The sequence below is a fragment of the Christiangramia sediminis genome, from assembly GCF_020552705.1.
GTDB classification, from domain to species: Bacteria; Bacteroidota; Bacteroidia; order Flavobacteriales; family Flavobacteriaceae; genus Christiangramia; species Christiangramia sediminis.
Genome location: NZ_JAJBZG010000005.1, coordinates 57,672 through 115,342, shown reverse-complemented (window position 1 = coordinate 115,342; position 57,671 = coordinate 57,672). Strand labels below are relative to the sequence as shown.

Here is a 57,671-nt window from a genome sequence, read left to right as displayed (position 1 = left end):
CATAGATAAAAATGCAGTTGCGACCATAAAGCCCAGAATGATATTTTTTACGTTGGTTCCAATGAGTTTAATAATATGAAGCGCGATACGTTTATGTAGGTTCCATTTCTCTATGGCAATAGCCAGAATAAATCCTCCCATATACAGGAAGATATATTTATGACCGTAAGAAGCCGTGGTCGTGGAGAGTTCCAGGGCACCAGTTAATGGAAACAATATAATGGGGAGTAGGGCGGTAACAGCAATAGGGACTGCTTCGGTTACCCACCATAAAGCTATCCATATAGTGGCACACAATACATCATAAGCCGGTTCGGGCATTCCTTCAGGGCCACCAATACTTTGCAGGATCAGAAATAAAACCGGTCCCAGGATCAAAAATATGTTCTTACTAAACTTCAATAATGTGCTCTTTAAATTATTCTATTTCGAAACCTTCTACCAGTTGTCTTAAAAATGTACCCCTTTCCGGAATTACAAAATTCACGATTATCTATTAAAATCGGTCCTTACTGAATTGCTCGTAGATTGTTTTAGAAGAGCAGTACATTAATAATATTTGCAGGTGATCTAAAAGTCAAATCGCTGAGGTCCTCCACGTCTTATTTCTTCATTGGCGTAAGACTCAAATTTTTCAAAATTCTTTCTGAAAGCATTTGAAAGTTTAAATGCTGCTTTGTAGTAAGCTTCATCATTAGCCCAGGTTGCTCTTGGGCTTAATACCTTATCAGGTACTCCAGGACAGGACCTTGGCTGTGCAACTCCAAACACGGAATGTATATGATATTTTTCATAAGAATAAGTTTTATCAAGTTTTCCTTCCAGAATTGCATTTAACATCGCCCGGGTATATTTTAACTGAATCCTGGACCCAACTCCATAGGCACCGCCGGTCCATCCGGTATTAATAAGCCAGACATTCGCACCGCTTTTTTTAATTTTATCACTAAGCATCTCCGCGTAAACAGTTGGATGAAGCGGCATAAATGGTGCTCCAAAGCATGCGGAAAATGAAGGTACAGGCTCATCTATCCCGGCCTCAGTTCCTGCAATTTTTGAGGTATATCCTGAAATAAAATGATAAGCCGCCTGATGTGCGGTAAGTTTTGAAACAGGAGGTAAGACGCCAAAGGCATCTGCGGTTAAAAAGAATATATTTTCAGGATTCTCACCAACAGAAGGGATTTTAATGTTATCTATATGATGAATTGGGTAACTCACCCGTGTGTTTTGAGTGATGGAAGTATCTGAAAAATCAACTTTCCCATCCTTCACGATCACGTTTTCAAGTAAGGCACCTTCCCGAATAGCATTATAAATATCTGGTTCTGACTCTTTGCTCAGGTTAATCACTTTTGCATAGCAGCCCCCTTCAAAATTGAAAATTTTATCTTCCGGGGTCCAGCCATGTTCATCATCTCCGATCAGTTTTCTACTGGGATCGGCAGATAAAGTAGTTTTTCCGGTTCCCGAAAGGCCAAAGAATATAGCGGTATCATTATTCTCACCAACGTTGGCAGAGCAGTGCATTGGTAATACGTTATGTTCAGTAGGTAGTATAAAATTTAATGCCGAGAAAATTCCTTTTTTAATTTCTCCGGTATAACCAGTACCCCCAATTAAAACTGTTTTTTCAGAAAAACATAATATGGCAAAGTTTGACTGTCTGGTTCCATGTAGCGCTGGATCTGCCATAAAACCCGGTGCATCAATGACTGTCCAGTCTTTTTCAAAATTTTCCAGCTCTTTTTCTGTAGGTCTGATGAACATATTATAAGCGAAAAGATTTGACCAGGCATATTCTGTGATCACCTCTAGCTTTAATTGATATTTTTCCAGGGCTCCTGCATTGGCATACCTGGTATAGATCTCTTTATCTTCAAGATATTGGAGAACGTCTTTCTTTAATTTTTTATAATTTTCAGCAGAGATGGGAAGATTTATTTCGCCCCAGTTCACTTTCTCTTTCGTAATACTTTCCTCTACAATAAACCGATCTTTAGGAGATCTGCCGGTAAATTCACCGGTATTAATAGCAATGCTCCCAGAATCTGTTCTTTTACCTTCTTTCTTTTCTTCTATAATCTTAATTAATTCACTAGCATCTAGTTGATGATGAGAATTTTTTGCATGGTTATAAGGCTCCATAATTATGCGTGGTTATTGTTGATATCTTAGCAATGTGTGTAAAAATTTATTAATAACGGCTATTTTACAGGATTTTATCAAATTTTAATGATTTTAAGAACAAAAAAGTGAATAGATTTTAATAAAATGAATAGATATCTCAATTTTAACTAATAAACTGTCATTTTCAAGTTCTATTATTAATAATTGTAAATTACCTAGATCTTATTAATTAATCCTGTTTACTATGAAATACAGATTATTATTCCAGTTCTTCATCTTATTCTTCACTTGCAATTCTATTGCACAAAACGGAATTTCTTCTGTAGCCTTAAAGGGAGCTACTTTATATGATGGAAATGGTGAAAGTATCCAAAATGCTGTAATTATTATTAACAATGACAAGATCACTCATGTTGGAAATAGTGAGACTGAAATCCCGGAAAATACCCAGATAATAGATGTTTCAGGAAAGTATATAATGCCGGGACTTGTAGATGCACACATACATTTTTTTCAGACCGGATTCTTTGACTCCCGCCCGGATGCTGCCGACCTAAGGGATTCAATTCCACTAGAAGAGGTAATAAAATATCAGAAAAATAATCCTGAAAGGTATTATCAATCATATTTACGTTCAGGAATTACTGCAGTTTATGATGTTGGGGATTATATGTGGACACTGGATTTTCAGAAGAATAATGATATGAATCCGCTTGCTCCTCATACAGCCTCAGCCGGACGACTTATTACACCGGCTCCAGAGCAGATGATCGGGATATTTGATGTAAATGGTGAAAGTACATTTGTTCATCTGGGCTCAGAAGAACAGGGACGTAATGCGGTAAGAGAAAATTCAAAAGCAGGTACTACGGGTATCAAAATTTGGGGATTTAGTCCTGGCGATGAAGAATTCCTCAAAAATATCAATGCGGTCGCAGAGGAAATAAAAAACCAGGATAATAAAATGATCGCTCATGCGACCAATCTTTCCGAAGCGAAAATGGCGATGAAATTAGGTGCTGAACTTTTGGTGCATAGTGTTGAAGATACTTTGATTGACGATGAATTTATCCAATTAATGAAAGCAAACAAAACAATTTATAATCCTACCATAGTGGTTGCCAGAGGGTATTATAATACTTTCAAAGCTGTCTTAGGAGAAGATTTTGTAATTGACGATCAAAACCAGGTGGTAGATTCGAAAACCAGACATATGCTTGAGAATGCAGCTGAATTTAGAAAAATTCTTAGTGAGGAACGTGTAGAAGCAATGGAAGGCGGTTTGGAAACAATGGATGAAGGCTTGAAGAAAAGAAAGAAAAATATGCTGGCCAATCTTAAAAAGGTCTATGATGAGGGCGGAACGATCGTAGTAGGGACAGATGCCGGTAATCCAGGAACATTACATGGAATTTCTTATTATAATGAAATTGAAGCAATGCAGGAAGCCGGGATTCCTCCTAGTGATCTAATAGTAATGGCCACACGTAATGGTGCACTGGCAATGGAGCGACTGGATGATTTTGGTACATTAGAAGCTGGAAAAATAGCAGACCTGATAGTCCTGGAAAAAGATCCCTCTGCAAATATTTCTAATCTCAGGTCTATTTCTCATGTAATGCGAAAAGGGATCCTGAGAAATGTCAGAGATGCTGAAGATTTTAAAAATTAATATGATGAAACGGTCAATTTTTGATATTAATAGATCTTTAAACGTTAAAATTGTTTAATAATGTATAATGCTAATAATTAAATTATTAGAGCTAATGTTCATGAGAATATAAAAATATATTTGTTATAGAATTTAGTTAAAAATAAAGGGGTTCGGTCTTGTAGGGAAATCGACCCCTTTTTCTTTTCCAAACAATCATTCGATAAGTCTAAAATTACCTTGAAATGGGTATTTTATTATTTTTTAAAACGCTATAATTTTGTTTAAGATATAACCAATAAATTATAGTAAAATGAAAAATTATTTTTTACCCAGAATTTTCTTTCTTCTTCTAACGCTGCTGTCTTTCTCTGCTTGTAGCGAAGATGACGATGCACCAAATGACGACGACGGAGGCGGAAGTGGTAATGGAAACGCGACTTATGACGGAAGAACATTTAACTTCACCCAGGGAGTGGTCGCTGAATTTGGTCAGGGGGATGAAGGAGTGTATAATTTTGATATAGATCTCCTGTCAGATGATTTCGATATTGATTTCGAAAATGAAGAAATTAATGGTAGGGGTGAGGTTCTTTATTTTGAAATGTGGACTTCCCAGTCTTCAGAATTAAAAGAAGGTACTTATAAGTTAAGCAATGGGGAAAGTGATTTCGGAATCACCTTTGCCGATTTCTCAGAAGATTATAATTTTAATTTAGATGAAGGGAGCCTGAAAGAAGCTGTTGAAGCTGAGGTTGTTCTGAGCAGGTCTGGAAGTATTTATTCTTTGGATTATACTTTAAACTTCGCCGATGGTAAAACATTAACCGGTAGCTTCGAAGGCGATCTATATGAAGTTACTGCTGACTAATATATAATCTAAAAAATACCCTTAAATGGGTATTTTTTTATGCTTAGTCAATGCTTATTTTAGTAATAGTAATTCTAAAAGTAGAAATTGAGTACGTTATTTCAATGTAGGGTAGAAATAATGTGCTGTTTAACCTACAATTTCAAAATTGAATTGCCAGAAAAAAACCTTCCGGGCTAACGGGAGGTTTTTTCATTAAGTGCCAAAATTATAATTATCTATTAAAATTCGTTTCCTGTTCTGCTTATGCATATCTTTTATTTACCTTACTTAAAAGCAAAAATTAAAGAGATTATTGTAGATGATGGAAAAAATTGAGAAAATTTCAGATACCAATGTTAATGTAACCATCCCGGTAAAAATAGGCTATCCCGTTCTGGATAAATTTCTTCGGTCTAAAATGATCGGGGAGATCATCAGCAAAGAAGGTTCTGACGGTGAAAAGTCGAACTATGCTCAGATCCTGGATGTGACTATTGGACAGAGCGAACTGGAAGGTTTTGATCTTTGCCTTAATATAGATATTCAAACCCTCACAAGTCTTTTTAAGAATAAACGGGTCAAAATTCTATTTCACGCTGCTTTGAAGCTGCATAAAGAAGAACAAAGAATTTCTTTACAGGATTATAAAGTAGATGGTAAGACAAAGAACTGGATAGCAGATCAGGTGCTGGAAACGGTGGTGAACAAGTGGATGTATGATAAGCTTAAAAGAAAAATGAATTTCGATTTTATGCCTCATATCGAGGAACATATAAAATCACTAAATGAAAAGCTTGAAAATAAACTTGAAGCAAAGGAGGGAATTCATCTTATAGGAACTTTGGAAAATATGGAATTATCTAACCTTAAGGCAGGAGACGCCGATCTATGGGTTTCAGTAACCGTTAAAGGAACAGGTATAGTAGAGCTTACTAAACTGGATTTTTAGATGGAAGATCTTGCTAGCTATATAGACCAAACGCTACTGGCAGCTAATGCCACCCAGAAGGAGATAGAAAACCTCTGTGCTGAAGCAAAACAATATAAATTTTATGCAGTTTGCGTTAATAGTGGTAACCTTAAAATAGCCAGGAAATACCTTGATGATTCAGCTGTTTTAATTGCAGCGACCATTGGTTTTCCTTTAGGAGCCAGTTCTACTAAATCTAAAATTACTGAAGCAGAAACTGCGATTTTGGATGGTGCAGATGAAATAGATATGGTAATGAACTTAGGTTTTTTTAAAGATGAAAAATATGAGTTTGTGGGGTCTGAAATCGAAAGCATAAAAAAAGCGATTGGTAGTAAAATTCTGAAGGTCATCATTGAAACCTGTTATCTCACCGATAAGGAAATTGGTATCGCAAGTGAAATTGTTATGAATGCCGGAGCCGACTTTGTTAAAACATCCACTGGCTTTGGTAGTCGTGGAGCAAGTCTTAAGGATGTGAAGATCATGAAAGGGGTTGTAGGTGATAAAGTGAAAATAAAAGCTTCTGGAGGAATCAGAGATGCTGAAACAGCGAGGGAGTATATTAGTTTGGGAGTAAAGCGTATTGGAACTTCTTCAGGAATAAAAATCATTTCATAAAAACACAGCAGATGAGTTTGCATATTGAAGCTAAAAAAGGAGACATAGCGGAAACAGTTCTGCTTCCGGGAGATCCATTGCGCGCCAAATGGATTGCAGAAACTTTCCTCGAAAATACAGTGTGCTATAATAAAATTCGGGGAATGCTGGGATATACCGGGACTTATAATGGTAGAAGAATCTCAGTCCAGGGAACGGGAATGGGAATTCCTTCAGCGATGATCTATTGCCATGAACTTATTAAAGATTACCAGGTTAAAAACCTTATACGGGTTGGAAGTGCCGGCGCATTTCAGCCAGATCTCAGATTGCTGGATATAGTTATTGCCATGTCTGCATCTACTAATTCAGGTTTGAACAGGATTACCTTTAAGGATGCAGATTTTGCTCCTACCGCAAGTTTTGATCTCCTGTTAAAAGCTGTTGATTATGCGAAAGAAAAAGGCATAGATTTTAAAGCTGGTAATGTTTTATCTTCAGATATATTTTACGATGATGATCCCGATTATTATAAGAAATGGGCTGCTCACGGAGTGCTGTGTGCCGAAATGGAAACCGCCGGAATCTATACACTCGCGGCGAAATTTGGAGTTAATGCCTTGTCTATACTTACCATTTCAGATTCTTTGGTAAATGGAGAGGAAATTTCAGCTGAAATGCGTGAAAAAAAGTTGGGAGAAATGGTAGAGATAGCTCTCAATTTGGATTGATGATCTCTTATTCTTTTAGATTATATTTTATCTCCAGAACGTCAAATTTACCATATACAAAATCTTCTTCAGGATAATGCCATATAGCTTCCCCATAGCTGGCCAGGTGGTAACTATTAAAAAATTTGTAGCTGCCAACCGGCGTAGAGAACATAAATTTCTTCATTAGGTTTACCGAATAACGGTCGTTAGAAAAGAAATTCACCAATTGATCTTTCTCGTTAAACTCCAAAATTGCAGAAACAGATTTTCCGTAATTGGTAAAAATAACCTTAACCCTGTTTTTATCCGTTTCCTCCCAGGTAAATTGATCGTTGATGAGAGCCCCGGGAGCAAAAAGGCAAATGTCATTTAAATAAGTAACCATTTCTGAAACCAATAATTCTTCAGAACTAAGATCAATAATACTGAATATTGATAAAGGTTTTATGGTCATCTGGGCTGAACTGCCAGTATACTTATGATAGCCTTTAGTTGGAATACCATTGAAGTTAGCGCGCATAAAGAAATATCTCGCCGGTGCCTGAACAGTATTCAACTGTTCAGATTTAAAGCTAAACCATTTCTTTCCCTGTTCGCGCATCTTGCCAGAAAATTTGACCTGAAAATTTTCTATTTTCGGTTTTCCCAGAAAACCAGAAGTTGTTATATAACGCTGAACAGCCTCGGGTAAATGCGCAACGTCAGATTTGGCAATTATCTCATTCGTAAGCGGGGATGATATTATAGAATTTACCTTGTCTTTCTTAAAGGAATTTTCAAATCGCCATCCAGCAAAAGATAAAATGCCCGCTATAAGAATGATGATATTAAAAAGGCTTCCAAATTTAGCTTCGTGCCAATTAAGGATTATTAGGGTCTGGGATATTATAATAACGGGAATTGCAGTGATGATCCACAGAGGCTTTTTTAGAAGGAACATTATAATTGTTGCGAGCAATAAAATTGAGACCAGTAACCATAAAAAACCCTGAGATTTTGAAATCAGCGGGATTTCATTAACGTTGAACCAATGGTAAGCCTTGCCAAAACCTATTAGGTGAATTAGTAGATGTAAAAAAAGTATGATTATAAATAGGATTCTCATATCAAAATCCATTTAAAAGGCCTCTACAATTACTTCCGCAGAAAAAAGCCAGGTGTCCTAATCTTATATTTTAAAAGTGATCACAGGAATATTGGCGTGATTGGCAATATCCTCTCCCATACTTCCCAGGAAGAAATGTCCCAGGCCTGTGCGTCCGTGAGTAGAGATCGCTACCACATCTACCTTGGATTTAGCACAATAATTAAAAATTCCTTTTTCAGCGGTATAGTCATCATAAAAATGAATTTCATCTTTAAATTTACTGTTATCCAATCCTGCATCTACCAGGAAATTATAGGCCTTTAATTCCATTTCCCGGGTGCTCATGAATTTTTCAGGAATATTGATAAACAGTACCTGGGGTCGCACATCAAATATTTTAAAGAATTCTCTTGCTCTGATAAATGAATCAAGAGTTTCTAATTGAAAATCGGTTACAAAAACAGCCTTCTTAATATTAAATGCAGGAGTTCTATCCTTTATAACCAAAACGGGTATTTCTGAATAGCGTACTACTTTTTCGGTGTTTGAGCCTACAAAAACCTCTTTAACACCGGCAACACCATTTGAACCCATCACAATAAGATCGGCTCCATATTCATCTATGATCTCATTTATTTCTGTAAAATCTTTATGGGTTTTTACGACCTGAGAAACATCAATTCCTTTCAGGTAATCTTTGTCAAGTAATTTATCAAATCGTTGTTTGGTGAGTTTCATAAAGTAGATAGCATTGAAAACTTCTTGCTTTTCATCTTTGGTAAGAAACGAATCTGCAAGCCCCATCATATGCATCACTATAATCTCGGCATCCTTTTTCTTGGCAATACTGGCGGCCACTTCAAGGGCATATTCAGAATGTTCTGAAAAATCTACAGGAACTAAAATAGTTTTCATGACTAAAAATTTATACTCAAATATCCTGATTTATGGAACTAAGAAATATGACGATAGTCAGTATATTTAGAATATTGCGAAAATAGATTTTAGGTAATTCGTGATTTTATAAATATCTTCTGCAGAAACCAGTTTTGGATGTGGGCTTATTTATAAGGTGATTTGAAAAAAAGATTTTACCTTTAGTATTTTAAAAGAGATTTAATTTGCAGGACAACTTTATAGATAACAAAAATGTTTTCAACCTTCTATTTCAGGCAGCTTCTGAAGGTATTATTGTGGTAAATTCAAAACAAATAGTGGTCGCTGCCAATAAGGCCGCCCAGGAAATGTTTGGCTATGAAGAAGGGGAAATTATCAATCAGCATCTCGATATGCTTATTCCTAAAGAATACCACCATAAGCATCATAATCATTTCAATAAATTTCTTGATAAGAGTGAGAAGAGGCAAATGGGACATGGTCGGGACCTGCATGGTGTAAAGAAAAACGGTACATTGTTTCCAGTGGAAGCCGGTCTTAATCCGTTCAGTCTGGATGGGAATGATTATGTGATGTCTCTTGTGATAGATATCACCGTTAGAAAGGAGACTCAGAAGCAGATCAAAGAACTTAATGCCCGGCTGGAAGATAAAATTAAAGTGCGAACGCAGGAATTGAGTGACAGTGTGGAAGAACTTCAAAAGCTGAATCTGGACCTGGAAGACGAAATAAGACGCAGGAAGCAAGCTGAAAAGAAAATAAAAGATGCACTTCAAAAGGAAAAAGAGCTGAACGAATTGAAAACCAAATTTCTCTCTCTTGTTTCGCATGAATTTAAAACTCCTTTAAGCGGTATTCTTACTTCAGCGACACTTGCTGAAAAATACACCAGGGAAGAGCAGCAGGAAAAAAGAGAGAAGCACCTGGTGACTATTAGGAATAAGGTGCATTATCTTAATAATATCCTGAATGATTTTCTTTCAATTGAAAGGCTGGATAGTGGCAGAGGGCAGTATAAGTTTTCAAATTTCAGCCTGAAAAGGTTGATCAATGAAGTGGTTTATAATGCAAATGTCACCTTAAAGGACGGTCAGGAAATAATTTATCCTAAAGAAATAGAGGATGTTCAACTTTATATGGATGAAAAGATCCTGGAACTTATACTTTCCAATTTACTGGGAAATGCGATAAAATATTCTCCAGAAGACACTTTAATAAATTTTAAAATTGATTTTGAGAACGAATTTATTGTCTTTAAAATAGAGGACCAGGGCAGGGGAATTCCTCAAAAAGACCAAAAGCATATTTTTGAAAGGTATTTCAGGGCTGAGAATGCTTTGCTGGACCAGGGAACAGGAATAGGCCTAAATATTGCCCGGACACATTTAGAAAATCTTGGTGGAACTATTTCATTTGAAAGTAAAGAGAATGAAGGCACCGAATTTACCATTAAAGTTCCGCTGAAAAAATCCTAAAGAAAAGAATAATGAAGAAATTACTGCTTATTGAAGATGATGTTACTGTTAGAGAAAACACCGCAGAATTACTAGAGCTATCTAATTATGATGTAATAACTGCCTCCAACGGCAGACATGGAATTGAAAAAGCAAAGCAAACCCATCCCGATATTATAGTTTGCGATATTATGATGCCAGAGATAGACGGGTATGGCGTTTTAGATGCATTGAGTAAAGATCCTGACACACGAAATATTCCGTTTATTTTTCTTTCTGCAAAGACGGAACATAAGGATATTCGTAAAGGAATGGATCTTGGTGCCGATGATTATCTAACCAAACCCTTCGAAGAAGAAGAGCTTTTAAGCGCAATTGAAAGCCGACTGGCCAAAGTGGAAATCCTTAATTCTCACCGGGAACAGGTTGCACCACAAAAAGAGGAAAAGCTAAGCAGTATTGAAGACCTGAAAGAAGTTTTTAGTCAGGAAGAATTGCAGTTTTTTAAAAAAGGGGAGGCCATCTATGAAAAAGGAAAGCACGCAAATTTCTTTTATCTCGTCAAAAGGGGGGTGGTAAAAGCCCATAGAATGGATAATCAGGGAAAGGAATTGATCACCGAGCTATATAAGGAAGATGATTTTTTCGGAAATCATACCAATAATTCTCAAGGTTCCTTTGAAGATTATGCGACTGCTATGGAGGACACTCAGCTTTACGCGGTTTCCCGTGAAGAATTTTATAATATTCTCTCAACAAACCCTAAGCTCACCATGCAGCTTGTAGAGGTATTAAGTAATAATCTTTCAGAACTTAAACAACAATTGATGGATATGGCCTATGGTTCTGTAAAAAAGAAAACGGCCAATACTATTTTACTTTTCGCTGAAAGGATCAAAAAACATCCTCTAAAAAGTATCAGGATTTCACGTGCAGATCTTGCTGGTGTAGCTGGAATGGCCCCGGAAAGTCTTATAAGGACCCTGTCTGAATTTAAAAAGGATGGACTTATTGAGATCGAAGGCCGAAATATCAAATTACTGGATTCAGAGGCACTGAAAAATATTAAATAAAAAGAAATTCAATTAAATACGAAGAACTGATTTCCATCATTTTTTCTAGTGGAGACTTCACCTAATTTCGCTGTAATGTATTAAGTGATTTTCCATGAATGTTTTAATTCTGACCGATTTTTCAGAAACTTCCGATAACGCAGGCAGATATGCTGTTGATTTCTTGAAAACAACAGACGTAAATTTCTATTTATTGAATATACATAGCTTCAATTTTAACAGATCTGCAAGTGATGTTCTGGAAAATGAGTTGATAATTACCTTAAGTGAACTCCAAAAGAAAGCAAAAGAACTAAAGAAATACGCCGGAAATAAATCACATAAATTTCACACTATACTTTCTTCAGAAAACCTTATTAGTGCCGTAAGAAAAGCACTGCAGGAAAAGAAGATAGACCTTATCTTTATTGGTGCAGTTAGCCAGAATGAACATACACATCCCATCCTGGGCGATCATGCCTACGAGGTGGTTCGAAAAATAAAATGCAATATCATTGCCGTACCCGGTAAATGCGATTATAAAACTCCCCGAAAAGCCGTATTTCCAGTAGATCATTCAATATTATCTATGGAGGAGCAAAGACAAATACTCAAAAACCTTAATTATTTAAATTCTTCAGACTTTACATTTGTAGAGGTAAAAGATGGCGATGTGGAATACCCTCATTTATATACTGATGAAACTCCTTTAACAACTCCCATTCCTTTTACCAGGTCTCTTTTTAAAGATATTCAAAATCAATATGATATCATTTTTGTGATAGGAAAGAACCTGAGTCTCTGTGACCGGCTTTTACATACAGAATATGGTTTCTCTGCCAATATGAATATCGAGATTCCCATCTTCGTATATCACGGATAATTTTTTATATGAAAACTTTAGTTAAATTACGAGCTTGTGTCAAATGATTTTTCTTCAGTTTTTCTAAGTGAGAGAAAACAAACTGCTGCAAAGAGACCACACCAGAAGAAAAAAATATAGGAAGAGTTTAGAAAAATGGAACGATCAGTTTATCTACAACTGGAAACAATTTAGTATTGGAAAACGGCAGATTTATTTATTTGCCTGTCTGCCCTGATAGATCCTTAGAAAGAGATGAGTTGACATTTTACGGGCATTATTTTTTAGGCGTTGAGCCATTTCTCCTTCAAACAACTCATCAATGGTTTGAAACCAAAGGTTAAGCCAGATCCCAAAGTGATATTCAGTAATAGAATTATGGTGAGTTCTATCCACTTTTACATGTGCTATGGCAGGATTTCCACTAAAACTACCTGTAAAGAAGAGGTTACTTTCCCAAAAATCGGTGATCTTTTCCAAATGATCATCCCAGTTGTGAATGGTATTATTGAAAAAGTAACCTATCTCCTCATTCTTACGGACTTTGCTATAAAAATTCACTACCAGTTTATTGATATCTGCACGTTCTTTTAAATCTTCTTTCATAGGCTATAATATATTGATAAGAATAAAAATAGTGCTTATAAGAATGCTAATAATAAGAGAATTGAAGACAAATTTGGATTTTAATTGTGCCAGTACCGAGGCATTATACCACATACAGGCTACCACGATTACGCCAAGCTGTATCATCTCTCCAATAGCATGTCCATTCATGAGTACCAGCATGGCTGCGATAGAGCCTAGACAGCTTGAAACAATAATACCTGTAGTGGCTCCTGCGTAAAAATCCCGGGTAAATTCTGAAAGTTGTTTCTGATAAAAAGTCATAATTTCTAATATTTGATTTGTTATGTAAAACTATGAACCAGAGTACTTTTAAAATATGACAGGAGTCAGGAAACGCAAACTATATTAATTCATGAAAATTTAAAATTTGACAGTTGAATGTTATTCAGGCAGATATGAAGGCATAAATAGGCCAGTATGAGCTAAACGAAGTGCAGCGCAGCTGTCTCTTTGTAGAGACTGCTGCGCTGCACTTAACCTCGCTCGTTAAAACAATTCGAAAATTATGCGTTTAATCTTTCAAACGCCTGTCTAGAAAGTTCTTCCCTGTGGTCTGGATGTGAAATTGAAATTAAAGCTTCAGCACGTTGCTTGAGGTTTTTTCCAAAAAGATTGACCACACCATATTCGGTGGCTATATAGTGCACATGAGCACGGGTAGTGGTTACGCCGGCTCCTTCTTTTAAGTAAGGAACAATCTTGGAAATTCCATTTTTAGTTACTGAAGGTAAGGCTATGATCGCTTTTCCTCCTTCAGAAAGTGCAGCACCGCGTATAAAATCCATTTGGCCACCAACACCGGAATACTGAATCTTGCCAATAGTATCGGCACAAACCTGGCCGGTAAGATCAATTTCAATGGCTGAATTGATCGCAGTTACTTTTGGATTTTTTCTAATGATCGCGGTGTCATTGGTGTAGGCCGCTTCTTTAAAATGTACCAGGGGATTGTCATCTACAAAATCATACAGTTTTGGAGAGCCTACTGCAAAGCAGGTAACCAGTTTTCCGGTCTTTACCGCCTTTTCTTCACCGGTGATAATACCTTTTTCAATAAGCGGCAAAATGCCATCAGAGAACATTTCGGTATGAATTCCTAATCTTTTATGATTCGTAAGATTATTGAGTACAACATTCGGAATACCACCAATACCCATTTGCAGGGTAGCACCATCTTCAATAAGTTCCGCAACATGCTTCCCTATTTGTTTCTCAATATCTGTAGGTTCAGATAAGTGAGCAGAATGTATGGGCTGGTCTACTTCTATGGCTGCATCAAACTGGCTTATATGAATAATCCCGTCACCGTGCGTCCGGGGAACGTGGGGATTAATTTGTGCAATCACTTTTTTTGCATTTTGAATAGCCGGTAAAGTGATGTCTACTGAAACTCCTAAAGAACAGTACCCATGTTTATCTGGCGGAGAAACCTGGATAAATGCGAAATCCAGCGGAAGTATATTTCTACGGAATAGCACATGGATCTCACTTAGAAAAATGGGAATATATGCTCCAAAATTAGAGTTTACTGCTTTTCTAACATTCCCGCCTACAAAGCAACTGTTTGTTTTAAAAGAATCCTGATAGGGTGGTTCTGTATATAATGCCTTTCCTTCGGTATGTATCTGGATGATCTCTACATTTTTAAGATCCTCATATCTTTCACAAAGGGCATCTATCAATACATTAGGAGTCATTGCAGCACCCTGCAAAAAAACTCTTTGATTAGATTTTACCTCTTTCACCGCTTCCTGGGCGGAAACAATTTTTAAACTTTTCATATAATTATTTTAATACTGAATTATAAATATCTCAGATCTTTATAGCAGTCTCTAATGAGCGACCTGAAGATCGAACTGGACTTCGATGATTTCATCTACCTCTATAAGACCCAGTGCTTTTTTAGGTGGTTTCAATCCAAAATCACGAATATTCATTTTAAATTTTCCTTTAAAGCGATCTTCCGTAAGTAGCACAGGTAAATCATATTTATTACTCTTTCCGGCGAGATCTACCTCAATATAGGCTTTGGCATACTCTTTAGAAACCAGCTCCACATGATCTATATGGATCACAATTTCAGGATACTTATCATTCATAAGCAAATCCTGAAAATCAGAGTTCATCCTTTGATTCCCACAATCAAAACCCTCAGTGCGAAGATGAAGTTCAAGATCTTTGAACCTGAGATATTCCTCATCTTTAAAATATACAAAACTTTTTGGTTTACTTATTAGCTGGATATCAAACTTGCAGTCAAACTTATTTACGTTAGTACTTCCTGCAATAATGAGTTCACTGCTTGGTAGAATTTTTATACTTCCTTTTTCAAAATCCCTTTGTGCGTTCACACAAATGCAAAAAAGAAAACTTCCTATGCACATTAAAAGATTTTTCATGATATAGAATTGAGATTCTTATAAATAATTTCGGGTAGAACACCATTACAGAATTCTACCCGAAAAGCAATCCAAATATTAGAAGCTAATGGCTGCTTCAACCATCAATCCATTAAACTTCCCGTCATTATGAATATCGGTTACAGGATAGTCATTATATTTTTGGTTAACATATTCTAACTTCATTAGAATGTTTCTAGTCATAAACCATCCCGCTCCAAGTTGAAATCTGTTTACGCTTACATCTGCGCCTCCTTGAAGTTCTCCATCAGCAACACTGTATCGTCCTCCTAAATAAAGATCGTCATCACCACCAAATCTGTAGATAAGCTCACCTGCATAGTGATTCCAGGTTCTTTCGTCAGTTTCTGAAGCAGCTTTTCCCTGCGCTCTTTCATAGATTCCGAAGAATTCAAGTCCACCATATTTTAGGAATGGGTTGATCATGATAGAAGTCATTTCATTTCTAAGGTTAGGGTTTATTCTACCTGCTCTAAAAGTATCTCCGTTGCCGTCAATATCGGTAAAAACATTGTAGTATCTGGATCCTGCACGGTCTCCACTATACAAATAAGCACTTCCGGTCTGGTTGGTATGGTAAAGTGATCCTGTTAATCTAAATCTTAAATCTTCTGTAAGATAATTATCGTATCCCAATTTAGCCAAAAGGGAAGGGCTGGTAGTTTCAGGATTGGTCACTGCCTGATTTAGTTTTCCGTTTGTAAGTCCCAACATTCCAAGCCATCCATTATTGAAGTAGTAAACTTCTGCACCTACTTCTGTAGTGAAACTGTCCATCAAGTAATTACCGATGAAAGGATTATAAAGCGACATCGCATTGTCGGTTCTTCTAAAGTGAGCGTCCCCGTAGTTATTTTCCATATGTCCAATTTTCACTCTAAGGTGATCCATAAGATCTTCAGCAAAACCCTGGCTTATAAAATCCAGTTTATCTATCTGGATATACCCGCCTTTTACATAGGTTTCGGTATGGTGCTGAGAAGAAAGATAAGTTCTAAGATGCATACGAACACCACTGTAAAGTACCACATCAAGGTCCAGGTTGGCAGTAGCAAGGTTGAAGTTATCACCTATTTCCTGCAATACAGGGGTTGCTTCATTGCCTGAATTTTCATGATCTAATGCCTGAAACTGGATTGTGGATGCACCTCCAATTCTAACGTGTACTCCGTCAAAGGTAGTTACACTGTCTTTTGGTGCTTCAAATTCATTGATTCCTCTTTGGTCACGTGCACGGAAATTGTCCAGGTCACGGTTATTTTGTCCAATTGCAGAGGTTGCTATCAGTGCGATAAGCATTATACTGATGTATTTAGTAATAGTTTTCATATCTATAATTATTAAGGTTGAAGTTTTTATTTATTAAATTGAGTAGTAAATTTTATTTTAACCATATCACCGGTTTTTATGGAGCCAAACATCGCTGTAGGAGGGTCTATTTCGAAATCGGTCATTTTGAGTTTGTGTTCGCCGGAGAGAACAATTTTATTGCTGTCTGATTTCAGATTAAAATTGAGGTTGATCTCTTTTTTTACTCCTGCGATCGTTAGGTTTCCTTTAGTTGATACTTTATAAGTGTTACCAGAAGTATTTTCAATACTATTTACTTTTTGAAGCTGGTAAGTAATAGACTTATATTTATCTGTGTTTAAAGCTTTGTAAGTGTTTTTATCCATTCCGCTTTTCCCACTCATTAAACTTTCGGCTATTACTGAAAATTCAAGATTTTCGATGTCGTCTATTTTTCCTTCATCAAGATCAATATTAATAGTCCCGCTGGTATTTTCTGCTTCAATGGTCCAGTCATGGATATTTGAAGTTCCATCTACTATAAGACTGGAAGATTGATTATCTAGTTTGTAGGATTGAGCATTTATTCCAGTACTTATTAGAAGTGTTGCGATCAAAATCCTTAAAGAGCTGTAAAGTTTCATATCAATTGCGTTTTAAAATCAGTACAAAGGTGGGGTAGGAGTACTTATTAAATTATGACCGTTATCAGCTTTAAGATGATTTTGTCTAATCCTGGATTTTTAGCCTAATAGTTTAAAGGAATAATAGGGGAAATCCCGTAGTTTTCGTCATTTTGAGTTTACCGATTGGAAATAAAAAGTTTGCACCGTATATTTATATGTTGTTATTCGGTAAAACGATAACACGAAGGCTAACTGAATATGCGTTTGTATATTGGTTAGCCTTTTTTTATACCAATTAAAATTTCTGTCTGAAAATTCTTTCTTTATATTGTTAATATCGTCTTAATAAATCGCCTCCAAAACTTTAATAAACAGTGATTTATAAGTCTTTTAATTCCTAAATTATCCCTGTTTATATCAACTAAAATTTGAGATTTGGGGCATTTTAAATTGAGATTTCTGTATTCCTTACTGGTAATTTTGGGGTGTACCGGTATGGGTATCGGGCAGGAAGTAAATTCAGTTAAGAGGATAAAAGCTGTTCAATCATTTATTAAAGCTGAAGAGGTGCATATCCAGCAGGATTTCGGCGATAATCTCTGGATCACTACTCCGGTAAAGGTGATGGCCTATAATTCGATAGAGGTAAAAGATTACAATAAATTCAGAGGCGTACCGAAGGAGATAGGGACAGAATTCATTGAAACCTATACCGATTCTGAAAATAAAATATGGCTTTCGGGTAATCAGGGTCTAGCTGTTTTTAATGCTCATAAAAATGAATTTCAGTTTGTAAGTAATATAACCGGAAGGATATATGCTATGCTGGAAGATCCGGCTAAACAATTATGGCTGGCTGCAGAGAACGGTATTTTTAAGCTGAACGTCGATTCTGATAAAAAAGATTTTGGAATTTCACGTTTTCTTTCAGAGAACACGATGGCTTCAGATATTGTTTTATTCAATAATAATATAGTATTCGCAGGTCCAAATGGCATCCTCACTATCAACAGGCGATCCGGCAAATTTAATAAGCTGGATATGGGATATCATGATCTGGATATTACCGCAGCACTCCCTCTAAACGATAAGCTGATCTTCGGAACTAAAAGCGGAGGAATGTTCATGGCTACTGCTGATCTCAAATCTGTCCAGAAAATATATTCCTTAGTCTATGCTCTTTCCAGAGAACAGATCACAGACCTGGAAAAATTTGATGATGAAATTATTGTTTCTACGAATGGCTCCGGAATCTTTCGTCTGGATGAGGATCTAAATCTTATAAGCGGTAAGGATGCAACATATCCGGAAAATATCTATAGAATTCATCTGAATGATCAGAACCTTTTGTGGATGGTGGCAAAAGAAGGTTTATATCTTCAGAATTTTTCCAGCTTTGCAATACAAAAATTCAGAAATGATCCTGCGGTCTATTCCAGTCTTGCCGATGATTTTGTGACGGCCTCTGAAACCGATTCCCAGGGAAACGTCTGGTTTGGAACCGGGAAAGGCTTGAGTATCTGGAATCCTGAGACCGATCGTTGGAGACATATAAAGAACCTTAATTATACCCGGCATATGAATAAGCCGGATGATATTACAGATATCGTAGCTACCGGTGATCATTTATGGGTGGCCACGGCAGATGATGGTGTATATAAGATCAATATACATACGCTGCTTCGTGCTCATTACTCAGTCGATGCGCTATACAAAACAGAGATTCAGTCGGCAAGTTCACTTTTTGTAGATGCCAAGGCCAATGTCTGGATTGGTGGAGAAGAGGCTTACTTAAATATGATTAAACCGAATAACGAGATAAAGACCTATCCCATAAAAGGAGTAAAAGCTATTGCTGAATTAGGTCCTAAAAAGATCATTATCGCTACAAAATCCAGGGTACATTCATTAGATCCATATTCAGGCCGTATTACAGATCTGGATGAGTTAACGGCAAATGAAGAGCTTTTATATTATTCTATAAACGATCTAAAGATCACCAGAGAAGGCCTTGGATTATTTGCAACAGAAGGTTCTGGTCTATTGACCTATGATTTTGAATCGGAAAAATTAGAAATACTGGGTGAGGATTCGAGCTTACCTTCCAATAATGTAACAGGAATTCAAGGGGATCTCAATGAAGGTCTTTGGCTGGCAACAGATAAGGGTCTGGCCTTTTATGATGCCGGTAACGGTTCTGTAAAAGTATTTTCAGAATTGAATGGTTTAAGTACAAATGAACTTACCGCCGATATTACAGAACTGAAAAACGGATCGTTGGTAATTGGAAGTTCCAAAGGGATCAATGTTTTCAGACCAAAAACGATGCTGGCTCAGCAGGAATTCAAGCCAGAACTGAAATTGAAGAAAATGAGCCTGCCTTCAGAAAAGGATGGTAAAAAGGCGAATATTGACCTGGCAGGAAGAGAACAGGTAGAAATTGATGAAACAAAAGGCTTTAAGATCGAGTTTGCCGGGATCTCACATCTTGATCCTGAGTCTATCTTATATTCCTGGAAGATGGAAGGCCTGGATGAGGAATGGAGTAATCCTTCTCAAGTCAATACTGCAAGTTATTCAAATCTGGCTCCTGGAAATTATATTTTCAAAGTTCGTGCGAAGTTAGGTGACGCAGCCTGGTCAAATCCGGAAGAGCTTAAAGTAAATGTAGAAGCCATTGGAGGTACTGTAAGTAGTGTTTATTTATTTATGGGAGTTAGTGTTCTGGCTATGGTAGCGATCTTTGTCTTTGTCTTTTTAAGACGTTCTAAAAATGCTGATCAACTTGCAAAGGCAGAACTTAGAGATCAGCTTCAAAAGGAATTTAAGAAGCCTGTAGAGAGCGCTGTACAATCTTTAAGTAAAATTTCAGCCTCAGCCGATGCAGGCAACACGGAGGATCTTCAACGTTATGCCGCCAGGTTTGATGAACTTTTTAACCAGATACTAAATTTTAATTATCAGCAATCGGTTTATGAGATCTCAAAGATCAATATCCAAAATCATCTTCCGCAGGTGATAAAAGATATTGAGCCGGTTTATAAGATGAAAGAACTGGAAGTGATCATGAACAATCAATGGGGGAATTCAGAATTCTATTATAATATGGAAATGCTGGATAAGATAATTTTCAGTCTTATTTCAGGAAGCGCCGGATATTCCTTCAATAAGGGTAAACTTATCATTAATCTTATCCAGACCAGTGTGGGAGATCTTAAACTACAGATCACTGACAATGGAAGGGGAATCCCTGAACATGATATTAAGGTCCTTGAAAAGAAAAAATCTTTAAATCCAAAAACGAAGTTCCGCGATAAAGGTGGTTTAAAATATATTTTGAAAGCGCAGGATCTCATATCGAAGGCGGGAGGAAGCTTTAGTTATGAAACTGAAAAAAATGAAGGTTCAACTTTTACAGCGGTTCTAAAAAATAAGAAGGAAGATTATCGAAAAGTGCCGGAAAGAGCGGCGGCTATTTTTAAAGCCGAAAAGACCAAACCGGTGCAAAAAACCGAGTTTCCTGTAGAGATCACCAATTTTAGCGAAAGCAAGATCCTGATCATAGAAAACGATGTGGAAACAAGAAATCTGCTGGTAAACAATATTGGTAAATATTGCCAGATATATCAGGCCGGGACTGCAGAAGAAGGAATTGAGAAAGCCGGGATGATATTTCCTGATATTATCATTTCAGCTATGGTTCTTCCAGATATGAATGCCTTTCAGCTTTCAAAAATGCTGAAAAGAAATATTGGTCTTAATCACATCAATATCTTTCTGATTGCTGAAGAAGATCAGGTTCTTGGAAATGATCAGTTGGAGGAGATGGTAGAAGTTCTTAGAAAACCTATAGATATTAATTTACTACTTGCTAAGATCACCCGGATCCTTACCTGGCAAATGGATTTGAGAAATTCATATGTGAGATCGCATATAGAAGCGGTGGAGGTAAAGTTCAGAAATGAGAGCGATGAAAAATTTATTACCAATCTTAGCGATATCGTGGTACAAAATATCAGGAATGAGAATTTTTCAGTCCATGACCTCAGCGCTGCACTGGGAATTACCAGTAATACTTTATTTATGAAACTGAAAAGCCTGGTAAATCTTTCACCTCAGGATTTTATGGAGTTCACAAGGCTCAATTATGCCAGGGACCTGATGGAACATACAGATATGAATGTGATGGAAGTGGCCTATAAATCTGGCTTTTCGAGCCCTAAGCTTTTCTACAGTTCCTTTAAGAAATTTTATGGCTACAGTTTAACCGATGCCGTAGAAGATAAATCTATTTAATATTACCCTGACAAAAATTAGCCTGTCTTTATCCAATGATGAGACAGGCTAATTGATTTTTAGGGATTATGATCGTTATCCTACCAGATGAATATCGCTGAATTCTTTGTCTACGATAATCGTTTTTTCTTCAGCATTATACTGAAGCTTCTCTAAAGGAACTTCTTCATTCTCGAAGATCACTTTTTTGACTTCAAAAGGCAGGCCGTGAAATTTCAGTTTGAATCTTGTGTAAGAAGCAGAATATCTACCGCTTTTATGTTGCTGAACAATGATCGCATCTTCTCTTCCCGTAAGTTTGAAAGTACGCAGGCTGTAAATATTTTGGCGATACTCATATCCATCATGCGCATCCTCATAAAATTCAGAACTTTCCTTACCCAGCTTAAAATAAACATCCAGGCTTATTTCTTCAATTTTCAATTCATCAACATATTGCTGAACCGGATATTTTGGAATTATAGCTCCTTCCTTTATATAAATAGGGATCGTGTCTAAAGGCGCATCTACCCACATTTCCTTACCTCCGGTCACCAGTTTATCATTCCAGAAGTTGTACCACTTCCCACGAGGGATATACATTCTTCTTCCCTGTACGTTTGGCTCCTGAACAGGACATACAAGAATCTGATTTCCAAAAATGAATTCATCTGCCCTATAGTGGGTTTGTACATCTTCCTGATCGTAATATACCAGTGGTTTTAAAATTGGGGAGCCTTCCTGCACATATTTATGGAATGCGGTATACAAATATGGTAAAAGCTGATATCTCAATTCTACATATTTTCTGGCAATATCAAGTACTTCCTCACCAAAGAACCATGGTTCCTGCTCTCCGTGATCTCCGGAAGAGTGAACTCTACAAAAAGGATGGAAAATCCCTAATTGTAACCATCGGGTGTAAAGTTCTCCCGAAGGCTGCTCGGCAAATCCTCCAATATCAGAGCCTGAAAAACTCATTCCACTCATGCAAAGTCGCTGGATTTGAACGTTTGCCAGCCATAAATGTTCCCAGCTAGCCACGTTATCCCCGGTCCAGGTTGAGGTATATCGTTGTCCTCCTGAATAATTCGCACGGGTAATGATAAATGGTCTTTTTGGGAAATTAAATTTCTTCACTCCCTCATAAGTCGCGCGAGCCATCTGCATCCCGTAAATATTATGAGCTTTACGATGGCTACATCTGTGACCATCATAATCATGTCTCACGTCAAGCGGAAAAGTTTTTCCCGGAACCTCCATTACAGCAGGTTCATTCATGTCATTCCACACGCCTTTAACACCGATGTCTCCAATTAGCTCTCTGTATAATCCGCTCCACCATTCTCTAACTTCAGGATTGGTAAAATCTGGGAAATAACATTCCCCGGGCCATACTTTACCTCTCATATAAGGCCCATCTGCTCTTCGACAGAAATAATCATTTTCCAGGGCTTCTTTAAAAATATCGTAACTGAGGTCAATCTTAATTCCGGGATCTATGATCGCAACGGTTTTAAAACCATCTTCTTCCAGCTCACGTACCATCCGTTTTGGATCTGGAAAATATTCCTTATTCCAGGTGAAACATCGAAAACCGTCCATATAATCAATGTCCAGATAGATCGCGTCACAGGGAAAATTCAATTCCCTGAATCTTGAAGTGATCTCTTTTACCTTGCTTTCCGGATAATAGCTCCATTTACACTGGTGAAAACCTAAAGCCCACATTGGGGGTAATTCAGGTTTACCGGTGAGATCGGTATAGGTAGTAAGTACATCGGCCATTTGCGGGCCGTAGATGAAATAGTAATTCATCTCTCCACCATCTGCCCAAAAGCTGGTGACATGCCTTCTTTCACTGCAAAAATCGAAATGAGTTTTAAAGGTATTGTCAAAGAATATTCCGTAGGAAAGATTATTGTGAAGTCCCATATAGAAAGGAACTGCTTTATAAAGCTCGTTAGTATCCTTTCCGTAGGCATACTGGTCTGTATTCCATAAACTGAGACGTTTTCCCTTAAGGTTGAAATTAGTAGGTTTATCCCCCAAACCGAAGAAATTCTCCTGTTCTTTGGAAGATTTACTCATCTTGACGAAATTCCCTCCAAACTCAAAGCTTTCTTCCCAATGGAAACCCAATTCGTCTTCAAGAATCGGTTTTCCGTTGAGTTCATACATTCCCACCCTGATATCGTCTTTTGCTACCCTGCAAAGAAATTTTTCTGTGGTGATCACAATATGGGTTTCAGTTTCATCAACTTTAAGCTGATTGAATCCATGTGGATGATCTTCATCTACCGCATAAGAGAAATCGTTCTCAAAAATGCCATTTGTAGAATAACGAAGTCTTAACATATTATCCCGAAGAACCGTAATTTGAAGTCTAACTCCGTTCTTGGTGATAAAATTTATAGTATCCTGGTCGTGCTCAAATGATATTAATCCGCTGGGGTATAGATTCCCCTTGTGTTCTAGTTCTGTGTTGGTAATCATAGTCTTGCAATCTTTTTTAGCCAGTTACAAAAGAAGTTTATTCCCTTGAATAATTATATGCTTGTTCATAAAATTTCAAAAACAACTGTTCCTAATGGCGGAATGTTTATCTGAGCTGAGTGCTCCCGACCGTGAAATGATTCTTTTTCAATTTTAAGTACTTTGTTTTTTAATCCTGAACCTCCGTATTTCTTATCATCTGAATTGAAAATTTCCTTCAGTTTTCCGCCTGCAGGTAATCCAACACTGTAATTTTTTAAGACGGTGGGGGTGAAATTGCAGACGATCACCAAGGAATTCTTAGGATCTTTGCCGTTTCTAATAAAACTTAAAACGGAGTTCTGACTATCATCATAAGCGATCCACTCAAATCCTTCTGCTGAGAATTGTTTTTCATGAAGGGCAGGCCTGGTCTTATAAAGTTTATTAAGATCTGTAAGAACTTTTTTGATGCCTAGATGAGGTTCATATTCCAGTAAATGCCAGTCTAAACTGGTGTCAAAATTCCATTCTTCATACTGCCCTATTTCAGCTCCCATAAATAGAAGTTTCGCTCCCGGATGGGTAAACATATATGAATAAAGCAGTCTTAAATTGGCAAATCTTTGCCAGTCGTCACCGGGCATTCTTACCAGTAATGATCTCTTACCATACACAACTTCATCGTGACTTAGTGGAAGTACAAAATTTTCGGTAAAGGTATAGGTCATACTAAAGGTAATATCATTTTGATGATGTTGCCTGTAGATAGGGTCTTTCTTAAAATATTCCAGCGTGTCATGCATCCATCCCATCATCCATTTCATTCCAAAACCTAACCCGCCAAGATCTACAGGTTTTGAAACCATCGGGAACGAGGTCGATTCTTCGGCAATGGTCTGCACTCCTTCAAAGCTTTTATAAATTTCAGTATTTAGATCGCGAACAAAGCTAATGGCGTCCAGGTTTTCTCTACCACCATGTTCATTTGGTTCCCATTCTCCATCCCCACGGGAATAATCCAGATAAAGCATAGAAGCTACCGCATCTACTCTTAATCCATCGGCATGATATTTATCCAGCCAGAAAACAGCATTACTTATAAGGAATGATCTTACCTCGTTTCTTCCGTAGTTAAAGATCAAACTTTTCCAATCGGGATGATAACCTTTGCGAGGATCTGGATGTTCGTAAAGGTGTGAGCCGTCAAATTGACCTAAACCATGTTTGTCTTCCGGGAAATGGGAGGGAACCCAGTCCAGTATAACTCCAATCCCGGCTTTGTGAAATGCATCCATTAAATACATGAATTCCTGAGGATCACCAAAACGCGATGTGGGTGCAAAGTACCCGGTTAATTGATATCCCCACGAAGGATCATAAGGATATTCCATAATTGGCATAAACTCTACATGGGTGAATCCGATTTCTTTTACATAGGAAACCAGTTCATCGGCCATTTCAACATAGGTAAGCGATCGATTCTCATCCATATTCTTTCTCCAGGAACCTAAGTGGACCTCGTAGACAGAATAGGGATTATCAAGACCATTTTTGTCCTTTCTGGAAGACATATATTTTTTATCATTCCACTTATAGTCAAGTTCCCAAACGATAGAAGCCGTGTTGGGCGGATGCTCACATTTTAAGGCATAAGGGTCTGCCTTTTCAAGCTTCATATCATTGTTATTGGAATGTATCTTGTATTTATATTTCGATCCTTTTTCAACCCCGGGGATAAAACCCTCCCAGATACCGCTCTCATCCCATCTTACATTTAAGGGATGTTCGCCTTCCATCCAGTAATTAAAATCTCCGATCACTGAGACAGCCTTTGCTGAAGGTGCCCAGACTGCAAAATAAACCCCTTTTTCTCCATCTACTTCCATGATGTGAGCGCCAAATTTTTCATAGAGTCGGTAATGTTTTCCTGCTCTGAAAAGGGATATATCGAAATCTGAAAATAAAGAGTGTACTTTTACTTCTTTCTTCATAGTTGGTTTTTAATTTTTCTTATTCTTTAAAATACTGGAAATACCTCGTAGAGGAATAATGGTCCAGCGAGGCCTTGAATTTAGTTCATAACCAAGTTCATAAACAGCCTTTTCCAGCAGGCAGTAATCCAGTAGAAATTCAATTTCCTGTTTATAACCTATATTCAGGTTTTCAGATTGTACCTTATGTACATATGTTTCCATAAAAACACCAATCATATATTTATAAAGCACTTCGCCGGCATCGAACATATCTTCCTGCGAGGTAGAGAAACTTCCGTCATTATTAAAGATCGTTGAATATATGGCATAATGAAATGATCTGAACATTCCTGCCACATCTTTTAACGGAGGTTGTTTCACTTTTCTGTCCTGAATGGTACTTTCAGGTTCTCCTTCGAAGTCCAGAAGGTAAAAATCATCATGATCTACCAGTACCTGTCCAAGGTGATAATCCCCATGAATTCTAATTCTTTCACTCTTCATCCGGGTCCAGTTGAAATTAAGGAAATGTTCCCTGATCTCTTTTTTCTTGTCCAGAAATTCCTTGGCCAGTTCCAGAGCTTCTCCTTCAAGTTTATGCATATTATTCTCGATAGTATTCAATCTATTCTGAAACATATAAATAAGACGGTTTTTCAGCCATACTGCATAATCTCCATTATATTTTGTGGGGGTAAAGGCCGTATCCTGCATATCACTACCCAGGGCGATATGCATTTCAGCAGTTCTAAGAGCAAGTTTGGAAACTTTTAGAAAGATATTCAAGCCTGCAAAATCAATAATTTCAGGAGGAATAGAATTTATTGGCTGCCTTTGATAAAGCGGAATATCGGGTAGTTTTTTTACTTTGATCTTCTTCTTCTCGAGATTGCTAAAAACCGACTTCAATTCTTCCAACATGTATTTCCACGCATCCCCTTCGTTCTCTATAAGATCCTGCATCAGGGCAAGGGTAATGGTATCCCCGTTATCCAGGGCGAGATTGATACTACCCACGTAGGCAGGGATATTACGGAAAGTGCTCTTTTCTGTTAAAAAACGGCTTATTTCATAGTCGGGATTTTTACTGGTGTATATTCTTCGGAAGAATTTCATGACCAGCTTGTCATTATAAATTATAGAAGTATTGCTTTGTTCACCTCCCATAAATCCTGAAGATTTATACTTTGCAGGTTTCATAGTATCCGATCGGTGAAAAAGGATCTTTTTATGTGCACTCTCTTCCGGATAACCCATGATCCTGTTAAAGACAAGTATTCTAAAATCTTCTATGTGCAAAGCATCTATGAGATGTCCTTGTACAGCATTAAAAGTTACCGGGGCAATAATGGTATTCGTTTCAAGATTTTCCTTATCTCCGGGAATAAAACTAACGGGGATAAAATAATCCTGAAAAAATGCCTCGCTGAAGTTGATCTGGATAAGGACCCCATAAAAAGTATTCTTTTCAGAACTCAGCTTACAGTGGTCCACCACTTCAATATATTTTAATGTACTCGACTTGCCGGCATACCAACGTTTCTTCAGAATATAATCCTCAAGAATCTCTGTACTGAAAGTCTTGATGAATTCCTGGTCCTCAAATGCGGTGTCCCAGGTATTCTTAAACTGAAAATCTGAAGTATTCACGTTAGGTTTTGCCTTCTTTGACATTCTCTTAGTTTTTATGAATTGTAAATAGGTGGAATGGCATTCCCGGATGTAATTCCACGTAGCACCATTCCTGGTCCCAATGGTAAGAATTACCTGTGATTTGATCTTCAACCCTTATTGATTCTCCCTCGTGTAAACCAAGTTCATGTCGTGGCACTTTTACAGAACCCTGCATAGTATAATATGGATCTAAGCTTACGATCATAAGTGTTTGGTTTTCCTTTTCCTGATCATATTTGTAATAAGCCATTAAGGCGTCTTCATGAATTTCGCAAAACTGAATGTTATTGGTTTGCTGCAGGGAAATGTTATTTTTTCTGGCTTCATTGATCTTGGTGATCACGCGCATTAATTTATTTTCTGCTTTCCAGTCCCAGTGGCTTATCTGATATTTTTCGGAATCAAGATATTCCTCTTTTCCGGGTACGGCATCAGAGATCATATATTCGAAAACCGGCCCGTAGATACCTGTATTGGAGCTTAAAGTTGCCGCCAGGAAGTATCTGATCATAAACATGGACTCATTTGCTCCCTGAAGATGATAAGGGTTGATATCTGGCGTATTTGGCCAGAAATTCGGCCTGAAATATTCTTTTAATTCTGTTTTGGTTAACTGGTTTACATATTCTATAAGTTCATGTTTATTGGTTCTCCAGGTAAAGTAAGTGTAAGACTGGGTAAATCCCTGTTTCCCCAACTGTTCCATTATTTTTGGTCTGGCAAATGCTTCTGCCAGAAAAAGTACATCAGGATGCTTTTTCTTTACTTCGGCAATCAACCATCCCCAGAAATAGAATGGTTTGGTATGCGGATTGTCAACTCTAAAAACCTGAATTCCTGCTTCCTCTACCCAGTATAGAACAATGTCCAGAAATTCTTTCCACATTTTCTTCCATTCTTCAGATTCAAAATAGATGGGAAGAATATCCTGGTATTTTTTTGGAGGATTTTCAGCATACTGAATGCTTCCATCCGGTCTCCATTTAAACCAGTTAGGATGTTTTTTTACATAGGGGTGGTCTGGCGCAGCCTGTAGAGCAAAATCCATAGCCACTTCAATGCCCAGGTCTTTTGCTTTTTTTATCAGCGACTTGAAATCTTTTATATTCCCTAATTCTGGATGGATATCTTTATGCCCGCCTTTCTCTGAACCTATTCCCCATGGAGAGCCCACATCATTATTTTCCGCATTAGTAGCATTATTTTTCCCTTTTCGGTTAACCTCGCCTATTGGGTGGATGGGTGGAAAATATAAGGTGTCAAACCCCATTTCTGCCACTCTTGGAAGAATATCTTCACAATCCTTAAAAGTACCGTGCTTCCCTTCTTCTGAAGAAGCCGAACGAGGAAAGAATTCATACCAGGTACTGAATCTTGCTTTTTGCCTGTCTACGTAGATCGGGAATTTCTCCGATTCAAATGGTACAGCTTTATGCGGATATTTTAAAAGTATTTCTTCCAGCTGCGTATCCAGACAAATGCTAACCGCCTCCTCATATTTCCCGGCATCGCTAAAAGCAGCAATGGCACGTTTTACCAGGACAGCCTCTGTTTTAGTGCATTTTTGTAAAACAGGTTTTAAAATTTCAGCACCTTCTAATAATTCTGAAGTTACTTTTTGAGCATCCTCTATTTTTTTTATGATCCCGTGACGCCAGTTGAGTCCATGATCTTCCCAGCCCTGAATGTAATATTCATATTCGCCCTGCTTTTCTACTTTAAATAGACCTTTCCAGATATCGTTTTCGGCTGGGTGCATTCTGGATTCGTTCCAGGTAGGTTTACCGGAATGTTTATAAAATACCGAAGCCTGTATGATATCATGGCCATCTCCAAAAATAACGGCCTGGACATCAACAATTTCATTCACGACTCTTTTTACCGCATAATCACCGCAATTAATAACGGGACTTATATTTTCAATTACAATTCTGCTTTTTTCTAGCATACCAACTTGAAAGTTTAATTTTTTTAATGGTCAGAATCTTAAATTTAATAAACGATTTCTGAAAATCGTATTGATTTCAGAACTTGTTTAATATTTTGACAATTAATTAAGGTTTAGGTGGTTAATTATGCTTATTAATAAAGTTTTTCCTTTGAAATGGGATGGAATTTTAAGAATTTAGTTAGAAGCTCCCGGATAATTTATTCAACCAATCAAATTTTACAGATATGAAAATCAGGAAATTGAGTTTATTTTTTACCAGATTCATTCTATTAATTTTTCTGGGGATATCAATTGTTGCTTGCCAGGATAAAGAGAAGAAAGAAGAAAAGAATGAGGTTCTCTCCGAAAATAAGAAAGAAAATGAGGTTTCTAAAAGCAATATGATAGAGATCGTGACCAACTCTATGGAATTTAAAACCAGAGATCAATTAGAGTCTGGATGGCATACATTTAAGTACAAAAACAAATCAAATGAAACCCATTTTGTGGTCTTTGAAAAATATCCGGAAGGGAAGGGAGTAGAAAATGCAAAATCTGAGATAATACCAGCTTTTCAGGAGGGAATGAATGCGATTATATCAGGCAATCCAGAACAGACTAATGCTGCTTTTGCCAAAATACCAGAATGGTTCCAGGAAGTTGAATTCAGCGGAGGTGTGGGTCTTATTTCTGCTAAAAGTGAGGCTCAGTCTACTTTGTATCTCGAGCCGGGGACTTATATTATAGAATGTTATGTAAAAATGCCGGGAGGTATTTTTCATTCAACTCAAGGTATGATCAAGGAGATTCAGGTAACACCGGGAGATAGTTCTGATGTGAATATTACTGAAGATTACAGCATATCTATTGATGCCAAAACCGGGATTAGTTTTGATGAAAGAGTTTCTCCCGGTAAGAAAACTTTTAAAGTTAAATTTGGAGAACAAAAGATTCATGAAAATTTTTCTAAGCATGATGTGCATTTGGTTTGGGTAGATCAGGGAGCCGATTTATCAGCATTAAATAGCTGGATGAACTGGGCAAATCCAGAAGGATTACAAACCCCGGCGCCGGCAGGATTTAAGTTTTTGGGAGGTATGCAGGAATTAAATGAAGGAGGGACCGGTTACTTCACTGCAGAATTAAAACCGGGTAATTATGCATTGATCTCTGAAATACCAGATTCACAAACTAAAGGCATGCTAAAGACTTTTAAAGTGGAATAAAATTTATTCATTTCGTTTTTAAACTATCCAGTTTATTAGGGGGTATAGGCGGAGGAACCGCATTATTTACCGGTTTTGTACTATGCAAATATTTGAACATAGATTCCAGATCTTCATCAGATAATTTGCCGAAATTTTGCCATGGCATGGGAGGAAGCATCATTCTGCCTCCCTTATCACCTTTAATCTTACCTTCGCGCATCGCTGTTTTAAATCTTTCCATGTTCCAGTTTCCAAGGCCTGTGTCATCAGAAGTTATATTTGCAGCAAAAGAAACTCCCCAGGGGCCAACTGCTGCAGTTAGATCGCCCGTCATTAACATCCAGCCATTTTTTAGCGTTTCTGGATTAAGAGGAGGTAGAGAGTCTCCCGCCTGATGTCCGCTCAAGGCAAGTTCTGGGATCTCTTCCGGGCCCCTTTCCGTCATTCTCTTTGGAGAGTGACAATCATGACATCCAATAGTTTTTACAAGGTATTCACCTCGTTTTATACTATCGTTCATAGTCATTTTCTTTTCTTCCGGAACTTCTTTGTAATCTTTATCATTACATGAAGTTAAAATAAGGAGGAATATTACTAAAAATACAGTCAGGTACTTTCTATTCCCTGTTTCAAATTTTAAAAATGAGTTTCGCATATTGATTAAAAATTGACTGTTAGTTCTTTTTAGCCACTTCAGCTTTTTGAAATACAGCGAAGTAACTGACAAATCTCATTTGAAAGTTGCTAATATGGAATACCTGTAATCAGGTATTTTAGGGATAAAGCACTTAGAATATTACTTTTGCATTATGCAAACAGATAATCTGAAACAGGGTTTTTTTGGAATAGGTATCCAAAACGGTAAGACGCCAGAAAATCTTGGAGTTTTATGGCGTTCGGCTCAAAATATGGGAGCGAGCTTTATTTACACAATTGGGAACCGCTATTCAAAACAAGCCTGTGATACACACAAGGCAGTGGGAGCTATGCCTTATTTTCATTATGATAATTTTGAGGACTTTTATGCTCATTTACCTAAAGGAGCTATGCTGGTGGGGGTAGAACTAACCGAAGATGCACAGCCTTTAGAAAAATTCAAGCACCCGAGGCGTTGCGTTTATTTGTTAGGAGCTGAAGATCATGGCCTCTCTAATGCGGCCATTGAAAAAGCACATTACCTGGTAAAGTTTAAATCTACTTTAAGTTTAAATGTATCTGTTGCGGGAAGTATCGTGATGTATGATCGTGGGATGAAAACTGAGTTTTCCACCTAGAAAATTTAGCTGTGTGAAGCTTTTTCTTCCTGAAAAAGATTCTTTTCCTTGATCATTTTAGCGGTTAATCCCGGAACCATATTTTCCCATTCAGGATTGCCTTCCCGAATCATTTCATATACCTTTCTTGGATGAATATCTAAATATTTCTCTTCGTAGTCTTCAATATCTATCACTTTCCCATTATCTACGAAAAACTTATATAATTCCTTTACTCTTGGATGCACCTTTAAATTTTTGCTGGTAATAATCTCTCCAGTTTTTTCATCTTTTAAGGGATACAGGTAAACTTTTAGGCTTTTAAAGAATAATTTTCCAAAAGCCTCCAGGATTCCACCACTTAGATGGCGATAATATTTCTCATTAAAAATATCAATAAGATTATCCACTCCCATCGCCAGACCAAGTTGCTTTTTAGTGTGTAAGGAAAAGTATTCCACTACTTTATAATATTCCTGAAAATTTGAGATCATAACAGTGTGCCCCGAAGCGCATAACAGATCTGCCCGGTCCAGAAAATCCTTTTCATCTATTTCTCCTTCGGCTTTTAAATTATTTAAAGTCATCTCAAAAATAATGACTGTTTTATCAGGATTTACCTCCTCCTCTTCAAGAAACAGCTTTCGTGCAGAGGTGAACATATTCAGATTCAAATTTGTCACCGGTCTAAAACTTCCTCTCAAGGCCAGAATGTTTTTTTTATACAGGACATTGGCCGGTAATATATTATTCCCTTCCGTAGAAAACATTACCGCCTCTGTGATTCCTTCTTTTACCAGTTCCAGGCTCATTAATCTGTTATCTACATCTTTAAATACCGGTCCCTTAAAATTAATGGAATCGATCTCAATTTTGTCTACACTTAAATGGTCATAAAGTTTTTTAATAAGCTCTTTGGGATTGTCACTCTGGTAGAACGCGGCATAGATCAAATTCACCCCCATTACACCCAGGCTAATTTGCTGTTGAGAAGCATTGTTTTCATGAAACTGAACATGAAGTATGATCTCGCTATAATCTTGTTTAGGCTCACGTTGAAATTTGATGCCCAGCCAGCCGTGACCCTTGTATTTTTTCGCCCAATCTATTGTAGCCACTGTATTGGCATAACTAAAAAAGAGTTTATTGGGATATTTCTTTCGGGAAAGTCGTTGTTCGATGAGCTCAGCCTCATAATCTATCATTCGCTTTAAGCGGGTTTCGGTAACATACCTGTTTTGTGGGTCCAGACCATAGATGGCATCGCTAAAATCCTTGTCATAAGCACTTAAAGTTTTGGCGATAGTTCCCTTAGGATTGCTTGCTCTGAAAAAATGACGAACTGTTTCCTGACCCGCCCCTATTTCAGCGAAAGTCCCGTAGATATTTTCGTTGAGGTTTAGGCGGGTACATTTATTCTGAATAGATAGTATATTCTTAAATTCATCTTCACTAAGCTCAGCCATCTAAAAAAATTTTTATTTTGGTTTCTGAAAGTTAGGAATATTAAATTTTCTGATTGGTCATTTTAAGTAATGTTTAAAAGAAAAATCCAGATTTTAAAGCTTTCCGGACTTAAGTAAAGATTCCTATAAATTACCTATTTTTATTGTTCAAGTTCCTGAATTATGTATAAACTATTTGCACTAAGTTTCTTATTATATTTCACAACCATGATGAATGCGCAAACCAAAGTTGAATTCAATAAAGATCACGATGCCATACAGGTGAAAGATGTAAATGCCTCAGCAAAGTTCTATGCTGAGATTCTTGGATTGAAAGAAATTCCTAATGGAGGTTTGCCAGTGCATATTAGATGGTTTGAACTGGGAAATGAAGTTCAGCTACATCTTATAGAGAGTAAAGAACTGCCTGAAAAGCATAAAGGCGTACATATGGCGCTGAACACTTCTAAGCTTGAAACATTTATGGAATTTTTGAAGAAAAAAGAGATTCCTTTTGAAAACTGGACAGGTGAAAAAGAGATTACTAATACCCGACCAGATGGTATCAAACAGATCTATCTCCAGGACCCTGATGGATACTGGATCGAGATTAATGACAATAAGCTCTAGTGCTTGTCTGCAGCGACCTTGTAATCAGGGTCTTCCAGAATGTTAACTTCTATTATGGCGTCAGCATTTTTCAATAATCTTCGGCAGTCATCGCTCAAATGTCTCAAATGTACTTTTTTACCAACCTTACTATAGCGGTGAGTCACTGCGTTTAAGGCTTCAATGGCCGACATGTCTGAAACCCGGCTATCCTTAAAGTCGATTATGATCTCTTCCGGATCATTTACAGCATCAAATTTCTCTGCAAAGTTAGTGGTAGAGGCAAAGAATAAGGGGCCATATATTTCATAATGCTTCACTCCATTTTCATCAATAAATTTTCTGGCTCTAATTCTTTTGGCGCTTTCCCATGCAAAGAACAATGCAGAAAGTATTACTCCAATTAAAACCGCTAAGGCTAAATTGTGTAGAAGAACTGTTATTACAGCAACTATGATTACCAGGAAAATATCTTTCTTAGGGACTTTATTGAAAATCTTTAAACTGGCCCACTCAAAAGTTCCAATTGCTACCATGATCATTACTCCTACAAGAGCTGCCATTGGTACTTGTTCTATTATTGGAGCACCAAATAAAATAATTGCCAGAATGGTAAAAGCTGCAATTATCCCGGATAATCTAGCTCTGGATCCAGCCGACAGGTTCACTAAGGTTTGAGCGATCATTGGACAGCCACCCATTCCGAAGAAAAATCCATTTAATACGTTTGCGCTCCCTTGTGCAATACATTCTCTGTTACCATTTCCTTTAGTCTCAGTAATTTCATCAACTAGGTTTAAAGTAAGCAAGCCTTCGGTTAATCCAACGGCTGCCATGATCATAGAATATGGTGCGATTAGTTTCAGGGTTTCAAAATTCAATGGAATATTAGGAATATGAAAAGGAGGGAAACCACCACTTACAGAGGCGATATCTTCAACTGTTTTAGTATCTATACCCAGGAAATATACCAATACGAATACGACAATTATGGCAACTAGTGAAGAAGGAACTGCTTTAGTAATCTTTGGGAGCAGTACTACAATCGCAATAGTTAAGGCCACTAAACCGGCCATAATATATAATGAGGTTCCGGTTAGCCATACTATATCGCCATTGACAACGGTCTTAAACTGGTCTAACTGAGACATAAATATGATAATGGCTAAGCCGTTCACAAATCCGAACATTACAGGATGAGGTACTAAACGTATAAACTTTCCAAGCTTAAAAACTCCAATTACAATCTGAATAAGCCCTGCTAGAGCCACTGCAGCAAGAACGTATTCCAGGCCATCAGATTTCATTAAAGCTATTAGAACTATAACCGTCGCGCCGGCACCACCGGAGATCATTCCAGGTCTTCCTCCAAATATTGCCGTGATCAAACCCATTATAAATGAAGCGTATAGTCCCATTAGTGGAGGGAATCCGGCTAGAATAGCGAAAGATAATGACTCAGGGATCATGGTCATTGCCACGGTTAATCCCGCAAGCACTTCCGTTCTATAATTAACCTGTTGTTTGAAGTCGAATAAGTTCAACACTTTTTTCATAATAAGGCTTTTTCAGCTTGATTTTAAGAAGCGGCAAAAATAGTTATTAAAAATAGAAGCGCAAGTCTTTGAATGGGGAGGTTCATATTTTTATTAAATTATGATTTTCAACTACTTATGTTTATTTATTTAGCAATTAAGCACGTAAAAAGTTTAGTTTTGGAAGTAACTGAGTGCCAGTTGTTAGAAATTCAATAAAGATTAGGTCACAGTATCCAAAAAGAAATACCTTTGCAAAAATTATCATTATGGCACATAAGGCCGGATTTGTAAATATTATTGGTAATCCCAACGTGGGAAAATCAACCCTGATGAATGCTTTCGTTGGGGAAAGACTTTCTATTATTACTTCTAAAGCCCAGACTACGCGTCACAGGATTTTAGGAATTGTAAATGGCGAGGATTTTCAGGTCATCTTAAGCGATACGCCGGGAATTATTAAACCGGCTTACGAATTGCAGGCGTCCATGATGGATTTTGTGAAATCTGCTTTTGAAGATGCAGATGTGCTTATTTATATTGTAGAAATAGGAGAACAGGGATTAAAAGATGAAGCATTCTTTAATAAGATCGCACACTCAGAAGTTCCGGTACTCTTGCTTTTGAATAAGATTGATAAATCTAACCAGGAACAATTGGAGGAGCAGGTGAAATACTGGTCTGAAAAAGTTCCTACCGCAGAGATCCATCCAATTTCAGCATTAGAAGGATTTAATGTTTCTGAAGTTTTTAATAGAATTATAGAGTTACTTCCAGAATCACCAGCTTTTTATCCCAAAGATACCCTTACTGATAAACCGGAACGTTTTTTTGTGAATGAGATCATTCGGGAAAAGATCCTAATTCACTATAAAAAGGAGATCCCTTACAGTGTTGAGATCGAAACAGGTGAATTTTTTGAAGAAGAAAATATCATAAGAATGCGTAGCGTGATTATGGTAGAGCGTGAAACCCAAAAAGGCATCATTATAGGTCACAAAGGGGCTGCGCTTAAAAGGGTAGGAGTTGAGGCCAGAAAAGACCTGGAAAAATTCTTCGGTAAACAGGTACACCTGGAATTGTACGTAAAAGTGAATAAAAACTGGCGTAGCGATTCACAACAGCTCCGAAGATTCGGATACAACGATAAAAAATAAACTTTTCAGCATAATACAGAGAGCATGTTAATTTGTTTAAAACCATTAATTTTGCTCCCTGAAATCAATTTATAGTTATGGGCAATATTGTCGCCATTGTGGGTAGACCTAATGTAGGTAAATCAACTTTTTTTAACCGACTTATACAGCGTCGTGAAGCCATTATTGATTCTGTAAGCGGGGTAACCCGTGACAGGCATTACGGTAAATCTGACTGGAATGGAAAGAAATTTTCATTAATAGATACCGGTGGGTATGTAAAAGGTAGCGATGATATCTTTGAAGCTGAAATTGATAAGCAGGTAGAACTGGCCATTGATGAGGCAGATGCTATTATTTTTATTGTTGATGTAGAAAGCGGAGTTACGTCTATGGATGAAGAAGTGGCAAATCTTCTTAGAAGAGTTAACAAACCTGTGCTTCTTGCAGTAAATAAAGTGGATAATAACAAACGTCTGGCTAATGCCGTAGAATTCTATTCGCTTGGTTTGGGTGATTATTTTCCAATCGCCAGTACAAATGGAAGTGGAACCGGAGATCTTTTAGATGCTCTTATTGAGGCTTTACCCGAAATAGAAGAGGAAGAAGAATCTGAATTGCCAAGATTTGCAGTAGTGGGAAGACCAAATGCTGGTAAATCTTCATTTATAAATGCATTGATCGGGGAAGATCGCTATATCGTTACAGATATAGCGGGAACAACCCGTGATTCTATTGATACTAAATATAACAGATACGGATTTGAATTTAACCTTGTGGATACTGCAGGAATCCGAAGAAAAAGTAAGGTAAAGGAAAACCTTGAATTTTACTCGGTAATGCGGTCTGTTCGTGCGATTGAGAATTGTGATGTTTGTCTCGTGGTCTTAGATGCGACCAGAGGTTTTGATGGTCAGGTTCAGAATATCTTCTGGCTGGCACAGAGAAACCATAAGGGGATCGTGATCCTGGTGAACAAATGGGACCTTGTAGATAAGGAAACCAATACCATGAAAGAATATGAAGCGATGATACGTCGTGAGATAGAGCCTTTTACAGATGTGCCTATTATCTTTATTTCAGTATTGACCAAGCAACGTGTTTTCAAAGCGATCGAAACTGCGGTAAAAGTATTTGAAAGCAGGAGCAAGAAAATTAAAACACGCCAGTTAAACGACGTGATGCTACCGATCATTGAAAAAAATCCTCCACCGGCCTATAAAGGAAAGTATGTAAAGATCAAATTCTGTATGCAGTTGCCAACGCCACATCCCCAATTTGCCTTTTTCTGTAACCTTCCTCAGTACGTGCGGGATCCGTATAAAAGGTTTATTGAGAATAAGTTACGACAGGAATTTGATTTTCAGGGAGTACCAATCTCTATATTCTTCAGAAAAAAATAACGGTCTCGGTTAAACTATTACTAGTATTTTGCGTCTTAAGTACAGCCAATAATTTGCTTTAACGGCAGATTATTGGCTTTCATTTTAACCTAATATGCTTACTTAATGCGTTTTATATTAAGTCTGCTGTCAATCTTTATTGCCAGTTTTAGTTATTCCCAGGAATTCCAAATCACCGGAAAAGTCTTGGATGATTCTTCAAATCCTTTAGAGTCTGCTACCATTTATACTGAAAAGCCGGGTGACAGTAGCCTGGTTGTCTATACTATTTCTGAAAAGAATGGTGAATTTATACTGCAGGGAAACACCGCAGCTGAAAAGCTTAATCTTATTGTAAGTTACAATGGATATGCTCCCCATCAACAGGTGGTAAAAATTCAGAAGAGTATCGTTCTTGATGATATTCAGCTTCAACTTATGGATAACGCACTTGATGAGGTCACTCTTACCGCTAGCCGAGCTCCAATTACTATAAAGAAAGATACCCTGGAGTTTAATGCTGGTTCTTTCGATACCAGGCAGGATGCAAATCTGGAAGAATTAATGAAGAAGCTGCCGGGAGTTGAGGTAGATTCAGACGGAAATATAACAGTAAATGGAAAACCCGTTTCCCGTATTCTCGTAAATGGGAAGGAATTCTTCGGAAATGATCCAAAGATCGCTACAAAAAACCTTCCGAAGGAGATCATAGATAAAATTCAGGTGACCGATACCAAGACCAAAAGTGAAGAATTCACGGGAAAGGCCGGGGATCCTGATAATAAAACCATTAATATCGAGCTGAAAGAAGATAAGAATAAAGGATATTTTTCTCGATTAACTGCCGGTGGAGGTACAGACGATCGTTACGAGCTTAGCGGGATTGGCAATTATTTTAAGGATGATCTTAGGCTAAGTGTTTTAGCGAGTTCCAATAATATCAATAGTTCAGGCTTTAGTTTTGATGAAGTTTTTGATATGATGGGCGGGAACGCAAGAACTATAAGATTTAATAGCAATGGCTCTTTTAGTATTAACGGAAATGGTTTTGGCAGTAGTAACGGAATTACAAAATCTGAAACAGCCGGCTTTAATTTTGTGAATGAATGGGATAATGATATGGAATTAAGTACCGATTATTTCTACGGAAGAAATGATACGGAAACCAGGACCAGGGTGGAGCGTGAAAATATACTTCCAGATTCCAGATATTTCACAAATTCCCTTAGCTCCAGTAATCTTATTAATGACAGTCACAGAGCAAACCTGCGTTATGAAGTAGAATTTGACACGCTTACGAAACTTTCCATCGCTCCACGATTTAATGCGAATATTGGAACTTCCTTTAGAGATCGTCAGGAAGAAACTTTAGATGAGAATATGAATTTGCAGAATACTTCTAATGTAGACGAAATGGAAGAATTGACCAGTGCAGATTTTTCAAATAATGTCGATTTTATAAAACGCTTTGGCAGCCGTGGTTCTTACCTTCAACTGGACCTGGACCATTCACATTCTAAACAGGAAAATGAGAATATTTATTTCTCACAAAGTACTTTCATAAATACTCCTGAAAATAATATGATTCAGGATCAGCTGATAGATCAGGATGAAAATTCAAATTCTTTTGGGGCTGGAATTTCCAAGAGAAGTGTACTCGCCGAAAAGTTATTCCTGGATCTTAATTATGATTTTTCAACTTCAAAAAGCCGTAACACCAGAAATGTCTTTGATGCGGTGGACGGAAATTATACAAATTTCAATGAGCTCCTAAGTAATGATTTTGAAGTAAAAAGTTATACGCATACTCCGAACGCCGCTATAAATTATGAAGGAGAAGTATGGAGGATAGATACTGAAATTGGCCTTTTAAGCACCAGTCTTAAAACTGAAAACTTTATTGATGAGGTCAGCTTTGATAATACCTATAATAATATTTTTGTAGATGCCGATATTCGATATTCTATTGAGCGGTCTAAGAGCATAAGCCTGGGATATAGTACAAACGCCGATGTGCCATCGGTGAGGCAGTTACAACCGGTAGAAGACCGCACCAATCCTCTCAATATCATCGTAGGTAATCCTGAATTGAAGCCAACTTTTAACCAGCGGATAAACTTTAATTTCAGAAACTTTGACTTTGCTACCCGTAGCGGCTTTTTTGGTTATATGTATGCCAATTTCACAAATAACCAGGTGGTAGCTACCAGTAGTGTAGAAGATTTTGTAAGAACAACTACCTATACCAACGTAGATGGGGTGGTAAACGGTAATCTGGGAGGCTCTTACAGCAAAACTTTTAAAAAGGATGCCCGGGAGCTCCGTTTGCGTTTACGAATGAATACGGGTTATAATCGAAATGTTGGTTTTATAAACGCGGTGAAATATAAATCTGATCAATTCAATCTGAGCCCTGGATTTCAAATGACCTATGCTATAGATGAGGTATTGGAGATCAATCCCGGTTATACGCTCAACTATAATGATATCACCTACGATATAAATAGCGGAAGAGACCAAAGCTATACGAATCACACCTTATCTTTAGAGACTACTACTTACTGGCCAGAAAATGTGGTTTTCGGTAATGATATTTCTTACAATCAATTTGGAAATGTAGCTCCGGGATTCGATAATACTTCGTTGCTTTGGAATATGAGTCTGGGATATCAGTTCTTAAAAGATAATGCCACCCTTAAGGTAAAGGTATATGATCTCCTGGATCAAAATGTGGATACAAGGCGACTTGTTGGTGACGACTATATTCAGGATGTCAATAATCTTGTGTTACAAAGATATGCGATGCTGAGTTTTACCTATAAGCTGAGTAGTTTTGGCGGCGGGAAGGCGCCTCCGCGCAGAGGAAATGGAATCATAAGAATGTAAAAAAAATGTTTGGGTCCTTTTTTATGAATACAAATTTTTTAGGCTAATTCATATCTTATCCGTCTGGAGTTTCACCTCCAGAGATACCAGTTTTGTGAATAATAAAGGCTATAGAGAAAGCTAAGGTTTCTGGGATTTATGGGTTTATGCGCTTGAGGTAAAAATAACCAAGAATACCTGCAAGAAGAGAGGCTGAGAAAATACCAATCTTGGCCTGGTTCATATAGGTTGCAGTATCAAACGCCAGATCTGTTATAAAAAGGGACATGGTAAATCCAATTGCACCTAGTAAACCTACACCGTAAATATGATCCCATTTCACACCTTTGGGAAGTTTAGATATTTTAAGGCTTACCATGAGTCTGGTGAATAAAACAATTCCGAAGAATTTGCCAAAGATCAATCCTAAAAAAATTCCCAGACTCACGGGTTTCAGAAAAAGCGAAAAGGATTCACTAGTAAAGCTTACGCCCGCATTGGCAAAGGCGAACAAAGGTAAAACGACAAAACTTACAAAAGGATATAAAGCATGTTCAAGCCTCTGCAGGGGAGGGGTCGCATCCTCGGTAAGCAGTGAGAATTTCTCAATGGTATTGGAAATCTCTTCCTCCTTTTTTTCGGGTCTTTGAAACGTTTTTTTAAGCTGATTCTTAATATGAAAAGATAGCAATTTAGCCTTCCTAAGAAAGATGGGAGTATCTATTCTCTTGCTGGTGGGAATTGCAAATGCCGCCAGAACCGCAGCAATGGTAGCATGAATACCGGAAAGCAGAATGGCTAGCCAGAGTCCGCCAATTCCCATGACGGCATAAAATAGCGTATTTCTTATGCCTATAAAGTTGGCAGCAATTAGAACAAGAAGAAAGAATATACCTATGCCCAGACTTTGGATTGAGATCTGTTCGGTATAAAAGAAAGCAATCACGAGTACCGCCCCCATGTCATCAGCAATTGCAATGGCGGTTAAGAATATTTTGAGTGAAACCGGAACTTTATCGTTTAGAATATAGAGGATTCCCAGTGCAAAGGCGATATCGGTTGCCATTGGGATACCCCAACCTGAAATGGAATCGGTACCGGAGTTTAAAATAAAATAGATCAATGCCGGAAATAACATTCCGCCTACAGCCGCAGCCACAGGTAAAATAGCTCCTCTTAAACTTGATAGTTCCCCCTTTAAAATTTCTTTTTTTAGTTCCAGGCCTATCAGAAAAAAGAACATGGACATAAGGCCGTCATTTATCCAGTGTAACAGACTTTTGCTTATTAAAAATTCATTAAGTCCCACATAGATTTCCTGTTTCCAGAATTCATGATAGTAACCAGCCAGAGGAGAATTGGCAATACCAAGCGCAAGGATCGTGGAGATGATAAGGCTTATCCCCACCGAGGTTTGCTTTTCAATAAAATTCTTGATGGGCAACAGCAGATACACATCTAGGTTGGATTTTTTCATGTCTCTGGTGTTTTGGATGCTTGAGCAAAAATCTAAGCAGTCTTTAAAATTCGGCTTTAAAGCCCGTGTGTAAAATGATGAATATCATATTTATACATCTATTTTAGGTTGAATTGAAAATACTAGAGAAGGATTTTTAGAAAGGCATTTGGTCAATTTGAATGAAAAATTCCTGTTAAAAATCGGGCAACGAGTCTTATAACTAATTTATTGTGTATTCAACGATTAATTTTTGAAAAACATCTTTAAGTCATTAAATTTAAGAGAGTTGAATATTAATCTTAAAAGAAAGGCTTATGGAAATTTTTACAGATTTTGTTCATAATTATAACAGTTCCCTAAAAGGTTTAAATATCTGGGCAAAGATTTTAATTACCCTAACGTTATTTGCGATTTTTGCTGCGGTAATTGGCGCGATCGTTAATGTAATTGCTCTTAATTTATAATTTTTGAATTACAGACTTAGCGTCTTCGTTACAAGACCATTAATTGATCTATTTTACAGGTCGATAGATGGTTTTTTGTTTTAAAATTGACCGTACCTATTCCTCATTATTAGCCTATATATCTCCATATCCTAAATTCTTACTAAGCAAAGTGCTTTTTATTTCATTTAAATTTATTACGACTGGCAGAGCTCAGATTTATCCTGGTTGATTTTCTTATTTTCTGTCAAATTTTATGAAATTACAGTCGCTGTAATAAGCTGTTTTTTTTATTTATCCTATATACTAAAACCAAGCAAAAAATGGAGGACCTTTTTGTGTATTATTTTTTTCGCTAATGCTGACTTTAAGCTATGCGCAAGGCAATAAATATGAGGAACGAATAGGTCAGAACTGGGCTAATTTGAAAATTTATCGAGCATATAATGGGAAGAAGATATATGACTATTTACAAAAATTAAAAAAGCCCGAAAACACATTGTGTATCGGGCTTTTAAGGTGGTGCCTCCAGGAATCGAACCAGGGACACAAGGATTTTCAGTCCTTTGCTCTACCAACTGAGCTAAGGCACCAGTTGCTTGTTTAAGCGGTGGCAAATATAATTTCATTTTTAGGAACTCACAAAGGAAATATTAAAAAAATGCTTTTGTATTTTTGTCTTTCAAAGAAAACTTGAATGAATTTAGTTATCGATGCCGGGAATTCCTTTGTAAAGACCGCTGTTTTTCAAAACAATAGGCTTCTGGAAAAGCAGATTTTTAGAAAGGAAGATTTTTTAAAAAATTTCTCGAATCTGCAAAAAAAATTTCCTGAGATAAAAAAATCCATACTTTCCAGTGTTTCTTCCATCGATGCTGAACTAGAAAATATAGTTCATGAGTCTTATTCCCTTCTTCGATTAGATGACAAAATCAGACTTCCATTCAAAAATCAATATGCTACCCCGGAGACATTGGGGAAGGATAGGATAGCCTTGGTTGCGGCCGCCGTTAACACTTATCCGGGGAAGAATGTGTTGATTATTGATGCGGGAACCTGTATCACGTATGATCTTAAAACTAAGGAAGAGGTTTATCTGGGCGGGGCGATTTCACCAGGAATGGAAATGAGATTTCAAAGTCTGCACAAGTTTACTGCAAATTTACCGTTAGTTAAACCGAAGCCGGAAGCCAAACTGATAGGTGATTCTACGGAATCCAGTATTTTATCCGGGATTATTAACGGAATTAAAATGGAATTAAAAGGTACCATAGAAACCTACAACACTAAATTTGAAGATTTAACAATTATTTTTACAGGAGGAGATAGTCAAATTTTGTCTATACCATTAAAAAATAGCATATTTGCCAACTCAAATTTTTTGTTAGAAGGACTTAATTTCATTCTAGAATTTAACAAGACTCAATGATAAAACGATTTATAGTAATCGTAGCTTTATTTTTAGCTTTTACTGCACAAGCGCAGGAAAACGTATCCTCACCTTATTCTTATTACGGTATTGGTTTAACAAACTTCAAGGGAACTGTAGAGAATAGGTCTATGGGTGGTTTAAGTATATTCAATGATAGCATTCATATGAATATTCAAAATCCTGCCAGTTACGGGACTCTTAAGCTTACAAATTTTACGGTTGGTGCAAGTCATGATAGAATAAAACTTGAATCAGATCAGGCAAGTGATAACGCTAAGATCACATCTCTTGACTACCTGGCGCTGGCATTTCCTGTTAGTGATAGAGTGGGAATTGGATTTGGAGTGCTGCCTTATACCTCGGTAGGGTATCGTATTCTTGATATGGACGATGGTTCTGCCAGTCTTTTGAACGGTAGAGGTGGAATGAATAAGGTTTTTATTTCTGCTGGTGTTTCTATAACTGATGAACTGAGTTTAGGTGTGGATGCCAATTATAACTTCGGAAATTTTCAAAATTCTCAAAGCATCAACCGTGAGGAACTTCAATACGGAACAACAGATGTAAATAGGTCTGATATTAAAGGTTTTAGCTTTAATTTTGGAGCTAACTATCAAACGGAGATCAGTGAAAAACTTAATTTACATGTTTCAGGAACCTATGCACCGGGAATGGATCTTGATTCTGAGAACTCAAGAGCTATTTCCACAGTAGATTTTTCCTTAGGAACAGGTAGAGTAATAGATTTTAGAGAACTGGATCTGACAGATACACAATTCAAATTTCCTTCTAAACTAACTATTGGAGCGGGTCTTGGAGAAGAGAATAAGTGGTTTGCCGGAGCTGAATATTCTAATGTTGGCTCTTCTTCTTATGAGAATAGCTTTAGATTTAGAGGGGATGGAGGTACATATGAAGATGCTTCTGAATTCTCGGTAGGAGGATTTTATATACCTAATTATAATTCTTTTACAAGTTACCTGGAGAGAGTGGTTTACAGGGCTGGATTTAGATATGATGAAACTGGATTGATAGTCAATGATGAATCTATTAATGAGTTTGGCATATCTTTTGGACTAGGATTACCAGTCGGAACATTTTTCTCTAATGCAAACCTCGGAATCGAGCTTGGACAAAGAGGTACCAAGGATTCTGGTTTAATTCAGGAGAACTTTCTAAGATTGTCTATAGGACTCTCTTTAAATGACAAATGGTTCACGAAAAGAAAATTTGATTAACCATACAATAAACAAAAAGATGAAAAACAAATTTCTAGCACTAATAACGCTTACCATGTTAGGTTCAGGAGCTGTGAGTGCACAGTCAGGGGATTGTGCTACTATGGCGGCTTTAGCATATGATGATGCCAAAGCAAAAAACTATGATGCAGCATATCCTGCTTTAATGAAAGTTAAAGAAGATTGTCCTAAATATAGCCTTGCAACCTACCAGTATCTTGAAAGAGCAATTGAATCAAAAATTGATAAAGCTGAAGAAGGCGATAAAGCTGAATTAATAGAAGAACTAATTGGTGTTTGGGAAACCAGACTGGAGCTTTATCCTGGGAAAACTGAAAAAGGTAAAGTTTATACAGATATCGCCCAGCTTAAATATGACAATAAACTAGGATCTAAGGAAGAACTCTTCAAAGCTTTTGATAAAGTTTGGGTAGAAGATAAAGAAAACTTCACGAGTCCTAAAGGTCTATATGCCTATTTTGATTTAGTGGTGGAAATGCAGGATGGAGGAGAGAGAACTCTTCAGGATGTTTTCGATATGTATGATAAAGTATTCGCTAAGATCGAAACAGAAGAAAATGCGGCTGCTGAAAATCTGGCTCCTTTATTAAAGAAGCAGGAAGAGGGAGAGGATCTTACTTCCAAGGAAGAAAAGCAGATTAAGTATGCAGAGATCAATCTTAAGAACTATAGTAACGTAAAAGCTGCGCTTAATGCCAAGCTTGGAGCACGTGCAGATTGTGATAACCTGGTTCCATTATATAAGAAAGATTTCGAAGCTAAGAAAACTGAAGTTAGTTGGTTGAAAAATGTAAACGCGAGGCTTTCTGCTAAAGATTGTACTGAAGACCCATTGTTTATCCAGGTGTCTGAAGCGCTTCATAAATTAGAGCCATCTGCTAAATCTGCATATTCATTAGGTCAGTTAGCTGAATCTGAAGGTAACTCTTCAAAAGCATTACAGTATTATAACCAGGCTGCTGAACTTGAAACTAACAAGTCTGATAAATCAAAGATCTACTATAGAATTGCAAATAACTATAAAGATAAAGGTCAGTATGGTCAGGCAAGAAGTTTCTATAGAAAGGCCTTAGAAGCCAAGCCATCTCTAGGTAGTGCTTACCTACAGATCGCTAACATGTATGCTAAGAGTGCGAATAACTGTGGTGATGATACATTTACGAAAAGAGCTGTGTACTGGTTAGCTGCAGATTATGCTTCCAGAGCTGCAAGAGTAGATCCATCTATTTCAAGCAACGCCAGTCAGGCTGCTGCTGCTTATAGAGGTAGAGCTCCACAGAAATCGGATGTATTCCAGTCTAGTAGAAATGCTGGAGATGCAATTCCAATTGGATGCTGGATCGGCGAGAGTGTTCGTATCCCGAACCTATAAGATGAAACTAACATATAGTAATATAATTTCAGGCATTGTCACGCTCTTAGGCGTGACAATGCTTTTTTCATGTGAAGGTAATCTTCAGGAAGTAAGAGCCTTTAGTTTAGAGGAAGATGCCCCTCAGGCAATTGCCGAAGGTATTAACTTGAAATTCACAGATTCCGGCAGACTGGTGGCCACATTAAAAAGTCCTAAAATGCTGGATTATACCAATAAATCATTTGCGTACCGGGAATTTCCTGACGGAGTAGAAGTAGAGTTTTTCGATGAGCAGGATAGAAAAAATACAGTGACCGCAGATTACGGTATTGTATATGAACAAACCAAGCTTATAGATTTACAGGGGAATGTTGTGGTTATTACCGCTGATAGTACCGTGCTTGAAGCAAGTCAGTTATTCTGGGATCAGGAAAGAAACTGGATTTTTACAGATAAACCAAATACCATTAGATTTCCAGATGGATCTTATACTGAAGATCTTGGTTTTGATTCTAATCAGGATTTCACTAATTTTCGTTCAAGAACCAATACGGGGATACAAATTATAGAAGAAGAAAAAGATGAATAAGTTTTTTAGGTATTTTGAATACGCATATCTCATGTTTGCCGCGTTCTTTCTTTTTGAAGCCGTTAGAATATGGAGCACAGAGAGAAATAGAGCTTACCTGTTTATATTCTTTGTTTGTGTCGCCATTTTTATGTTCTTCTTTAAAAGACGTTTTAGGCGCAAATATGAAGATCGTAACAAATAACCTGAATGGAGGTTGATATACTTATTATAGTTTGCTCTTTAGTACTTTCTGCTTTTTTTTCAGGCATGGAGATCGCTTACGTTTCGTCTAACAAGATCTATATTGAAATAGAAAAAAGGCAGAATGATTTTCTGGCCAAGGTTCTAAAAAAGCTCACCAAAAAACCATCAAAGTTCATTGCGACTATGCTGGTGGGTAACAATATTGCCCTGGTAGTCTATGGTTTTTTCATGGGAGACCTGCTCATGGCCTGGTTAACCGGAATAGAGACTGAAAGTGGTTTTGTACAATATCTTATAGACGATCTTAGTCTTATTACTCAAACCATCATTTCTACTCTAATTATACTTTTTACAGCTGAATTTCTTCCGAAGGTTTTTTTCCAGATCTATGCAAATACAATGCTGAAATTTTTTGCAGTTCCGGCATACATCTTCTACCTGCTTTTCAGTTTTGTGTCTTCCTTTGTGATCTGGATCTCAGATATTATTTTAAAACGTTTCTTCAAGACCGATGGCGATGAAGTTCAACTGGCATTTAGTAAGGTTGAACTGGGGAATTTCATAAGTGAGCAAATGGAAACTGTAGAAGAGCATGAAAATGTGGATAGTGAGATACAGATTTTTCAGAATGCCTTGCAGTTTTCAGAGATCAAGGCCAGGGAGGTAATGATCCCGCGTACAGAAATCATCGCGGTAGATAAGGATCAGGCGCCAGATGATTTGGTTGAAACATTTACTGAGACAGGACTCTCAAAGATCCTCATTTATAATGAAACGATAGATGATATCATAGGATATGTACATTCCTTTGAACTTTTCAAAAGGCCAAAATCCATAAAATCAATTTTACTTCCGGTGGTATTCGTTCCAGAGACCATGTGGGTAAAAGACGTGTTGAACATCCTTATTAAAAAGAGGAAAAGTATCGCGGTGGTGATTGATGAATATGGAGGTACCAGTGGAATGATGACCGTTGAAGATATCGTGGAGGAGTTATTTGGTGAAATTGAAGATGAACATGATTCCGCGGTTCTTATTGAAGAGAAGATTGCGGAAGATCATTTTAAATTTTCAGCCAGACTCGAAGTAGATTATCTTAATGAAACCTATAAAACTGAAATTCCCGTGGGAGAAAACTATGAGACCTTAAGTGGTTTTATCGTGAATCATACCGAGGAAATTCCACAGCAGGGAGAGGTTATTAATATTGAGGATTTCGAAATAAAAATCCTGGAAACTTCCAATACCAAAATCGAATTGGTAGAGCTAAAAATCAATACTGAAGATTAAAGCTTTAAAGTTAAGAATTTGCTAATTTTAAATTTTATTATTAGCCTAAAAACCTTATTTTCGCCCCCTATATTTTGATAAATTATACATTCAAATGGCAGTATTAAATAAAATCAGACAAAGGTCTGTTTTCTTGATTATCATCATTGCACTGGCTTTATTCTCTTTTGTATTGGCAGATGTGATTAGAAATGGAGGCATGGCTTCTCAAAGCTCGCAAAACGTAATCGCTACCGTGAATGGTAACGAAATTAGTAGAGAAGAGTTTGCACGTGAAGTAGAAGCTTTCGAGAGAAACATGGGTAACAACATGAGCACAACTCAGGCGGTAAATCGTATCTGGGAGCAAAAGTTAAGACAGGTGATTCTCGAAGAAGAAGTTGAAAAACTTGGAATTAGAGCTGGAGAAGCGCAGGTAACACAGCTTGTGCGTTCTCAAATGGCTAATAATCCAAACTTCATGAATGAAGCTGGAATGTTTGATGAGAACAGGTTAAGAGAATATGTTGCAAATTTAAAGGAGACTTCTCCGCAAGCTTACGAGCAATGGCAGCAATTTACTTCCAATCTTGCTCAAACTGCCAAAATGAACAGCTACTATAATATGGTAGGTGCGGGAGTAGGCGCCACACTTTTAGAAGGAGAACAGGCATATAGACTTCAAAATGATAATATCAACATGAAGTTTGTTCAGATCCCTTATTCTTCAATTCCCGATTCTGAGGTGGAAGTAACAAAGTCTGATATTAAAACTTATATTGAAGAACACTCTTCTCGTTTTGAGACTGAAGCTTCAAGAAATATCCAGTATGTGATATTTGAAGAAAGCGCTTCTGGTGATGATAAGACCGAAGCCCAGGCTTCTTTAAATTCATTAAGAGATCAGCGTGTGGAATATAATGCTGCCGTTGGAGCTAACGATACGCTGCCTGGATTTGATAATACTGAGGATTATGCTGATTTTGTTGGTAATAACTCAGATTTGCCTTTTGATAACAGGTTTAAATTCAGAAATGATTTCTCTGGAGAGAATGCGGAAGCCATCTTCAATTTAAATGAAGGTGAAACTTATGGTCCTTATGAAGAAAACGGATACTGGAAGTTAAGTAAGGTGGTTGAAACTAAAAATATTCCAGATTCAGTAAAAGCAAGTCATATTCTTGTAACCTATCAGGGATCTCAACTTGGAGCAGGTGTGAGCCGTTCTAAAGAAGAAGCTCAGGCTTTAGCAGATAGTATTGCTGGAGTGGTAAGAAATGATAATGCGAAATTTGCTGAACTGGCTTCTGAATTTTCTGCTGATGGTTCAAATAAAGAACAGGGTGGAGATCTTGGATATTTTTCTCCGGGAACTATGATCCCTGCATTTAACAATTACGTTTTTGATAATTCAACAGGAGATGTTGGAGTTGTGGAGACTCCGCTTGGATATCATGTGATCTCTATAGATGATCAAACTGAAGCTGCCAGAGCAGTAAAAGTTGCAACAATTGCCAGAGAGATCCAGGCTTCTGAGAAAACAATGAATAACCTTTTTAATGAAGTAACGAAATTTGAAATTTCAGCTGCTGAAGGTGATTTTGAAGAGGTTGCTAAAGAAGGCAATTACGAGGTGCGTACAGTAAAGGATGTGAAGGCTTTAGAGGAAAATATTCCTGGTGCCGGAGCACAGCGTAGAGTGATCCAGTGGGCTTTTGAAGATGAAGCGAGTGTTGGGGATGTAAGAAGATTTGATACCAATAACGGCTATATCGTAGCTCAATTAACTTCAAAGAAAGATAAAGGATTAATGAGCGTGGAAGAAGCTTCATCAGAAGTTACTCCAATTCTTAGAAAAAAGAAAAAAGCTGAATTGATCAAAGAAAGAATTAAAGGAAATTCTCTGCAGGAAATTGCAGGTAACCAGGGAGTGAGCGTTCAAACTGCAGATGCGGTGAACCTTAGTAATCCTACTTTGGCCGGTGCGGGTGAAGAGCCTGAAGTAGTGGGAGCTGTTTTCTCTCTAGAACCAGGTAAAGTAAGCTCTCCAATCGCTGGTGAAAAAGGTGTGTATGTGGCAGAATTAGTGAGTAAATTCGAAGCTCCGGCCATGGACTCCTATAAAGGTTTTGCTCAACAGGAAAGTGCTGCTCGTAGAGCCCAGGCAACTATGAGGGTATTTGATGCTCTTAAGGAGAAAGCTGAAATTGAAGATAACAGAGCTAGATTCTACTAGATTTCTGAAAGTATATATAAAAAAAGCCTCAACATCTGTTGAGGCTTTTTTTATTTGATCAAATCCTGATAATCAAAGATCGTTGTATATCCTATTTTCCTGAAATATTCTTTTTCTTCTTCTCTGCCTGTAGCAAGAATAAAGTCTCCTCCCCAACCTCCTAGACTTTTGATCGTCCCGGGATAGTCTCTAAATAGTTGGGTTTGTATCCTTGGTAGATTAATAGCTTTTGAGATAAGACTTTCATGTGCCTGCACTAATAATTTAAATTCCTCAAGGTTTCCGCAACTAATGATCTGCTCTGTAATTCCTGAAATCCTTTCGGTAAGACTCTGCAGATCTTTTTTTGGCTGATTTTTATAATGAGCAATGGCTTCTCTACTATTTTGTTTTCTGTTTAGGTAAACAAAGAATAACTCGTCTTTAAAAGAGGGATCAAAATCAGCAGTAAAACTAGCGGGACCATTTTTTGTTAATTGATAAGTGATAGGAAAATTACTCCCTGCAGCGGCGATATCATATCCGCTCCCTCCAAAACTATCTTCTAATAGATAATATGCATCTATCTCTAGCCATTGGGCAAGATTGTAAATTAGAGTAGAAGAAGTGCCAAGACCCCACTTCCTGTTGAACTCAAGTCTGGTATTTATTGTATATCCCTGGTCTGAAAAAGCTTGGGGATTTTTTTTATAAGCAGCCGCGAGGATCTGTTGCAGGCGTTTGGAGGTTTCCTTTATTTCGGGCTGATTTTGATCTTGCTTAGGTAATAGGGGAGAGAAAGTTCCATTTTCTATTGCAAATTCTGATTGAAACCATGCTTCCCCGTTTTCTTCATAACTAGTCCAGGAAATTTTATTCCCTTCAGTTTTAGAAACTTCCAGACTCTGACCCATTTTTGTAGGTAAGGCTAGAGATTTTGCTCCGTTTAGGACAGCATATTCTCCAGTTAATAAGATTTTTCCGTTGCTTTTAAATTCCTGCATTAAGATCTCATTTTTTCCAATTGCTCAATAACACTGCTATGGGTAATGGTATGATGTGTAAAATACTCCACCATCTCTTTCTTTTCAATTTCGGAAGCCTTGTGTTGATTTAGAATATTCATAAGGTGCATTTTCATATGACCCTGCTGAATTCCTGTAGTGGTGAGGGATCTAAGTGCAGCAAAATTTTGCGCCAGTCCGGCAACTGCGGTGATCTCCATTAATTCACTTGCAGATGGTTTTTGAAGAATATCCAGCGCCAGCTTTACCAGTGGATGCAAACTTGTTAATCCGCCCACCGTTCCAAGCGCTAGAGGAATTTCCATCCAGAATTTAAAGATCCCGTCTTCAACTGAAGCGTGCGTAAGGCTTGAGTAACTACCATTTCTTGATGCGTAGGCATGGATCCCGGCTTCTACAGCTCTAAAATCGTTCCCTGTGGCCAGCACGACAGCATCAATCCCGTTCATAGCTCCTTTATTATGCGTGACAGCTCGATAAGGTTCAATTTCGGCTATTCTAACGGCCTGGATGAATTTCTCGGTAAACTGTTCGCCTGTCATGTTTTTATCTTCTGAAAGCTCGGCTACGGGGCAGGAAACTTCAGCTCTAACAATGCACTCAGGCACATAATTAGAAAGTATGCTCATAATTATTTGAAGCTCCTTTTCTTTCGCACTGAATTCTTCAAATTTTGAAGCTTCTTCCTGAAGTACTTCGGCAAATTTTTCGAGGCAGGAATTGATGAAATTTGCTCCCATAGAATCCCGTGTGTCAAACTTTGCAAAAAGCTGGTAGTAATTTTCAAGATCCTGAGTTTTGTTGATAAGATCTATACTCAGAATTCCGCCCCCTCTTTTCTCCATATTTCGGGTAATGGGCTTTACAGCTTCGCGAAGTTTGGGTTCGATAATTTTAAATAATCTTTGAAGTTTGGAAAAATCTCCTGAAAACAGAAAATGTACCTGTCCTATTTTTTTTTGATTGATCACGCTGGCTTTAAACCCGCCCCGCTCACTCCAGAATTTTGCAGCTTTACTGGCCGCGGCTACCACCGAACTTTCCTCGATAGCCATGGGGATCACATAGTATTTTCCGTTTATAAGAAAATTAGGCGCAAGACCCAGGGGTAAGTAAAAGTTAGAAACTGTATTCTCAATAAATTCATCATGCAGCTTTTGCAGCTTATCATCTTCATTCCAGTATTGTTTCAAAATAGAAACTGCATTTTCATTATTTTTCAAATAATTTTCTGCCAGCCAATCTATTTTTTCAGATTTACTAAGTTTTGAAAATCCGTTTATAGGCTTTGTCATTTTTTAGGTATTTCAGGAGTTCAAAGATACAAAGCATATTTTTTAAAGGACAATAAATAAGATTCGATCAAGAAACGGAAAGGCTGTTTTTCTTAACAGATTGTTAGTATTTAACAATTTTGCATAGTCACTTTTTGGTTAAATTTTAGTAAACTTGGCCTGCATTAAATATTTCAAAAATTTTATGAAGTTCCCTAAAATACTTGTTGCCTTTATTCTGGCAACATCTTCCGTGCTTACGGCACAAAAAAAAGAAGTAAGTCTTGAGGAAATTTGGAGCGGAGAGTTCCGCCAGGAAAGACTACAATCCCTGCAATCCCTTAATAATGGTGAAGAATATGTGGTGATGAACCGCGACCGCGAGTCCGGGAACACCAGTATTGATATTTACAGTTATAAAACAGGTAAAAAGACCCGAACGCTTTTAAACAGTGCAGACCTTTCTGAAATAAAATCTTTTCAGAGTTTCAAGTTCAGTGAAGATGAAAATAAAATATTGCTTTCTACCGAGGTGGAACCTATTTACAGAAGGTCGTCTAAAAATATCGTATATGTCTACGATGTAAAGTCTAAAGATTTAATGAAAGTGAGTGAGGAAAAGATACAGGAAGCATCTTTTTCTCCCGATAATTCCAAACTCGCTTATGTTTTTGATAATAACATCTACATTCTGGATTTAAAATCTAAGGAAAAAACGCAAGTAACTCAGGATGGAAAGATCAATAGCATCATCAACGGAATTACTGATTGGGTGTATGAGGAAGAATTTTCATTTGTAAAAGCATTTGCCTGGAATCCTACGGGAGAGAAGATCGCATTTTTAAGATTTGATGAATCTGAGGTTCCTGAATTTTCTATGGATCTCTTCGGAAAAGATTTGTATCCAACGCAGCAGGTTTTCAAATATCCTAAAGCCGGAGAATCAAATTCTGAAGTTAGTCTGCATATGTATGATGTAAAGTCTCAAACTTCCAAAGAGGTAGATCTAGGGGATAAATATGATGTAGCTTCAGAATCTTCCGAGGTGAATACAGAGACGATCACTGATTTTTATATTCCAAGAATTAAGTGGAGCGCAGATCCTATGCTTTTGAGTGTTCAGGTATTGAACCGTCATCAGAATAATTTAGACCTCATTTTTGTAAATGCTGAAGACAATACTTCTGAGCTCGTATTAAATGAAACTGATAAAGCTTATGTAGATATTACCGATAATCTAACTTTTCTTGAGGATAATAGCTTTATCTGGACGAGTGAGAAAGATGGCTGGAACCATATTTATCACTATGATGAAAATGGAAAACTGATAGATCAGGTAACCGATGGTGAATGGGAAGTGACCAATTATTATGGTTATGATAAAAAAGCGGAACGAATCTATTTTCAAAGTACCGAAAATGGAAGCGTAAATCGCGACATTTTTTCCATCAAACCGAATGGGAAAAATAAAATGAGATTGACAGAAAGAGATGGAACCAACTCTGCCGATTTTAGTGCAGATTATACTTATTTCATCAATACGTTCACTAATACCAATACACCTCCTGTTTATACATTGCACACTTCAAAAAACGGTAAGCAGGTGAGAGAAATTCTGAATAATAATGAATTGCTTTCCAAAGTAGAAGGCTATGATTTTTCAGAAAAAGAAATTTCTACGATCAATATTAACGGGAACGATCTGAACATGTGGATGATCAAACCATTAAATTTTGACGAGAATAAGAAATATCCCTTATTAATGTTTCAATATTCCGGGCCTGGATCACAGTCGGTTTCCAATACCTACTTCGGAAGCAATGATTACTGGTACCAGCTTTTAGCTAATAAAGGTTATATCATAGTTTGTATAGACGGTAGGGGAACAGGTTTTAAAGGAGCCGATTTCAAGAAGGTGACTTACCAGGAGCTGGGAAAATATGAGGTAGAAGATCAGATCTCTGCAGCACAAAAACTTGGAGAGAGAAATTATATAGATGCCGACAGAATAGGAATCTGGGGATGGAGTTACGGAGGTTTTATGTCTTCTAATGCGATCCTTAAAGGAAATGATGTGTTCTCTATGGCCATCGCTGTAGCCCCGGTAACCAGCTGGAGATTCTACGATACTGTTTATACGGAAAGATATATGAGAACTCCGCAGGAGAATCCTTCTGGCTATGATGGAAATTCACCCCTAAACCATGTGGAAAAACTAAAAGGTGATTATCTGCTAATTCACGGTGGTGGAGACGATAATGTTCATTTACAGAACAGCATGCGCATGGTGGAAGAACTCGTGCAGGCAAATAAGCAATTTGACTGGGCGATCTATCCGGACAGGAATCATGGAATTTATGGTGGAAATACGAGATTGCACCTTTACCAGATGATGACCGATTTTATACTTGAAAAACTTTAATTAAAACTAAATAAACATGGAATTCAAATTCGGAGGGTCAGAATTTAATCAAAGGACTGTATTAGGACATCCTTCAGGTTTATTCATATTATTCTTTACTGAAATGTGGGAGCGTTTTTCCTACTACGGGATGCGAGCTCTATTGGTGCTTTTCCTTACCTCTTCAATAATGGACAATGGTTGGGAATGGGCTAGAGCGGACGCCCTCGAACTTTATGGTTGGTACATTGGGCTTGTTTATATCACACCAATTATCGGTGGATTAATAGCCGATAAACTTTTGGGGTACCGTAGAGCTGTAGTTCTTGGAGCATTAATAATGACTCTGGGGCACGCTTCTATGGCTCTCGAAGGATTTACAAATATGTTTTTCTACCTGGGGCTTGTGCTTTTGATTTTGGGTAACGGTTTGTTTAAACCGAATATTTCGTCCATGGTAGGACAGCTCTACAAAACTGACGATAAAGAAAAGGATGCCGGATATACGATCTTTTATATGGGGATCAATGCCGGAGCATTTTTAGGAATTTTGCTTTGTGGTTATATTGGTGAGAATGTAGGATGGCACTGGGGATTCGGCCTTGCTGGTATTTTTATGTTCTTTGGTATGCTGCAATTTTATTTTGCACAAAATATCTTCGGTAAAATTGGTTTGAAACCTAAAAAGAAGACAGATGATTATGTAGACGACCATACTATCAAAGGTGAGGTTGAAGATAGTCATGGGAATGCAATTGTTGATGATAACGAGGATACTAAACCCGAGCCTCCAATGGGAGTTAAAAAGGATAGGATTATTGTGATTTCAGTATTCGCATTCTTTACAATTTTCTTTTGGTGGGCATTTGAACAGGCGGGTGGTTCTATGACAATTTTTGCAGCTGATTATACAGATAGAGATCTGGCCGGTAGCCAGGCGCTTACATTTAAGATTATAAATACGGTTATAACCATTGTGCCACTTATGGTGATAACCTATGTTTTGCTTATGCTTTTTCGTCAAATATTCGGAAGATACGCGAAATCTAACATCTTTTTAGGCTTAAGTTTTGTGATCATCTGGGGTATTGTGATATGGATGCTTTATAGAGAATTCAGTGCGGACACAGCAGAAGTTCCTGCTTCATGGTTCTCTGTATTAAACTCTCTATTTATAATATTATTAGCTCCCGTATTTTCTAAAATCTGGGAAAGTAAATACAATCCTTCAGGACCAGTTAAATTTGGTATTGGATTAATATTATTAGGAGTTGGCTTTTCGGCATTAGCATACGGAGCGATGTCTATTCCAGATGGAGCTGAAACTGCTGCTGTGAGCATGATATTCCTTATAGTAGCATACTTTTTCCATACTGTTGGAGAATTATGTGTTTCTCCGGTAGGGCTTAGTTATGTAAGTAAACTTTCACCACCAAAATTGGTTGGTTTAATGTTCGGAATTTGGTTCTTAGCTAACTTTATTGCTGGAGTTCTTGGAGGTTACACAGGTGGAGCTATTGATAGTATTTCTGAGAATTATGGTCTATCTGTTTTCTTTTTAATATTTACGCTTATTCCTATTTTTATGGGCTTGATCATGATTTTGATCAATAAGTTCCTTATCAAGAAAATGCACGGGATTCGATAATAGAATAAAAAATAATTTCAACAGCGTTCCTAAATCTTTTAGGAACGCTTTTTGTTTTAAGGGCTTTTAGTTAAATTTAAATTATGAAAAAATTAATCCTTTTTTGCTTTTTAGTTATT

At 37.4% G+C, this 57,671-nt stretch carries 45 protein-coding genes and 1 tRNA gene (2 of these 46 cut by a window edge); 25 read left to right on the top strand and 21 right to left on the bottom strand.

All coding sequences use genetic code 11. The features are described 5' to 3' along the window. Window positions 1-402, bottom strand: partial view of an SLC13 family permease gene (locus LGQ90_RS09850; protein WP_229340640.1) — the 5' portion only. The gene continues 1,077 nt to the left of window position 1, outside the view; 402 of the gene's 1,479 nt are visible here — the first part of the coding sequence; its start codon is at window positions 400-402; the stop codon falls past the left edge of the window. A 168-nt stretch (window positions 403-570) separates the two neighbouring features. After that, window positions 571-2,148 (bottom strand): phosphoenolpyruvate carboxykinase (ATP), encoded by a 1,578-nt coding sequence (gene pckA, locus LGQ90_RS09845; RefSeq protein WP_229340638.1) that lies wholly within the window; start codon window positions 2,146-2,148, stop codon window positions 571-573. A gap of 226 nt (window positions 2,149-2,374) precedes the next feature. Between pckA and LGQ90_RS09840 the strand changes: the two genes are divergently transcribed. From LGQ90_RS09840 to deoD, 5 genes are all read left to right on the top strand, one after another. After that, window positions 2,375-3,802, top strand: a complete 1,428-nt coding sequence (locus LGQ90_RS09840; protein WP_229340636.1) for an amidohydrolase family protein — start codon at window positions 2,375-2,377, stop codon at window positions 3,800-3,802. Between the two features lie 292 nt (window positions 3,803-4,094). Continuing rightward, window positions 4,095-4,652 carry a hypothetical protein gene (locus LGQ90_RS09835; protein ID WP_229340634.1) on the top strand — a complete coding sequence of 186 codons (558 nt, stop codon included), beginning with the start codon at window positions 4,095-4,097 and terminating at the stop codon, window positions 4,650-4,652. Between the two features lie 301 nt (window positions 4,653-4,953). Continuing rightward, window positions 4,954-5,583 carry a DUF4403 family protein gene (locus tag LGQ90_RS09830; RefSeq protein WP_229340632.1) on the top strand — a complete coding sequence of 210 codons (630 nt, stop codon included), beginning with the start codon at window positions 4,954-4,956 and terminating at the stop codon, window positions 5,581-5,583. Further along, a complete protein-coding gene (deoC, locus tag LGQ90_RS09825) occupies window positions 5,584-6,225 on the top strand; it encodes a deoxyribose-phosphate aldolase (RefSeq protein WP_229340630.1) in 642 nt (213 codons plus the stop codon). An 11-nt stretch (window positions 6,226-6,236) separates the two neighbouring features. Next, window positions 6,237-6,935: a purine-nucleoside phosphorylase gene (gene deoD, locus LGQ90_RS09820; RefSeq protein WP_229340628.1), complete on the top strand. Its 699-nt coding sequence runs from the start codon at window positions 6,237-6,239 to the stop codon at window positions 6,933-6,935. Window positions 6,936-6,942: 7 nt separating this feature from the next. On the opposite strand, the gene LGQ90_RS09815 is transcribed toward deoD, so the two are convergent. Further along, on the bottom strand, window positions 6,943-8,022 hold the full coding sequence (locus LGQ90_RS09815) for a DUF6544 family protein (protein ID WP_229340626.1): 1,080 nt from the start codon (window positions 8,020-8,022) through the stop codon (window positions 6,943-6,945). Window positions 8,023-8,085: 63 nt separating this feature from the next. Continuing rightward, window positions 8,086-8,919 carry a universal stress protein gene (locus LGQ90_RS09810; protein ID WP_229340624.1) on the bottom strand — a complete coding sequence of 278 codons (834 nt, stop codon included), beginning with the start codon at window positions 8,917-8,919 and terminating at the stop codon, window positions 8,086-8,088. Between the two features lie 206 nt (window positions 8,920-9,125). Here LGQ90_RS09810 and LGQ90_RS09805 point away from each other — a divergent pair, with 206 nt between their 5' ends. The 3 genes from LGQ90_RS09805 to LGQ90_RS09795 all read left to right on the top strand — a co-directional run bounded on the left by LGQ90_RS09805 (window position 9,126) and on the right by LGQ90_RS09795 (window position 12,290). Further along, a complete protein-coding gene (locus LGQ90_RS09805; RefSeq protein ID WP_229340622.1) occupies window positions 9,126-10,376 on the top strand; it encodes a PAS domain-containing sensor histidine kinase in 1,251 nt (416 codons plus the stop codon). Window positions 10,377-10,387: 11 nt separating this feature from the next. After that, the gene (locus tag LGQ90_RS09800; RefSeq protein ID WP_229340620.1) at window positions 10,388-11,428 is read left to right on the top strand and encodes a response regulator; all 1,041 of its coding nucleotides are present in this window, start codon (window positions 10,388-10,390) and stop codon (window positions 11,426-11,428) included. Between the two features lie 94 nt (window positions 11,429-11,522). Next, on the top strand, window positions 11,523-12,290 hold the full coding sequence (locus LGQ90_RS09795) for a universal stress protein (RefSeq protein ID WP_229340618.1): 768 nt from the start codon (window positions 11,523-11,525) through the stop codon (window positions 12,288-12,290). Between the two features lie 192 nt (window positions 12,291-12,482). On the opposite strand, the gene LGQ90_RS09790 is transcribed toward LGQ90_RS09795, so the two are convergent. The 6 genes from LGQ90_RS09790 to LGQ90_RS09765 all read right to left on the bottom strand — a co-directional run bounded on the left by LGQ90_RS09790 (window position 12,483) and on the right by LGQ90_RS09765 (window position 17,253). After that, a complete protein-coding gene (locus tag LGQ90_RS09790; protein WP_229340616.1) occupies window positions 12,483-12,875 on the bottom strand; it encodes a group III truncated hemoglobin in 393 nt (130 codons plus the stop codon). Between the two features lie 3 nt (window positions 12,876-12,878). Then, complete coding sequence (locus LGQ90_RS09785) at window positions 12,879-13,160, bottom strand: hypothetical protein (RefSeq protein ID WP_229340614.1); 282 nt, start codon at window positions 13,158-13,160, stop codon at window positions 12,879-12,881. Window positions 13,161-13,402: 242 nt separating this feature from the next. Next, window positions 13,403-14,680 carry an acetyl-CoA hydrolase/transferase family protein gene (locus LGQ90_RS09780; protein WP_229340612.1) on the bottom strand — a complete coding sequence of 426 codons (1,278 nt, stop codon included), beginning with the start codon at window positions 14,678-14,680 and terminating at the stop codon, window positions 13,403-13,405. A gap of 51 nt (window positions 14,681-14,731) precedes the next feature. Beyond that, window positions 14,732-15,298: a YceI family protein gene (locus LGQ90_RS09775; RefSeq protein ID WP_229340610.1), complete on the bottom strand. Its 567-nt coding sequence runs from the start codon at window positions 15,296-15,298 to the stop codon at window positions 14,732-14,734. Between the two features lie 78 nt (window positions 15,299-15,376). Then, window positions 15,377-16,648, bottom strand: coding sequence for a hypothetical protein (locus LGQ90_RS09770; RefSeq protein WP_229340608.1), 1,272 nt, complete (start codon window positions 16,646-16,648; stop codon window positions 15,377-15,379). 26 nt (window positions 16,649-16,674) lie between these two features. Next, a complete protein-coding gene (locus tag LGQ90_RS09765) occupies window positions 16,675-17,253 on the bottom strand; it encodes a YceI family protein (protein WP_229340606.1) in 579 nt (192 codons plus the stop codon). A 417-nt stretch (window positions 17,254-17,670) separates the two neighbouring features. On the opposite strand from LGQ90_RS09765, the gene LGQ90_RS09760 reads away from it, so the two are divergent. Beyond that, a complete protein-coding gene (locus LGQ90_RS09760) occupies window positions 17,671-21,531 on the top strand; it encodes a hybrid sensor histidine kinase/response regulator transcription factor (RefSeq protein WP_229340604.1) in 3,861 nt (1,286 codons plus the stop codon). A gap of 75 nt (window positions 21,532-21,606) precedes the next feature. Here LGQ90_RS09760 and LGQ90_RS09755 read toward each other — a convergent pair whose 3' ends face one another. From LGQ90_RS09755 to LGQ90_RS09740, 4 genes are all read right to left on the bottom strand, one after another. Next, window positions 21,607-24,006 carry a glycoside hydrolase family 31 protein gene (locus tag LGQ90_RS09755; RefSeq protein WP_229340602.1) on the bottom strand — a complete coding sequence of 800 codons (2,400 nt, stop codon included), beginning with the start codon at window positions 24,004-24,006 and terminating at the stop codon, window positions 21,607-21,609. A 65-nt stretch (window positions 24,007-24,071) separates the two neighbouring features. Continuing rightward, window positions 24,072-25,979 (bottom strand): 1,4-alpha-glucan branching protein GlgB, encoded by a 1,908-nt coding sequence (glgB, locus tag LGQ90_RS09750; protein ID WP_229340600.1) that lies wholly within the window; start codon window positions 25,977-25,979, stop codon window positions 24,072-24,074. Between the two features lie 9 nt (window positions 25,980-25,988). After that, on the bottom strand, window positions 25,989-27,635 hold the full coding sequence (locus LGQ90_RS09745) for a maltokinase N-terminal cap-like domain-containing protein (RefSeq protein WP_229340598.1): 1,647 nt from the start codon (window positions 27,633-27,635) through the stop codon (window positions 25,989-25,991). Window positions 27,636-27,639: 4 nt separating this feature from the next. Further along, entirely contained in the window at window positions 27,640-29,583 is a 1,944-nt protein-coding gene (locus LGQ90_RS09740) for an alpha-1,4-glucan--maltose-1-phosphate maltosyltransferase (RefSeq protein WP_229340596.1), read from the bottom strand. Between the two features lie 227 nt (window positions 29,584-29,810). On the opposite strand from LGQ90_RS09740, the gene LGQ90_RS09735 reads away from it, so the two are divergent. Continuing rightward, the gene (locus LGQ90_RS09735; protein WP_229340594.1) at window positions 29,811-30,791 is read left to right on the top strand and encodes a hypothetical protein; all 981 of its coding nucleotides are present in this window, start codon (window positions 29,811-29,813) and stop codon (window positions 30,789-30,791) included. Between the two features lie 7 nt (window positions 30,792-30,798). Here LGQ90_RS09735 and LGQ90_RS09730 read toward each other — a convergent pair whose 3' ends face one another. Then, window positions 30,799-31,428: a c-type cytochrome gene (locus LGQ90_RS09730; protein ID WP_229340592.1), complete on the bottom strand. Its 630-nt coding sequence runs from the start codon at window positions 31,426-31,428 to the stop codon at window positions 30,799-30,801. A 154-nt stretch (window positions 31,429-31,582) separates the two neighbouring features. Here LGQ90_RS09730 and LGQ90_RS09725 point away from each other — a divergent pair, with 154 nt between their 5' ends. Then, window positions 31,583-32,047 carry an RNA methyltransferase gene (locus LGQ90_RS09725; protein WP_229340589.1) on the top strand — a complete coding sequence of 155 codons (465 nt, stop codon included), beginning with the start codon at window positions 31,583-31,585 and terminating at the stop codon, window positions 32,045-32,047. 5 nt (window positions 32,048-32,052) lie between these two features. Here the strand turns inward: LGQ90_RS09725 and LGQ90_RS09720 are convergent, their stop codons facing one another. Beyond that, on the bottom strand, window positions 32,053-33,492 hold the full coding sequence (locus LGQ90_RS09720; protein ID WP_229340587.1) for a TonB-dependent receptor: 1,440 nt from the start codon (window positions 33,490-33,492) through the stop codon (window positions 32,053-32,055). 162 nt (window positions 33,493-33,654) lie between these two features. On the opposite strand from LGQ90_RS09720, the gene LGQ90_RS09715 reads away from it, so the two are divergent. Then, complete coding sequence (locus LGQ90_RS09715; RefSeq protein WP_229340585.1) at window positions 33,655-34,101, top strand: VOC family protein; 447 nt, start codon at window positions 33,655-33,657, stop codon at window positions 34,099-34,101. Here the strand turns inward: LGQ90_RS09715 and LGQ90_RS09710 are convergent. Then, window positions 34,098-35,636: a SulP family inorganic anion transporter gene (locus LGQ90_RS09710; RefSeq protein ID WP_229340583.1), complete on the bottom strand. Its 1,539-nt coding sequence runs from the start codon at window positions 35,634-35,636 to the stop codon at window positions 34,098-34,100. The two genes, LGQ90_RS09715 and LGQ90_RS09710, sit on opposite strands and share 4 nt — an antisense overlap. 248 nt (window positions 35,637-35,884) lie before the next feature. Here LGQ90_RS09710 and era point away from each other — a divergent pair, with 248 nt between their 5' ends. From era to LGQ90_RS09695, 3 genes are all read left to right on the top strand, one after another. After that, on the top strand, window positions 35,885-36,772 hold the full coding sequence (era, locus tag LGQ90_RS09705) for a GTPase Era (protein WP_229340581.1): 888 nt from the start codon (window positions 35,885-35,887) through the stop codon (window positions 36,770-36,772). A 77-nt stretch (window positions 36,773-36,849) separates the two neighbouring features. Then, window positions 36,850-38,154 carry a ribosome biogenesis GTPase Der gene (gene der, locus LGQ90_RS09700; protein ID WP_229340579.1) on the top strand — a complete coding sequence of 435 codons (1,305 nt, stop codon included), beginning with the start codon at window positions 36,850-36,852 and terminating at the stop codon, window positions 38,152-38,154. 105 nt (window positions 38,155-38,259) lie between these two features. Further along, complete coding sequence (locus LGQ90_RS09695) at window positions 38,260-41,019, top strand: outer membrane beta-barrel protein (RefSeq protein ID WP_229340578.1); 2,760 nt, start codon at window positions 38,260-38,262, stop codon at window positions 41,017-41,019. A gap of 136 nt (window positions 41,020-41,155) precedes the next feature. Here the strand turns inward: LGQ90_RS09695 and nhaA are convergent, their stop codons facing one another. Next, window positions 41,156-42,475, bottom strand: a complete 1,320-nt coding sequence (gene nhaA, locus LGQ90_RS09690) for a Na+/H+ antiporter NhaA (RefSeq protein ID WP_229340576.1) — start codon at window positions 42,473-42,475, stop codon at window positions 41,156-41,158. A gap of 945 nt (window positions 42,476-43,420) precedes the next feature. After that, window positions 43,421-43,493, bottom strand: a tRNA-Phe gene (locus LGQ90_RS09685). A 104-nt stretch (window positions 43,494-43,597) separates the two neighbouring features. Between LGQ90_RS09685 and LGQ90_RS09680 the strand changes: the two genes are divergently transcribed. From LGQ90_RS09680 to LGQ90_RS09650, 7 genes are all read left to right on the top strand, one after another. Then, window positions 43,598-44,329 carry a type III pantothenate kinase gene (locus LGQ90_RS09680; protein ID WP_229340574.1) on the top strand — a complete coding sequence of 244 codons (732 nt, stop codon included), beginning with the start codon at window positions 43,598-43,600 and terminating at the stop codon, window positions 44,327-44,329. After that, window positions 44,326-45,570, top strand: a complete 1,245-nt coding sequence (bamG, locus tag LGQ90_RS09675; protein ID WP_229340572.1) for a BamG family beta-barrel-assembly machinery protein — start codon at window positions 44,326-44,328, stop codon at window positions 45,568-45,570. Before LGQ90_RS09680 ends, bamG begins: the two co-directional genes overlap by 4 nt. 19 nt (window positions 45,571-45,589) lie before the next feature. After that, window positions 45,590-46,963, top strand: coding sequence for a tetratricopeptide repeat protein (locus LGQ90_RS09670; protein WP_229340570.1), 1,374 nt, complete (start codon window positions 45,590-45,592; stop codon window positions 46,961-46,963). A gap of 1 nt (window position 46,964) precedes the next feature. Further along, the gene (gene lptC, locus LGQ90_RS09665; RefSeq protein ID WP_229340568.1) at window positions 46,965-47,534 is read left to right on the top strand and encodes an LPS export ABC transporter periplasmic protein LptC; all 570 of its coding nucleotides are present in this window, start codon (window positions 46,965-46,967) and stop codon (window positions 47,532-47,534) included. Continuing rightward, window positions 47,527-47,718, top strand: a complete 192-nt coding sequence (locus LGQ90_RS09660; RefSeq protein ID WP_229340565.1) for a hypothetical protein — start codon at window positions 47,527-47,529, stop codon at window positions 47,716-47,718. Before lptC ends, LGQ90_RS09660 begins: the two co-directional genes overlap by 8 nt. Window positions 47,719-47,723: 5 nt before the next feature. Beyond that, window positions 47,724-49,010 carry a hemolysin family protein gene (locus LGQ90_RS09655; RefSeq protein WP_229340563.1) on the top strand — a complete coding sequence of 429 codons (1,287 nt, stop codon included), beginning with the start codon at window positions 47,724-47,726 and terminating at the stop codon, window positions 49,008-49,010. A gap of 94 nt (window positions 49,011-49,104) precedes the next feature. Beyond that, on the top strand, window positions 49,105-51,225 hold the full coding sequence (locus LGQ90_RS09650) for a peptidylprolyl isomerase (protein WP_229340561.1): 2,121 nt from the start codon (window positions 49,105-49,107) through the stop codon (window positions 51,223-51,225). A gap of 50 nt (window positions 51,226-51,275) precedes the next feature. Here LGQ90_RS09650 and LGQ90_RS09645 read toward each other — a convergent pair whose 3' ends face one another. Together LGQ90_RS09645 and LGQ90_RS09640 are read right to left on the bottom strand one after the other, a co-directional pair. Beyond that, on the bottom strand, window positions 51,276-52,208 hold the full coding sequence (locus LGQ90_RS09645; protein WP_229340559.1) for a GYDIA family GHMP kinase: 933 nt from the start codon (window positions 52,206-52,208) through the stop codon (window positions 51,276-51,278). Then, window positions 52,208-53,524 (bottom strand): hydroxymethylglutaryl-CoA reductase, degradative, encoded by a 1,317-nt coding sequence (locus tag LGQ90_RS09640; RefSeq protein WP_229340557.1) that lies wholly within the window; start codon window positions 53,522-53,524, stop codon window positions 52,208-52,210. Before LGQ90_RS09640 ends, LGQ90_RS09645 begins: the two co-directional genes overlap by 1 nt. Window positions 53,525-53,708: 184 nt before the next feature. Between LGQ90_RS09640 and LGQ90_RS09635 the strand changes: the two genes are divergently transcribed. The 3 genes from LGQ90_RS09635 to LGQ90_RS09625 form a co-directional block, all read left to right on the top strand. Then, complete coding sequence (locus LGQ90_RS09635; protein WP_229340555.1) at window positions 53,709-55,925, top strand: S9 family peptidase; 2,217 nt, start codon at window positions 53,709-53,711, stop codon at window positions 55,923-55,925. Between the two features lie 16 nt (window positions 55,926-55,941). Then, complete coding sequence (locus LGQ90_RS09630; protein WP_229340553.1) at window positions 55,942-57,552, top strand: peptide MFS transporter; 1,611 nt, start codon at window positions 55,942-55,944, stop codon at window positions 57,550-57,552. 83 nt (window positions 57,553-57,635) lie between these two features. Beyond that, on the top strand, window positions 57,636-57,671 hold the 5' end (the start) of the coding sequence (locus tag LGQ90_RS09625; RefSeq protein WP_229340551.1) for a thioredoxin family protein. 507 nt of this gene lie beyond the right edge of the window; 36 of the gene's 543 nt are visible here — the first part of the coding sequence; it begins with the start codon at window positions 57,636-57,638; its stop codon lies beyond the right edge, outside the window.

Coding starts and splice junctions, on each gene's coding strand:
- pckA (WP_229340638.1), bottom strand. CDS start 2,148: ATGGAGCCTTATAACCATGCAAAAAATTCTCATCATCAACTAGATGCT.
- LGQ90_RS09840 (WP_229340636.1), top strand. CDS start 2,375: ATGAAATACAGATTATTATTCCAGTTCTTCATCTTATTCTTCACTTGC.
- LGQ90_RS09835 (WP_229340634.1), top strand. CDS start 4,095: ATGAAAAATTATTTTTTACCCAGAATTTTCTTTCTTCTTCTAACGCTG.
- LGQ90_RS09830 (WP_229340632.1), top strand. CDS start 4,954: ATGATGGAAAAAATTGAGAAAATTTCAGATACCAATGTTAATGTAACC.
- deoC (WP_229340630.1), top strand. CDS start 5,584: ATGGAAGATCTTGCTAGCTATATAGACCAAACGCTACTGGCAGCTAAT.
- deoD (WP_229340628.1), top strand. CDS start 6,237: ATGAGTTTGCATATTGAAGCTAAAAAAGGAGACATAGCGGAAACAGTT.
- LGQ90_RS09815 (WP_229340626.1), bottom strand. CDS start 8,022: ATGAGAATCCTATTTATAATCATACTTTTTTTACATCTACTAATTCAC.
- LGQ90_RS09810 (WP_229340624.1), bottom strand. CDS start 8,919: ATGAAAACTATTTTAGTTCCTGTAGATTTTTCAGAACATTCTGAATAT.
- LGQ90_RS09800 (WP_229340620.1), top strand. CDS start 10,388: ATGAAGAAATTACTGCTTATTGAAGATGATGTTACTGTTAGAGAAAAC.
- LGQ90_RS09795 (WP_229340618.1), top strand. CDS start 11,523: ATGAATGTTTTAATTCTGACCGATTTTTCAGAAACTTCCGATAACGCA.
- LGQ90_RS09790 (WP_229340616.1), bottom strand. CDS start 12,875: ATGAAAGAAGATTTAAAAGAACGTGCAGATATCAATAAACTGGTAGTG.
- LGQ90_RS09785 (WP_229340614.1), bottom strand. CDS start 13,160: ATGACTTTTTATCAGAAACAACTTTCAGAATTTACCCGGGATTTTTAC.
- LGQ90_RS09780 (WP_229340612.1), bottom strand. CDS start 14,680: ATGAAAAGTTTAAAAATTGTTTCCGCCCAGGAAGCGGTGAAAGAGGTA.
- LGQ90_RS09775 (WP_229340610.1), bottom strand. CDS start 15,298: ATGAAAAATCTTTTAATGTGCATAGGAAGTTTTCTTTTTTGCATTTGT.
- LGQ90_RS09770 (WP_229340608.1), bottom strand. CDS start 16,648: ATGAAAACTATTACTAAATACATCAGTATAATGCTTATCGCACTGATA.
- LGQ90_RS09765 (WP_229340606.1), bottom strand. CDS start 17,253: ATGAAACTTTACAGCTCTTTAAGGATTTTGATCGCAACACTTCTAATA.
- LGQ90_RS09755 (WP_229340602.1), bottom strand. CDS start 24,006: ATGATTACCAACACAGAACTAGAACACAAGGGGAATCTATACCCCAGC.
- glgB (WP_229340600.1), bottom strand. CDS start 25,979: ATGAAGAAAGAAGTAAAAGTACACTCTTTATTTTCAGATTTCGATATA.
- LGQ90_RS09745 (WP_229340598.1), bottom strand. CDS start 27,635: ATGTCAAAGAAGGCAAAACCTAACGTGAATACTTCAGATTTTCAGTTT.
- LGQ90_RS09740 (WP_229340596.1), bottom strand. CDS start 29,583: ATGCTAGAAAAAAGCAGAATTGTAATTGAAAATATAAGTCCCGTTATT.
- LGQ90_RS09735 (WP_229340594.1), top strand. CDS start 29,811: ATGAAAATCAGGAAATTGAGTTTATTTTTTACCAGATTCATTCTATTA.
- LGQ90_RS09730 (WP_229340592.1), bottom strand. CDS start 31,428: ATGCGAAACTCATTTTTAAAATTTGAAACAGGGAATAGAAAGTACCTG.
- LGQ90_RS09725 (WP_229340589.1), top strand. CDS start 31,583: ATGCAAACAGATAATCTGAAACAGGGTTTTTTTGGAATAGGTATCCAA.
- LGQ90_RS09720 (WP_229340587.1), bottom strand. CDS start 33,492: ATGGCTGAGCTTAGTGAAGATGAATTTAAGAATATACTATCTATTCAG.
- LGQ90_RS09715 (WP_229340585.1), top strand. CDS start 33,655: ATGTATAAACTATTTGCACTAAGTTTCTTATTATATTTCACAACCATG.
- LGQ90_RS09710 (WP_229340583.1), bottom strand. CDS start 35,636: ATGAAAAAAGTGTTGAACTTATTCGACTTCAAACAACAGGTTAATTAT.
- era (WP_229340581.1), top strand. CDS start 35,885: ATGGCACATAAGGCCGGATTTGTAAATATTATTGGTAATCCCAACGTG.
- der (WP_229340579.1), top strand. CDS start 36,850: ATGGGCAATATTGTCGCCATTGTGGGTAGACCTAATGTAGGTAAATCA.
- LGQ90_RS09695 (WP_229340578.1), top strand. CDS start 38,260: ATGCGTTTTATATTAAGTCTGCTGTCAATCTTTATTGCCAGTTTTAGT.
- nhaA (WP_229340576.1), bottom strand. CDS start 42,475: ATGAAAAAATCCAACCTAGATGTGTATCTGCTGTTGCCCATCAAGAAT.
- LGQ90_RS09680 (WP_229340574.1), top strand. CDS start 43,598: ATGAATTTAGTTATCGATGCCGGGAATTCCTTTGTAAAGACCGCTGTT.
- bamG (WP_229340572.1), top strand. CDS start 44,326: ATGATAAAACGATTTATAGTAATCGTAGCTTTATTTTTAGCTTTTACT.
- LGQ90_RS09670 (WP_229340570.1), top strand. CDS start 45,590: ATGAAAAACAAATTTCTAGCACTAATAACGCTTACCATGTTAGGTTCA.
- lptC (WP_229340568.1), top strand. CDS start 46,965: ATGAAACTAACATATAGTAATATAATTTCAGGCATTGTCACGCTCTTA.
- LGQ90_RS09660 (WP_229340565.1), top strand. CDS start 47,527: ATGAATAAGTTTTTTAGGTATTTTGAATACGCATATCTCATGTTTGCC.
- LGQ90_RS09655 (WP_229340563.1), top strand. CDS start 47,724: ATGGAGGTTGATATACTTATTATAGTTTGCTCTTTAGTACTTTCTGCT.
- LGQ90_RS09650 (WP_229340561.1), top strand. CDS start 49,105: ATGGCAGTATTAAATAAAATCAGACAAAGGTCTGTTTTCTTGATTATC.
- LGQ90_RS09645 (WP_229340559.1), bottom strand. CDS start 52,208: ATGCAGGAATTTAAAAGCAACGGAAAAATCTTATTAACTGGAGAATAT.
- LGQ90_RS09640 (WP_229340557.1), bottom strand. CDS start 53,524: ATGACAAAGCCTATAAACGGATTTTCAAAACTTAGTAAATCTGAAAAA.
- LGQ90_RS09635 (WP_229340555.1), top strand. CDS start 53,709: ATGAAGTTCCCTAAAATACTTGTTGCCTTTATTCTGGCAACATCTTCC.
- LGQ90_RS09630 (WP_229340553.1), top strand. CDS start 55,942: ATGGAATTCAAATTCGGAGGGTCAGAATTTAATCAAAGGACTGTATTA.